The following is a 54274-nucleotide window of genomic DNA, read 5'->3' as shown; positions in this document are numbered from 1 at the left end:
GCGGCCCGCGACCGCCACCCGGACGCCGAGCCCGGACGGCGACTGCGTGACGTGTGCCGCGAGCTGCGCCGCTGGGCGCTGGACCACCCCCGCGAGTTCGGCCTGCTGTTCGCCAAGCCGGACGCGGACGCCGACACCACACCCGGCACCGCCGCCCACGACTCCAGCTGGCGCTTCGGCGGCGTCATCCTCGAACTCATGGTCCAGCTGTGGCGCAGCGGCGGCATCCAGCCGCCCACCGACCTCGACCCCGCCTGGACGACCCAGCTGGAGGAGGTCCGCGAACACCTCTCCGGCGAACCCGTGCCCCTGGACGTCATCTACGTCTTCGTCGCCTGCTGGGCCCGCCTGTACGGGGCGGTCGCCGTGGAGGTCTTCGGCCACCTCGACTTCGCCCTCACCGACCCCGAACCGCTCTTCGAGCACGCCCTCGACGACATCCTGGCCACGTTGGGCGCCCCTGCGGACCGCCGCTGAGAACCGCCGTCACGGCTGACTGTCACGGCTTCGAGGCGACGACGATCGCGTAACCGATGCCGGGCGTAGAGGCGAAGGCGTCGGCGACGGCACGAGCGTTCTTCAGGACCTCGCTCGCGGCCGCCGACTCCGGGACGTCGGGGATCGCCACCTGCCCGAGCCGCTCGGACACATTGCGGACCGTCCCGCGCACGGCGTGGTCGGAGACGTCGACGACTTCCTCGACCACGAGCCCGCTGTCCTCTATCAGCCGGGGATACTCCGCGAGGGGAGCGAACGAGACGATGCCCGTCATCCGGAAGTAGTCCTCCAGACCGGCCCGTCGTTCCTCGGGGACCGGGGCGTTCTGGACGATGTTGGCGATGGCGAGCCGGCCACCCGGCCGCAGCGTGGCGGCCACGCACTTGAGCACCCGCTGGGGGTCGGCCATATGGATCAGACTCTCGAACAACCAGGCCGCGTCGAAGGATTCGGGATCGAAGGGAAGGCTCACGGCATCGCCGTACCGGAACGTCACCCGGTCCCCCAGCCCTTCGGCCTCTGCCGCCAGCGTCGCCAGCCGCACCTGCTCATGGCTGATGGTGACGCCGACGACCTCCGCGCCCGTCGCCCGCGCGAGGCGCAGGGCCGGACGGCCCGTACCGCAGCCGACGTCGAGCACGCGCCGTCCAGCCCCGGCCCGTAACTTGGCGACCATCAAGTCGGTCATCCGCTCGGACGCCTCCTCCATCGAGGCGTCGTCGTCGGGCCCTTCCCAGTAGCCGTAGTGGAGACTGCCGCCCATGAGGGCACCCAGCATCTCGCTGCCCTGGTCGTACATCTCACCGATCGTCTCGGGATTCACCTTCGAGCCACCGACAGCCATGCGTGACCTCCCTTGATTCGTCAGATTCCTTGAGAAACACGCTGCCTGAACCAGCCAGTCGACGCCGGCCCCGCACCAGGCCGGTACCTCAGCCGTCGGCCCGTAGCGCGCCCGCCAGCAAGCCTGCCCACGCTCCCGCGATCAGGAACGGGCCCAGGGGTATGGACGCGCCCCGGGACACCCGCCGGGCGAGACGCAGCGCGTTGCCGTAGCAGGAGGCGAGGAACAGGCCCACGAAGGCGCCCAGAAGCACCGCCCACCAGCCGTACCAGCCAAGGGCGCACCCCAGGCCCGCGGCGAGTTTCACGTCGCCGAACCCCATGCCGCTCGGGTGGAGGAGGAACAGCACGAGATAGCCGCCGCCCAGCGCCAGCCCGCCCAGGAGGGCGTGGGGCCAGGAGCCCGCGGCGCCCGGTATCAGCGAGGCCGCTCCCAGGAGGAGCGCCGTCCCCACGGCCAGGGGCAGGGTCAGGGCGTCCGGCAGGCGGCGCACCTGCCAGTCGACGCCTGCCAGCACCACCCCCACGGGCGCCGCGAGGAGCCATACGGCCAGCTCGGGCCGTATCCCGACCACCGCCGCGAGCCCGCCGCACACCACGGCCGTCATGACCGCCGGCCACCACGGCGGCGCCGGCGCGCCCGGCCCGTACCTCCCCCCGCACTCGCCGCAGCGCGCCGGGCCCACCCAGCCGCCGACGGCATGCCCGCACGGGCCCGTGGACCGCCATCCCTCCCCCGGCTCCACGGCCAGCCGGAACCGCGCGCGCCGCGTCAGCACCCCGGCGAGGGCGCCGTACACAGCTGCAACGGCGATCAACACAACGTCCATGCCCCGAGGTTACGTACGTTCGCCGATTCTCGCCGGGGCCTGTGGATAACCTGGGCGCATGGCCCGCCACCAGGACGGTTTCGCTCAACTCCACGTCGTTTCCAGCGGGATGATCACACCGCTGGAGATCGCCGCCTCCTACCGGGCCCGGACGCGCGGCCTCCTCGGCCGCGACGCCTTCGAGCCCTCCGAGGGCGCCCTCCTCCTGACCCCCGCGTCCAGCGTTCACACCTGGCGCATGCGCTTCCCCATCGACGTCGCGTACCTCGACCGCCACCTCACCGTGCTCACCGTCCGCACCATGCGCCCCGGGCGCCTCGGGCTGCCCCGGGTCAGGGCCCGTCATGTCCTGGAGAGCGCGGCGGGCGCGATGGCGGGGTGGGGCGTGGCTCCGGGGGCGCGCGTCGAGATCCTCCCGCCCGAATGACCTGCCCCAATGGTTTTCCGCCTGCCACGGCCCGTCGCCGCTCCGCGACTGGACCGGAGGCAGGGCGGGTATGACGGAATTATCCGGCACGTCCTCCTCCGTCCCCACCCTGCGAGGAGCAATATGAGCGCCACGCCTCCCGACGCCCTCCTGCGGATCGCCTCCGGCTTTATGACCTCGAAGGTCCTGCTCACCGCCACCACCCTCGGCCTCTTCACCGAGCTCGCCGACCGCCCCCTCACCGCCGACGAACTACGCGCCCGCCTGGCCCTCCACCCGCGTTCCGCCCACGACTTCCTCGACACCCTCGCCGCCCTAGGCCTCCTGGAGCGCGTCGATGGCACGTACGCCAACACCCCTGCCACCGACCGCTATCTCGTCCGCGGAAAACCCACCTACCTGGGCGGTTTCCTTGAGATGAGCGATGCCAGGATGTACGAGCTCTGGGGCCGGCTGGAAGCTGCACTGCGCACGGGCGATCCCCAGAACGAGATCAAGTCCGGTGACGAGGACATCTACGCCACCCTCTACGCCGACCCCGAGCGCCTCGCCGTCTTCCAGCAGGCCATGACGGGACTGTCCATGGGCTCCGTCCTCGCCCTGGTCGACGCGATCGACTGGTCCCCCCACCGCACCGTCGCGGACATCGGCTGCGCCGAGGGTTTCCTGCTGACCCAGTTGCTCCGGCGCCACCCGCACCTCCGGGGCACCGGCTTCGACCTGGCCGACGCGGCGCCCGGCTTCCAGCGGCGGCTCGCGGACTCCGGTCTCACCGACCGGCTCGCCTTCCGCTCCGGAGATTTCTTCACCGAACCGCTGCCGCAAGCGGACGTGCTCATCTTTGGTCATATCCTGAGCAGCTGGGACCTGTCCACCGGCCGCATGCTGCTGCGCAAGGCCCACGAAGCGCTGCCGCACGGCGGCATCGTCGTCATCTACGAGACGCTCCTCGACGACGACCGCCGGGAGAACGTCGACGGTCTGCTCATGAGCCTCACCATGCTCCTGGAGACCCCCGGCGGCTTCGAGTACACCGGCGCCGACTGCCGGGGCTGGCTGGCCGACGCCGGATTCCGGGAGAGCCGCGTACAGCACCTGGCCGGGCCCGAATCGATGGTGATCGGCACGAAGTGACACCCAGCGCCCGGCCCGGCCCCGCACCCCACCGCACCCCACCCCCCACCCCACCGTGCGCTACTCACCGCGCCGGCGCGCCAGCAACGTCCACACCCCGAGCCCCAGCAGCAACGTCGTTCCCGTGCCGATCCCCACATAGCCGATCGTCCGCAGCCGCTCGTTGCGCGGGCCGGTTCCGGCCGAGGCGACCAGTTCCCCACCGACGCCGCCCCCGCCACCCTCGCCACCCGGACGGCCGCCACCGTTCCCCTGCGGCCGCCCGGTGCCCTGGTCGGCCTTGCGCGCGCCCGCAACATCGACCCGCAGCGTGACCGGCACACCCGCACCACCCGCCCCTTGCCGCACCTTCGGGCTCAGGCTCACCTGAAGGTAGTACCAGCCCGCGAACCGCATGCCCCTGGCGGCCTCGCCACCGCCACCACCGCCGTACGCCGCCGGGGGCGTGGCCAGCGAGACGGTGGCCGGTTTGCCCTGGTAGCCGGTGGTCTTGTTCATGACGAAGCCGCGTGCGGTGTTGTTGAGCCCGAGCCGTACGCCGCCGATCACCATCGCCCCGGCCCCAGTCCCGGCCCCCGATCCACCGGCGGAGCCGAACTCCGCATCCGCGAAGAGCTGTTCACCGGCGTCGACCGATACACGGTAGAACCGCGTATCCCCGGGCCGGAGCTCATCACGCCACGCCCCCGGGCGGAGTTCGGCGGCGTCGTTGAAGCCCGTCCCGCCCGCGATGCCCTCCGCCGCCGCACCCGCGCCTTGCGGCGGTTTCGACGGCGCCTGCGAGCTCCACGCGCCCGGAGGAGGCAACGTATCGGTGGATTCCGTCCGTTGCGGCGGCTCCGCCACGTACTTCAGCTCGATCGCCACGGCCGAGGCGTCTCCGCCCAGCGCGTCCCCCCGCTCCACGACGAACCGGTACGCACCTGCCGTTCCGCACGCCGCGCCCGGCTTCACCACGCGTTCCGCGTAGTCCGCGACGGGGTACGCGCCCCCGGCCGACAGGAACGACCGGTGCCGCACCGTCCCGCACTGCGTGCCGTCCGGCGCCTGTAACGAGACGTCGATCCCGTCCCGCAACCCCATCGCGCTCCCCTGCCTCGGCACGGCCACCGCCGATACGTACGCGCTCGACTGCGCGTCCAACTCGACTGTGTAGTACTTCACTTCCTTCGGCTTGATGCTGTCGGTGTACGTACTCGCGCCCGCCTTCAGCTCAGGACCACGATCAGCGCTGTTTCCCACCCCCTGCACGGCAATCGCACCCGTTGCCATCCGGTACGCGACCGGCCCCTCCGGCTCATCGACCGTCCCGGCCGCCCCCGCCTTCCCGGCAGCCCCGACGAGCACTCCGAACGCCGTCGCCACCACGACGAACCCGCCCCTCATGTCCCGCCTCCCTCACCGCCACCCGCTCGGGAGGCCCCATCCTGCCCTGCCATCCCTCGTACGCGCGACCGCTCCAACTCGTATACGGTGAACGACCAGTTCCGGCCATACATGTGGCCGGAATGATCCGTATCTCTCGGTAAGGAAACCCATGCGTCGTCGCATATCCGCACTTGTCCTGACCGCCGTGATGGCCGGCACCGGTGCCGCCCTCGTCACCGCCCCCACCGCCCAGGCGGCTCCCATCACCTGCGACATCGCGAAGCTGCGTCACGACGCCGACGCCCTGTACCAGAAGGCCGCGCGTCAGAAGCGCGCCGGCCAGCGCGAGGCCGCCCGCCGCACCATCGCCCAGGCCGACGCCCTCAAGCGCCGCGCCGCCCAGTGCGACGCGGCCGACCGCAACGCGTCGCACCACTTCTGACGGGTTCCGGCGGGCCGTTTCTGACGGTCCGCCGCCCGGGGCCGGCTCACCGCGTTCCGGTGAACCGACCCTGAACGTACGGCGCCTGCCGTCAGCAGAGCGCCGCCGCGTAGTCGGCTGCCCCTTGGCGCGGGAGGTTCACCCATACCCGGGTGCCCTCCCGTGCCGGGGCGGGGCGGATCACTCCCCAGCTCCCCTTGCACTCGTGCACCACGCACGCGAGGAGATAGAGCATCTTGTTGCGACGCGCGGCACACTTCGCGGAACTGTCCGTGTCGCCGTGCCGCGTGTGGGGATCCCACACGACGATCCGGACGCCGTCCTGCTGCCAGCCCACGGACAGGTACAACACCTTTCCGGGCTCGAACAGCGTCGCGCAGGCGACGAGTTCGCCGGTCGCCTGGAGCGCGGGTGGCAGGAGGTCCGTCAGGCCGTGTGCGGCCAGCGCGTTGTGCACGCTCGTGCGTGCGATCGCGACGGCGTGCGGTTCGCCCGGGATGGCGTAGCTGTACGCGAGGCTTTCCGGGGTGCGGGTGGTGGGAGCGGCGCTCAGATGGTCGGACGGGTCGGTTGGATTCGGAGTGACGGTTGGGCAGAGGCTGGCGAATGGCATGGCGACGACTCCCGTGTGGCTGGGTGGGTTGCTGCGCACTGCCGGTGGCTTGTCTCCCTGACACGGGCACACCCCTCCCAGGGACGGAGGTTCGGGCACGCTCGCGTGATGCGCTTCCGGCTGTGCCGGGCTTGTGCGCTACTTCACCGAAGCTAGCCACCTGCGGGGCCAATTGGCCACCCACCATGAGACTTTGACCCCGTTCGAGGGGACTCTCACGACGTGGGGGTGCAGACTGCCACGCATCGCGTATAGGAAGGGTTGCCATGGCACAGCGAACTTCCCCCACGGAGCGCCAGAAGCGTCTGGGATACGAGCTGAACAAAATGCGTCTGGCTGCTGGCGTAAGCGCTGAGGCCGTCGCATCACTGCTCGGAGTCGATCGCAGCAAGATCTCCAACATCGAGCGGGGCCTCAGGGCCATCAGCCCGGATCGACTCAGAAGCTGGGCTTGCCATTGCGCTTGCCCAGACGATTCCTTCATCGAAGCACTGGCCAAAATGGCGCAACCCGCTGGCAGAGGCTGGTGGGAACGCTACCGAGGTGCGTTGCCCGGCGGCCTTCTGGACATCGCGGAGATGGAGACCCACGCCGTCCGCTTGCACACCGCACACACCGTTCACATCCCTGGCCTGCTTCAGACAGTCGACCACGCACGCACCATCTTCGAAGCAGTCGTGCCCCACCTCCCCGAGCGGGAACTGGAGCTGCGACTGGTTCTTCGACTGGAACGCCAGCAGGTCCTCACCCGGGATGATCCGCCTGACTACTACGGCATCATTCACGAAGCAGCCCTGCGCATGCAGTTCGGTGGACCGTCAGTAGCGCGCGCCCAGCTTGAACACCTGGTGAACATGTCCGAGCTCAGCCATGTGACCCTGCGCGTGCTTCCCGTAGCGCGCGGCGTCTTCCCTGGGGCAGGGCAGACCTTGGTGTACGCAGCGGCCGTAGTCCCCCAACTGGACACCGTGCAGACTGACTGCACGCACGGGCCGGAATTTCTCCACGGGGAGGCGCAGTTGTCCAAGTACCGCGCTCAGCTGGAATGGATGGAACGGCTTGCGCTCGAACCGGATGCTTCGCGCAAGTTCATCCAGGACATCGCACGTCAGCTCTGAGGAGTCAGCAACATGTCCAAGATCCGCTGGGAAGCGCCGTTCTGCGGCGAAGGCAGCGCCTGCTTCCGAATAGGCACCGACGACACTGGCCGGGCCTACATCGCCGTAGCCGGTGCCGAAGACCGCTACCTCACCGACACGCGCGACGCCTTACGATCCCTGATCCGCGAGATCAAGGCCGGCAAGGCCGACCACCTCCTCCAGGACGGCTAGCCGGTGTCCGGCGGGGCGCGTGATGATGAGCCCCATGACACCGATCACCAGCATGGATCTCACCGGTTTCACGGAGCGGGAGCCCAGGGTCTGGACCGACGATCAAGGGCTCGTCCTCTCCGTCCACTTCTTCGACCTCGTTCCCGATCTGCCCGCGTCCTTCGACGATCCGGACCGGCTCCGGTACGGGCTGGCCCACTTCGCCGCCCAGGCCGGCGGTGGGCTGATCGAAGCCGTGCTCGGCGACGTGGACGCCCTCCCGGCCGTCCGGCAGTTCATCAAGATTCCACAGCCCAACGGCCATGGCCTGGTGTTCATCGGCTCGTGGACGGTGCCGCGAGCCGGGTGCAGCACCGTGGTGAAGGTCCAGGCGGCCGAAGGGCCGATAACCGGCGCGCGCGAGGCGGTCGTCCTCAGCGGGCTGGACCCGGCACAGTACTTCACCCCTCATCCGTACGCTCCGGACATCGCGGGCGGCCTGCCCTACCACGTCGCCGACCACGAGCAGCATGACGCGGAGTTCCCCGACCACCCTCTCACCCGCGTACGGACGACGCTGGAGCGGATAACCCCCACCCTGACCCTGCACAGCGGATTCAAGGCGTTGCCGCCCTTCGCCTCTCCAAGTCACCCGGAGACCCGCCGCCCTGGCTCCGGCGCCCGCCGCTGGTTCCGCCGTCGGAACTAGCCGGCGCGCAGGATCCGCAGCGACTCCCGCGCGAACTCCGCGAGGGCGACCGGGCACAGCAGCACGTCCAGTGGGGCATCCCTGCCCTCCCTGCGGTCCCGTTCGTAGAGGGCGCGGCCGCCGGGGGTGGTCAGGGTGATGCCGAGGCCCGCGACGTCGGGGGCGTTGGTGTACGGGAGGGTGTGCGCGGCGTGTGCGCAGGTCGCGTCCGCGAAGTGCGGCAGCGTTTCCTCCAGTGCCGTCGCGAGCGACTCGGCCGACTCGGCCATCTTCGCGTCCTGGTCCGCGTGGGCGATGTACCAGCTCAGCGCCACGGCGACGAGCAGGTGGCCGGGGCGGGTCGCGGGGTCGGCGCGGCGCAAAGCGTAAGCCCGGTAGGAGATCTCCTCGGGGACGTCCGTGTACGCCTTCGGGTAGCCGTGCAGCAGGGCCGACAGCGTGTCGATGATGTCCCCGGCTCCCACCGGCAGGCGGGGCGGGATGTCCGTGACGGAGCCGGGTTCGACGATGTCCATGGCGATCCGTGCCAGACCGGCCACGTTGCGCGGGCAGCGCCACGCCTCGCGTGGGAAGTCCTCTTCCCAGGCGAGGCTCTCGTCGGCGAGCCCGCGCAGTTGCTCGGCGAGGTACTCGTCGTACTCGTCCTCGTGCTCCTCGTACGGGTGACCCTCGTGCCCGCAGGGGCGGTGGCGCAGGGCGTGGTCCGTGGCCTTCAGGGCGGCCATGAGCGCCGGTGCGACGGCGTCGTCGGATCCCCACGCGACGTAGGGGGCCATGAGCAGCAGGCCGGTCGTCCAGATGTACGCGGGCTCGCCGCCGGGGTCGGCGGCGAGCCGGGCGGCGCAGTCGAGGGCCGCTTGGTCGTATTCGTCGTTGTAGGCGTCGTCGTAGTCCGCGCGTATCGCGTCCCAGGTGTCGGAGAGTTCGTCGACGGACACGTCATCCATGTGCATCAGGCGAGACTAGAGGCTTATCGCGAAGGTCTCGTTGCGAAAACGGCGTTACCGGATAACCGTTTGACGCTCGTCGGTGTCCGGCGATCGGATGACAGGCCATGAACACAGGGCAGATGACAGGACAGACGCATCCCGGCTCGCACCCCATCGACGGCGCTCTTGTACGGCGGCTGGTCGCCGGGCAGTTCCCGCGATGGGCTGGGCTGGCGGTCGAGCGGATTCCGTCCGGCGGCACGGTCAACGCCATGTACCGGCTGGGCGACGACATGGTCGTACGGCTGCCGCTGGTGCGGGGTGGGGCCGACGACGTGTTGACGGAGCGGACGTGGCTGCCGCGGCTCGCGCCCCAGTTGCCCACGCCCGTCCCCGAGGTGCTCGGGCATGGGGAGCCTGCCGAGGGGTACTCGTGGCCGTGGTCGGTGTACCGGTGGCTGGCGGGGGAGAATCCCGAGGCGGGGGCCCTGAGCGAGCCGATACTGCTGGCCGAGGATCTGGCCGGGTTCGTGGCGGCGATGCGAAGGATCACCCTGCCAGGTGCGCCGCAGGCCCATCGCGGCGGGCCGGTCGCCTCGCTCGACGCGGCGACCCGGGCGGCGATCGAGGAACTGCGGACGATCCCGCAGGAGGGCGTCGACTGCGATGCCGCCGCGGCCGTGTGGGAGGAGGCGCTGCGGGCTCCGGGATGGGACGGGCCGCCGGTGTGGCTGCACGCCGATCTCATGCCGGGCAACCTGCTGGTGGACCGTGGCAGGCTGGCCTCGGTAATCGACTTCGGGTGCCTTGGGGTGGGCGATCCGGCCTGCGATCTGTTCCCGGCGTGGAATCTGCTGCCGGCCGATGCTCGGGAAGTGTTCCGCGAGGCGCTGGACGTGGACGACGCGACCTGGATCCGCGGCCGGGGCCGGACGCTCTCGCAAGCGCTGATCGCGCTGCCGTACTACCGGAAGACGAACCCGGCGATGGCGCACAATGCCCGGCACGTGATCCGGACGGTGCTGGGGAAGGGCTGAGGCCGGTGCGTGTCGGGGCGGGATGTCATGCCGCTGCCCGGCGGCGACGAGCAGGGGCAGTGGCTTCTGTCCCCGCTCGACCGCCAGGTGCAGGTTGGTCGTCAGCCCGCCGCGCGAGCGTCCGAGCCCGTGATCACCACGGCCTTGATCCACTTTCGCAACGGACCCGAGGCGGGCGGGCGTCGGACCAACGCGAGCCCCCGTGACGCCCGCGCGGGCGACGACGCCGTCGGCGATGTCACCAACGGGTGATGCCCATGGTCGCGGCCGCGTCGTGGACCGCCACGTAGTGGTAGGTCGACATGCCCGACCGCTTCACCGGGACGTCCTTGTCCTTGGCACGGAACTCGTCCCGCGCGCAGGCCAGGAGGTTGGTCCCGTAGCCGACCGGCACGTCGCCCGTGCCGTGGACGGGGTGGGACTTGGCGGCGGTGTCGCTGCCGGCCTTGGCGAGGATGCTACGGGCCTGGTTGTACGCGGCGGCCTTGATGCGGGTCGGGTTCGCGATCGTTCGGGCGTCCATGGCCCGGACGTCCGCCGCGAAGGCGCCGGCGGTATCCGACGGCTCCGCCGCGACACCGCGTACCCGGCACGACGCGTTCACCGCGTTCACCGCTTGGTCGTTCTTGACGTTCGTGACACCGGCGGCGACGGCCGGCACGACGGGCCCGAGGAGCGCCGCGGCCGCTAACGCGGCGGCCAGTGCGGTGCGTATGGATGACTTCATGGATGCGCGTCCTTTCCTTCCGGAGATGCGCATGAGAGGACCGCAACTACTGATGCCAGTTGCTGACATCGACGCTACACCCGATGTCATGAACTGTCATCGAGCCCCAAGTAAGCTTTGCCCATGGGGAGATGGAAACCGGACGCCCGCGGCCGCCTGGCGAAGGCCGCGCTGGAGCTCTGCACCGAGCGCGGTTACGAGCGGACCACCGTCTCGGAGATCGCCGCACGGGCAGGGCTCACGGAACGGACCTTCTTCCGGCACTACGCCGACAAGCGCGAGGCGCTGTTCGGCGGCGAGGTCGCGCTGCGGGAGGCGTTCGTGGAGGCGGTCACCGACGCCCCGCCCTCCGCCGCGCCGATCGACGCGCTGGCGGCGGGACTCGACGTGATCGCCGGGCTGTTCGCCGGCCGTCGCGAGCACGTGCGCGAGCGGCATGCCCTCATCGCGGCGAACCCCGAGCTCCAGGAGCGCGAGCTGATCAAGCTCGCCTCGCTGGCGGCCGCGCTCGCCGACGCCCTGCGCGGACGCGGTGTCGCGGAACCGGCCGCGAGCCTGACCGCCGAGGCCGGCGTCGCCGTCTTCAAGGTCGGCTTCGAACGCTGGATCGCGCCCGACGAGGAGTGCGAGCTGTCGCGGGTGATGCGGGATTCCCTGGACGAGCTCAGGGCCCTGACGGCGGGCGACCAGCACCCGCCTTCAAGCAACGTTCGCCCCGCCGACCCGCCCGCTTCATCCCTTAGGGACCCCTAAGGGACCCTGAGGGCGGTCCACCCGTGGTCTGACGGCAGGACCGTGCCTCGGAGTGAGCCGGAAGGCCGTGAGGGGCCCGAATACTGGAATCAGACATTCCACCCGGCTCCGAAACGAAGGGCCCAGCCCCCCCATGAAGACCAAGATCGCTGCCGGTGCCGCCGCCGGCGTCGCCATCGTCGCCCTCGCCTCCGTGGGCGCGGCGGCCGCCATACCCGCCGCCAAGGACTGGTACGAGGGCCGCCACGACCAGTCGTCCCAGTACGCCACGGGGGCCGAGGCCAAGGCCGACCGCGCCTCGGTGCCGCGCTGGCTGCCCGACGACGCCCGCGAGATCCGGTACGCGATGAAGACCACCGGCGGCGACCGTCTCCTCAAGGCCACACTGCCCACCGGCAAGCTGCCCGCGGAGTGCACGGCCCTCCCGTCCGGCACCCGGGCGAAGGAGCCGGGCCTCTCCGCGTCCTGGTTCCCCGGCAGCGGCAAGGACGCCGGCCGTGCCGCGCAGTCCCGTTGCGGCCTCTACTACGCCTACACCGACGGCGGCACCCTCTACGCCTGGCAGGACAACGACGACTGGATCAACGACAACAAGTCCAGCTGATCGTCCGGCCGTTCGGCGCTTCGGCGGTCTTCGGCGGTCTTCGGCGGCCGCCGCCGGCACTGTCAGTGGTCCTTCACGGTGAGGCCGATGTGCTGCGCCAAGGCCGGGGCCAGATCGAACAGCTGGGCCGTGCTGATCGCCGCGCCGTCCAGGGACCCGATCCCCGAGGCGATGCCCAGCCCGGCGGCCTCGCGCAGGTCGACCCTGGTCAGCGTGGCCTTGTCGAAGCGTGCCCGGTCCAGGGTCGAGCCGGGGAAAGTGACGTCCGTCAGCGTCGCCCCGCCGAAATCCACGTCGCGCAGGAGGCAGTCGACGAAGGCGACGTCCTTCAACGTGGTCGCGCGCAGGTTGACGGAGTCGAATTTGCACTGGTGGAAGACGACGCGACGCATCTCGCCACCGTGGATCTCCGTGCCGGCGAGGACACCGGCGGTGCACTCGCTGTCCAGCCAGGTGGTCTCCGCGAGGTTGGTGCCGACCATGCGGACGGTGTGCAGCCACACCTCGTCGAACCGGGAACGCCGCAGCCGGCCCCGGTCGAAGGTGACGGAGGAGAACGCCGACTGGCTGAAGAGGGAATTGCCGCCTTCCACGTCCTGGAAGGCGGAGCCGTCGAAGTGGACCCATTCGTAGCTGCCCGCCTGTTCGAGCTCGCCGGTGAAGGACTCCAGGTGGCGCGCATACGGCAGTGCGGCCAGGTCACGGGGGGCGCGGACTCGCATGGGTTCCTTCCGGGATACGGGGGGGTGGGCAGCCCTCGCCGTGGTCCCGGGGGACCTGTGGACCCATGGACCCGTGGACCTGTGGCGAGGGGAGGGCCCCATGCTGACGCCGATCCCCGGATTTGCCCAATCGGCGCGAGCGTGAGGAACCGCGCCGTAAGGCGATCGACCGCCGCCCCAAAATCCACACAAAGCATACGAAACAATGGCACTCGATCAAGCTGCCGCCCGGGTAGCCCGGCGCTGCCCGGAGACACGGTTCCCTGAGATTGATTCTGCGGTCCGGCCCGTGAACGCCGTATCCGCGGATCCCGCACACGGGCCGTTCTGGGCACTCCTACCGTCCGTCTACCGTCGGGGGAAGCTCACCTCCACGCGGCGGTTCTTCCGTCGCCCGTCCTCCGTGGCGTTGTCGGCGATCGGGTACTGCTCGCCGTAGCCGCGGATCTCGTACTGGATCGCCGCCGAACCCAGATCCTTGGCCAGCTCCCGCTGGACCATGTTGGCGCGGTCCTTGCTGAGGGCGACGCCGTGGTCGGCGTCGCCGAGGTTGTCCGTGAAGCCGAAGACGCGCAGAGCCGTGGCCTTCTGCTTCTTCACCTCGTCCGCGATCGCGCGGATGCGGGCGCGGGCGGGGTCGCCCAGGTCGGCGCTGTCCTTGTCGAAGATGACCTCCGCCTGGAGGGCGAAGGTGACGTCCACGTTAGTGTCCTCACGGCGCTCGCCGCCGTCGTCCGTCTCGACGACCGACTTGATGTCGAGGACACGGCCCGGGGCGAGCTTCCTGCCCGGCCGGAGCTTGAGGCCCGGGGCCGTCGGGTCGAGCTTCACCGGCGGTGTCGTGTTGGCCTGGCGGCCCGGGCCGGCGTCCGCGTACGCGTTCACCGCCGCCGGGCCCGGCATCGCGACAGCGAAAGCCAGCGTCGCCGCCAGGAATGTCCCCAAGGGAATCGCTGCCGGAGCCACGGCCCTCACCCCGAGATCCTGATCCGCACGGACGGCATCGTCGGAAGCTGGAAGTCCACGTTCGTCACGGACGCGGGCGGTGCCGGGAACTGCGCGAAGACGGAACGGCTCTCGCCGGGACGGATGTTGACGAGGCCCGTGGTGCACAGGCACTCGCCGTCCGTGTCACGCAGGACCAGATAGCGCTTCTTCCCGGCCGAGTCGATGAGCGAGGCGCCCGAGACCGAGGACTGGGACTTCATCTCCGTCTCCTTCGAGCGCCACGTCAGCGGGGTGTACGGCTTGCTCCCCCGGTTGGCGACCGTTCCGTTGACGGTGACGAAGCCGCCCTTGTCACGGACGGCCGACGTGAGGGTGACGACCACGCCGTCCGGGCCCTTGATCTCGCCGAGCTTCCCACCGCCCGACGACACCGGCTCCTCCGACGAACCCGATGCGCCCGACGAACCCGACGACTTCTGCGCGGCGTCGGAGCCTCTCGCCGCGTTCAGGTCGATCGTCTTCTTTCCGTCATCGTTCCCCTCACCTCCGCAGCCCGCCAGGGCGAGGGATATGACGACCACAAGGGCCGCACCTGCGATCCGAAAGCTCATGGTGCCGTTCCTTCACTGGTCGGGATCACTCTGCGAGGCGCACGGCGAACAGGTCCGTCGCCTTCACCGCCGCCTCCGGGCGCCTGGGGTCGATCACCAACACCTTCCCGCCGTCGCAGATGAGGTCGATGACCGGGGACGAGGAGGGCGCCGGGGACGGGGACGGCGTCGAGGACGGGATCGGGGAGGGCGTAGGTGCCGGTGGTGCCGGGGGTACCGGGAGGGCGTCGCAGCGTGGGGTCACGGTCGCCTTCGCCGTCGCCTTCGCGCGCTTGTCGCCCGTACCGGGGACCACGGACTCCCCCACCGTCCGCTCCGAGGTGACCGTGACCGTGAACGAACCCGGATCGCCGCCCGGCTCGCAAGTGATCGCCGGCTGGGCGCCGTTCATGCGCGCGTACGACTCCGCCGCCTCGCACGCCCGGCCGTCCCGGCCGCCCCGGCCCGCCAGCCAGTCGGCCCAGGTGCCCGTACCGGTCGTACCGGCCACCCCGCCTGCACCTGCCGTACCTCCCGCACCGACCGCCAGCAGGAAGCCCGTACGGAGCTGGTCCCGGTAGTCCTGGGCGGCGGCGAGCGCGGCCGCGTCGGCGGCGGTCTGGGCGGCGTTCTTGACGGCGCCCGCCCGGCCGACGGCGAAGAAGGCGAGCGCGAGGAAGAGCAGGGCCGCCACGGCCGTGATGTAGAGGGGGAAGGCCTGACCCGCGTCGCTCAGCCCGTGATGCGGCTGATCTGGTTGGTGATCGCCGTCGCGATCATCGTGCCGAAGTCCGTCGTCGTCAGGACGAGGATGATGGCCACGACCACGGCGATGATGCCCAGGTACTCGACCGAGGTCTGTCCCCGGTCGTCGGTCGCGAGCCTCTGGATTCCCTTGAGCGTCTTGTTCCCCATGTTTCCCTCCTCGGGAGATCTCCGTACGGACCCGTTCCCTTCCCTCACCGGGAAGTTGGGACACCATCTGTCTCACCCCCGCTCGGCGGCGATGCCCTCGGACGTCGACGCCGACGACTGTCCCATATCCGATTGCAGCCGCGAAGGGCCTTCACGGTCTTCCCTCAACTCCACCAGTGGACAGGCCCCAGCGGGATAAGCCCCAGCGAGCTCGGAGCAGGGAGCGGCGTGGTGCGGGGATATGTGGATGTGCTGCGAGGCGTGCGTCATGGCGGTGGTTCTCCTCTCACAGGCGGTGATGCACCTCATTGGCCCTCACTCCCCCGTGATGGAGCCGAAATCCGTACCCGAGCCCAGGAAGAACCCCGCGATCAGCAGGACCACCGTGCCCGGGACCATGAACGTCGTGATGACCATCGTCGCCTTGGGCACCGTCCTGGCCGCTCGCCGCCGGGCCAGCTGAGCGTCCGTGCGGCGCATGTCCTTGGCGATGCCGATCAGGGTGTCGGCGATGGGAGTGCCCAGTTCCTCGCCCTGCTGAAGGGCGGTGACGAACTGGGCCACCTGTTCGGAGTCATTGCGCTTGCGCAGTTCGTCGAAGGCCTGACGACGGGCGACGCCCATGTCCAACTGTCGCAGTACGATCCGCAGTTCGTCCGCCCAAGGGCCCTCGTAGTGCTCGGCGACCCGGTCGAGCGCCTGCCGGAAGCTCAGCCCCGCGCTCACGACGACGGCGAGGACGTCGAGGAAGTCCGGCAGGGTCCGCTCGATGGCCGCCCGACGCTCGCGCACGGCGGCCCGGATGCCCACCTCGATCCAGAACAGGCCGAAGGCGACCATCAGCACGGCGAACAGGGCCTGGCCCTTGGCCAGCATCACCAGCGCGCCGGCGAAGCCGAGCGCGCCGTAGACGGCCCGGCGGGCCGCGTAACGGTCGACGGTCAGGCCGCCCGGGTTGCCGGCCCGGTCGATGCGGCGCCGTACGGCCGCGACGCGCTTCTCGCCCATCAGGCGGAGCACCAGCGGCGCGTAGCGCATGCCGATCCGGTCGAGGGCGGAGCCGACGGCCGTGGTGCGCGTGGAGCCGACCTCGAGGGCCAGGACGAGGTCGGGGGGCAGCCTGGCCTCGCTGCGGACGAGCGCGATGCCGTGGCAGGCGCCCACGACGGACACGCCGGCCAGCAGCGCCAGCAGGATTCCCATGCCGCTCATCTCCCCACGTCCCGGGCCCGGCTCACACGTCGATCCTCGACATCCGGCGGATGAGGAAGAATCCCACTCCGTAGAGGCAGAAGGCCGCCACGACCGCGGCCTGCCCCAGCCAGCTTCCCGTCATCCGGTCCAGCGATCCGGGTGCGATGCGGTCCATCAGCAGCAACGTCCCGATGCCCATCAGCGGTACGACGTAGGCCGTCACCGTCACTTGCGAGAGTTGTGTCCGCACCTCGCGCCGGGTCTCCTTGCGCTCTTCGAGGGTGGTCGTGAGATTGCGCAGGGAGCTGACGACCGTGCCGCCCGCACGGTGGGAGAGGACGAGCGTGGTGACGAGCACCACCAGTTCGCGGGAGGGCAGCCGCCGGACGAGCTCGCCGAGGGCGTCGTCGACGGAGTGGCCGACGGCGAGCCGGTCGGCGACCTTGGCGAGCTCCTCGCCCGCCGGGGCCTCCATCTCCTCGGCCGCCATGCCGAGGGCCGTGCGCAGGGCGAGTCCGGCCTGGGTGGCGTTGGCGAGGATCCGGGAGAGCTCGGGAAGCTGGCTGATGAACTTCTCGGTGCGTTTGCGGCGCTGCCACACCAGGAAGGCGTGGGAGGACCAGACGGCGACGGCGGCTGCCAGGGGCCCGAAGAACGGTGCGAGGAGCAGCGCGGCGACGATCCACAGCCCGGCCGCCGCGCCGATGGTCGCGGCCGCGAACTCGCCCACGGTGATGTCCAGTCCGGTGGCCGCGATCTCCCACTCCAGCCGCCGGCCGGGGCGGGTGGCGCGCAGCCGGCGGTCCAGGCGGCGGAAGGGGCGGGCCGGGCCGGCGGGGGGTGGGGCGGGGGCGTCGGAGAGCCTGTCGACGAGGGCCTGGTGGCGGTCCCTGCCGGTGGCGTACGCGCGTACGCCCGCGACGGCCAGCGTCCCGCACAGCGCGGTGGCGCCGACGGCCAGCAGCGCGAGCTCGTCCAGGTGGTCCATGTCCGCTACCTCAACTACCTCTGTCCGGCTCTTCGGGTGGTGAGCTGCTGGTCGAACGCGGCGACGCCGAAGGCCGGTGGCACGGGCTCGTTGGCCAGCCGCATCCGCTCGGCGGCGCGTTCGGGGAGCGGGAAGTGGGTGAACGTGCCGCGTACGACGCGGTCGGCGCCGATCGGGTCGGCGTCGAAGCGGGCGACGGTGGCGAGGCGGTGGCCGCCGGTTCCGTACCCCTCGGGGGAGGTTCCGTATCCCTCGGGGGAGGTTCCGTATCCCTCGGGGGAGGTTCCGTATCCCTCGGGGGAGGTCAGCAGGGCGATCTCCGCGATGCGGCGGGTGCCGTCCGCGTGGCGGACGAGCTGGACCAGACAGTCCACGGCGCTGTCGATCTGGTCGCGCAGCGCCTCGTAGGGGATCTTGACCTCGGACATCGAGGCCAGCGTGCGCAGTCGCATCAGCGCGTCCTCGGCGCTGTTGGCGTGGACAGTGGCGAGGGAGCCGTCGTGGCCGGTGGACATGGCCTGGAGCATGTCCAGGGTCTCCCCGCCGCGCACCTCGCCGACAATGATGCGATCGGGGCGCATGCGCAGGGAGTTGCGGACGAGGTCGCGAATGGTGATCCGGCCCTTGCCCTCGACGTTCGGGGGGCGGGACTCCAGGCGGATGACGTGCCGCTGTTGCAGTTGCAGCTCGGCGGCGTCCTCGACGGTGATGATGCGTTCGCCGTCCGGGATGAGGCCGGAGAGGGCGTTGAGGAGCGTCGTCTTGCCGGCGCCGGTGGGCCCGGAGACGACCACGTTGAACTTCGCCCGGACGAGCGCGGCGAGCAGCATCAGCATGGACTCGTCCAGCGTGCCCATGCCGATCAGCTCGTGGAGGGTGTACGGGCGGGGGAAGCGGCGGATGGTGAGGGTGGCGCCGTTCAGCGCGAGCGGCGGGATGATCACGTTGACGCGCTCGCCGGTGGGGAGCCGGGCGTCGACCATCGGGTTCGACTCGTCCACGCGGCGGTTGACGGTGGACACGATCCGCTCGATCGTCTGCATCAGCTGGTCGTGGGAGGCGAAGCGTACGGGTACGGGCTCGACGCGGCCGGCGCGCTCGACGAAGACCTGGTCGGGGCCGTTGACCATGATCTCGGTGATGGAGGGGTCCTCCAGGAGGGGCTCCAGCACGCCCAGGCCGAGGGCCTCGTCGACGACCCTCCTGATGAGCCGGTCGCGTTCGGCGGTCGACAGGACGGGGCCCTCGCGGCTGATGATGTGGCCGAGTACGCGCTCCAGGCGCGAGCGGCGCTCGTCGGCGGCGAGCGCGGACATCTCGGCGAGGTCGATCTCCTCCAACAGCTTCGCCCGGTAGACGGGGACGAGGTGGCTGGGCTCGCGGCCGTCGGGGCGGGGTTCGGGGGCGGTGATCCGGGCGCGGAGGCTCATGGGGCGACCCCGGGGGTGTCCCGGGCGCAGGCCATGGTGGCGCTGCGGGTGACGGTGAAGCCGGTGCCGGGGAGGAGGGGCGGGACGTCGACGGTCACGGTGGCGGTGGCCCGGTCCGCGCCGGGGGCACAGGCGGTGGCGTCGACGGCGGCGCGGTTCGCGACCCAGGAGCTGACCGCGGCACGGGCGGCCGCCGCGGGGGCGGTCCTGGGGTCGTCGACGGTGGCGGTGCGGGCGGCCGCGCGGGCGGCGGTGCCGGCCTGCATGGTGGCGTAGGCGGCCAGCCCCAGATAGGCCGCAGCCATGGCCAAGGCTAGTAGGAGGGGGAGGAAGCCCAGGAATTCGATGGAGGCCGAGCCCTGGTCACGGCGGGGGGTTTGTCCCCTGTCCCGCCCCTTCCCGTAACTGGGGGCTTCGCCTCCAGCCCCCCGGACCGCGCTCCGCGCGGTGTCCTCAATCGCCGGACGGGCTGATTTCAGCCCGTCCGGCGATTGAGGACCGGGGGCCGGGGCGGAGCCCCGGGAAACGGGAAGGGGCGGGATCGGGGAATGAACCACCACTCAGTCCTCCCTCGCCACGCCCGCCGTGCTCTCCACCGTCCACGGCCAGTCGGCCGCGCCGGGGAAGAGGACGGGGACCTTCACGCGGACGCTCGCGCTGTAGACCCCGGCCGCCGGGCCGGGCCCGCAGGAGGGTTCCGTGTGCCAGGACTTCGGCATGTCCGCGCGGGCCGCGGCCGCGCAGTCGCGGCCGACCGCGCCCGCGCGGGCGCCCTTGTCGGCGGCGTGCCCGGCCAGGGAGTACGAGTAACCGACCAGGACGCACTGCCAGACGACGGCCAGCGCGACGAGGATCAGCGGCAGGATGCCGACGAATTCCACGGCCACCTGGCCCCGGTCGCCGAAACGGTCGCCGGAGCGCTCGCGCCGGCGGAAGCGGCCGCCGCTCGGGGGCACCGGGGACAGCTGCTCCGGGCCCGTACCCGCGCCGGTGGCGGCCATGGGAGCGCCGCCCTCTATGGCGCGGCGCCTCCGCAGGCCGCCCAGGGCCGGGCGGTGGTCGGAGGCCGCCGGGCGCGGGGACGTGGCCAGGCCCAGTTCGCCGGCCAGGGTCCACAGGGCCTGGCGGACGCCGGAGCGCGCGTCGAGGTCCTGCATCCGGCCGGAGTCCACGGCGCCCTGGAGCTCCTTGTAACCGGCCGGAATGGTGGTGCGGGCGGCGCGGGTGCCGGTGGTGCGGGCGATGAGGGGCGGCTGGATCTCCGCGTTGCGGGTGTGGCGGTTGACCACGGTGGTCGTCTCCTCGGCCGTACGGATCTGAAGCCGTTCCCAGAGCCGGACCATGCGCTTGGCCGCCCTGACGGACACCACGTCCGGCGTGGTGACCAGTAACGCCAGGTCGGCCGCCTCGATGACGGCCGCGCCCGCGGCGGTGATCTGGGTGCCGCAGTCGGCGACGACGAGTTCGTAGCGGCCGCGGAGGGCGGCGGTGATCTGCCGGGCGGCGGGTTCGCCGACGTCCTCGCCGCGTTCGCCCTCCGCCGGGGCGAGGAGCAGGCCGAGGCCGGTCGGGTGGGGGAAGACGGCGTCCGCCAGGACACGCGGGGTGATGTCGCTGATGCCGGCGAGGTCGGCGATCGACCGGCGGAACTGTACGTCGAGGTAGGAGGCGACGTCGCCGGACTGGAGGTCCAGGTCGGCGAGGGCGACGGCCCGACCGGCGGCGGAGGCGGCCAGGGCGAGCTGGACGGCGGTGACGGTCGTGCCGACGCCGCCCTTGGCGCCGACGACGGCGACGAGCGTGCCGCGTGCCGCGTCGGGGGCGGCGCTCGCGTCGGCGGTTCCCTCGGCGGCCGCGCCGAGGTGGTGGCGGACCCCGCCGGCCCAGTGGGCGGCGGCCTGGACGCGGGCGCCCAGTTCCTCGTAGGTCGGGGGCAGTGCGGCGAGGCCGCGCGCGCCGCAGTCCATGGCGGCGGCGTAGAGGGCGGGCCCGGCGTCGGCGGACATCAGGATCACGCCGGTGGCGGGGAAGCGCAGGGCGATGTCGCGCACGATCTCCAGGGCGGGTACGGGCCCGAGGCGTTCGTGCACGAGGACGACCTCGGGCAGGTGGGCGACGCCGCCCGCGCCCAGCGCGGCGAGCGCCTCCAGCAGGCGGGCGGAGTCGCCGACGACGGGCAGGGTCGCGACGCCGGGGAGCCCGGCGAGCACACCGGCGACGGCGCGGGCGGTGCCGGGGTCCCCGACGGCCGGGAGGATTCTGATCGTCACCGGGAGCCTGCCTCCTCCATCCACACTCGGTCCATCCACACTCGGTCCACATCGACCGCCTGGTTACTTGTCCCCGTCGAGGGTGTACGTGCGATCGCCGCTGCCGACGGGTTCCTGGCTGCCGGGGGCGACGAGGGCGAGCCGGACGTGCGAGGCGAACGACTCGGCGTAGGCGACACGCTGGGCGTCCTTGGTGTCGAGGGCGAAGGTGATCGGCACGGCCTCCCCCGCCTGCCGGGTGCTGGCGGCGGCCCGGCTGCCGTCGCCGTCCCGTTTGAGGGGGGTGAGCTTGCCTACGTCGATGACCTGGGCGCCGCTGACGATCATCTTGGAGACGGGCTTGGCGCCCTGTTCCTTGGCGTCGAAGGTGGCGTACATATTGACCCGCGCGCCCGGCTGGATCTTGCCGGCGACGCCCGTGGCCGCGTCGATCATGATGGCGATCTCCTGCTTGCCGGGGGCGAGCGCGGGCCGGGCGACGATCATGTCGCTCTGGAGCAGCGAGCCCTTCCGCAGCGGGGTGACGGCGATCTTGCCGCGCAGGGCGGAGAGGTCGGTGACGGCGGTGGCGGGGAGCCAGCGCTTGGGCATGGAGATCTTCTCGAACTCGTCCGTGTCCAGGTCGCGGTAGGCGGGGATGTCGGTCTTCAGCCGGTACGCGGTGGTCTCGGGGCCGACCTTCGTCTCGGCGTCGTGGATGACCGAGAACACCCCGGCGAACGCGCCGACGGCGCACAGGGCCGACAGGAGCAGCAGGACGATGCCGCGTCGCTGGCGTGAATTCATCGGGTGGCGAACCTCGTTCGGACCGGGGTCGGGGTCGGGGACATGGTCGTGGCGGGCGCGCCGACGGCGTCGTGGGCGGGGCGGGCCGCGACCGCGGGGTCCGTGCGCGGCACGGGCGCGGAGCAGAATCCGCAGCGGTCACCGATGAGTTCGAGGCCGCACCAGTGGCACTCCTCGCGGCGTACGGACGTGACGAGCTGGTAGAGCACGGAAGGGTCGGGGATGGCGGCCGCGAACTCGACGGCGCGGTGGGTGCCCCACCAGCGCCGGGAGTCGGCGGGCAGCGGGAGGATCTCCTGGACGCCCTGGACCCGCCAGCCCGGCGCGAGGGTGTCGGTGACCCAGTCCTCGCCGGAGCGGGGGCGGGGGCGGGAACGGGCGACGGTCATCCGGGTGGCGAAGCCGGGGCCGTCGGGGGTCTCGCCGGGGCCGGTGCGCAGCAGCCTCCGGGCGGGGTTGACGAGGACGCCGAAGCGGGTGCCGGGGACGAGGGAGCCGACGTGCGCGCCGAGGCCCACGTCCACGCGGTCGCAGCGGGCGACGGAGGCCAGCTGGGCGCCCGCGTAGATGTAGTGGGTGAGCAGCCGGGCGGCGGAGGCGAGCACGCCGGGGCTGAGGTCGGAGACCGACAACTGCCGTAACTGCCGGGCCAGCACGCCGACGGCCAGGGGCGGCAGGGCGACGGGCAGCAGGGCGACGCGGTCGCTCTCCAGGACCGAGCGCACGGTGTGCAGCCGGCGGACGTAGGCGGCGGGGAGGGAGTCGGGGTAGGGGACGACGAGGTGGCCGCACTGGTCGAGCAGGAGGGTGGCCTGGGTGACGGCGGTCTCCAGCGGCTGCTCCTCGGGCGGCCGCAGCACGGCGGCCTCCGGGACGGGCCCGCCGGGCGGGGGGAGCACCAGATCGGAGCTGGTGACCGCTATCGCAATCGGCACGTCGGCTTCCCCGTTCACTCCGGCCGCGGGGGCTCCGGCGGTCGCAGATCGATACTGCCCAGTGCTGGCGCCTCCGCACTTTATCCACGAATGGAGCGGCTGAGAACAGTTCCTCGATGTTTGCCCCACGGGGCGGTGGCACACGCGTCCGCACCTTGACAGGAACCTTGACCTGGACCATCCCTGGCGCTTCAGGCTCGTTGACAAGCATGCGTCAAATACCCATTGAATCCGACTTGTTGGTGAAAAATCGGAGCGCAACGCCAGTGGTCCCGGTTACAGTGCCCGCGTGAAGGCGGACACGGGTCGCAAGTACCGGTTGTATCCCGCTCCTGACGCCAAAAGGCGCCTCACGGAGTGGGGTCACACCACGCGCGCCGTGTGGAACATCGCCCTGGAGCAACGCGTCTACGTCTACCGACAACGCGGCCACACGCTTCGATCAACCGAGCAGTGCAAACACCTCACCAGCGCCCGCGCCGATCTTGACTGGCTCGCCGACCTTCCCGCCCAGTGCGCACAGCAGGTCCTCCGCAACCTCGACCGTGCATACGAAAACTTCTGGAACCCCGACCTCGCAGCCGCGTTTCCTGCCCGGAAGAAGCGCGGACACCGTCTATCGATCCCCTTCCCTGGCCAAGCCGTCGAAGTCCGCAAACTCAACCGGCACTGGGCCGAGGTACGCCTGCCGAAACTAGGATGGGTACGGTTCCGGCTCTCCCGGGCGCTCGGAGGCACGATCCGCAATGCCACCGTGACGCGGGATGGAACCGGTTGGTATATCAGCTTCGGAGTCCACACCGGAGCTCGCCCAGCCCCACCAAACGGCCGCCCTGACTGTGGCGTTGACTTCGGCGTGGCCTCCTCGGCATACGTCTCCACGGAGCCAGCACCGAGGATCATGCCACCAACCCTCACAGGAGCCGAGACGGCCCGCCTGAAGTACATGCAACGCAAGCAGGCCCGCCAGCTCACCTATGCCAAAAAGCACAACGGCGGGAGATACAGCAACCGTCTACGCCGTACCATTGCGGCCATCGGAAAGATCCGCGCCCGGCAGGCCAACCGCCGCGCCGACTTCACACACAAGCTCACCACCGATCTCACCAAAAACCACGGAATGATCGGTATCGAGGACTTGCGGGTGAAGAACATGACCAGGAGCGCCAAGGGCACAGCTGCCGCACCAGGGAGGAACGTACGCCAAAAGTCGGGCCTGAACAGGGCGATCCTCGACAACGTACCTGGCGAACGTCGTCGGCAGCTGGAGTACAAAGCCCGCAAGCATGGGTCCGAACTGGTCGCGGTCCCGGCGTTCCACACCTCACAGACCTGCGCCGCCTGCGGCACGGTCGACCCAGACTCTCGCAAGGGATGCGGCCGCCTCTTCGCCTGCACCAGGTGTGGACACGAAGACGACGCTGACCACAACGCCTCGGTCGAGATCGAGGCCCGAGCCCGCCGGACGGGTGGCTCGGTCACCAACAGCACGCGCAGCACTGCACCAGTGCGAGTCCCGGCCCCACGCCGGAGGCGGACGCGTGAAGCCCCGAAGCACGCTGATGCGAGCTGAAGGGAATCTCTCTGCCTCCAGCCGGGAGAGGAAACGTCAAAACAGCGGAAGCATGAACGGCTGTGACGGGAAGGTGTACGCACAGGGCTCGGTGGACTTCCTGACCGCGCTGGCCTGCGTCCAGCTGGAGGGCGGCCTGGACCCGTCCCAGGTGGGCCTGGGAGTGCCCGCCTCGCCGCACGGCGCGGGCAGCGGCTATGTGGCGCCGTCCGTGGTCAACGCCGCCCTGGACTGCCTCACGCAGGGCACGAACTGCGGTTCGTTCAAGCCGTCCCGTACGTATCCGGGGCTGCGCGGGGCGATGACCTGGTCGACGAACTGGGACGCGGCCGCTGGCAACGCCTGGTCGGGTGCGGTCGGGCCGCACGTCCACGGGCTGCCGTAGGCGGACGCCGGACGGGCCGACGCGGCCCGTCCGGCACTCGGGGCCGGCGGGTCAGCGGCGGGCGGCCGCCGTGGCCCCCTCCTCGTCGAGCGGCCGGGGCAGGGCGCAGCCCGGCAGGTCGAGGTCGATCTTGTTGCCGATACCGACGCACTTGGTGATGCCGTACGTCTGCTCGGCGTAGTTGATGCCCCGGCGGACGGTGACGTTGCCGTTCTCGTCGACCTCGCACGGGTTGTTCATCGTGCAGCGCTCGCCGTTCTCGTTGCCCGTGTTGTTGATGGCGACGACCTTGCCGGAGTTCGCGTCGATGACGGGCGAGCCGGAGGTGCCACCTATGGTGTTGCAGGACGGGGTGTAGCGGAGCGAGTCCTTCCAGGTCCAGTCGGCCTCGCGGAGCTGGTTGACGAACCCGTCGACGTTGCAGGAGTAAATGCGCTTCCAGTAGCCGGAGACGACCTTGATGGGCGTGCCGGTGACGGGGTGGTCGCCGGAGAGGCGCAGCGCGTCGATGCCGTACTGCTGCTTGATCCGCGCGTAGGTGGTGTTGAGCTCGTAGAGCGTGACGTCGGTGTCGGTCATCGTCGCGTACGAGACCTTGGTGGCCTGGAGCGTGGCGACCTTGCCGGCGGTGGAGTTGAGCAGGCTGAAGGTGCGGCTGGAGGGCTGGTCGACGAGGACCTCGCCGGGGGCGGGCATGCCGGTCTCCAGGCAGTGGCCGTTGGTCATCACGAGAGCGGGGTCGTTGTCGGCCGAGCTGGGCATGCGGATCAGGGAGCCGGAACAGTTGCTCAGTGCCACGGTGCCGGCGAAGTCGACCGCCTTGGCCTTGGTCTGGGACTGGGGCTGGGACTGGGGCTGAGCGACAGCGGGGGCGACGGTCGCCCCGGTGAGCAGCAGCGTCGTGAGCGCACCGACGAGAGGTCGTCTCATGGGGGGTGGTCCTCTCCGTTCAGAAGTGCATCCGGTTTTGACGTGTGCATTGTTGGGGCCGCTGTGGGCGCCGGGCAATCAAGCGGTCTGAAGTGAGGGGGAAGTTGGCTTGTTTCCCTCGCACGCTTCTCCTTGACCTGCACATGTCACACCTCGAACACTGGGGAGGATCGGCAGCGAACACCCCCCTCATTCGTCGCACGAACGCCCCTCAGGAGGCCGCATGCGACCCCACACCCCCCATTCCCGCAGGAACCGGCTCCGGTGGGCCGCCGCCACGGGCGCCGCCCTGCTCACCCTGGCCATGGCCGCCCCGGCGTCCTCGCACGGCGCGGAGCACGGCGCGGCCGGCTCGAACGGCACCCGGACGGGCGGCACTCACGCGGATGAGAGCCGCACGAACGACGTCCGTGCGAACGACGTCCGTGCGAACGACGTCCGCTCGTACGAGGTCAGCGGGCCGAGAACCGCCGCCCAGCGCACAGCCGTCGCCGCGACCGGCGCCTCCGTCGACGCCGTGCGGAAGGACTCCGTCGTCGTCACCGCCGACGCCGCGCAGGCCAAGGGCATCCGCGGCATGGGCTACCGGGTGACGGCCCTGCCCGGCGCCCCGGACCGGGGCCGCGCCGCCGGGCCGTACGACTTCCCGCCGGCGGACTCGAAGTACCACAACTACGCCCGGGCCATGGCGGAGATCGACGCGGACATCGCCGCGCACCCGTCCCTCATGAGCAAGCAGGTCATCGGCAAGTCCTACGAGGGCCGGGACATCATCGCCGTGAAGGTCACGAACGGCTCGGCGACGACGGACGCCGCCAAGCCCGAGGTGCTCTTCACCCACCACCAGCACGCCCGTGAGCACCTGACCGTCGAGATGGCGCTGTACCTGCTCAAGGAGTTCGGCTCCCAGTACGGCAAAGATGCGCGCGTCACCAAGATGCTCGACAGCCGGGTGATCTGGATCGTGCCCGACGTCAATCCCGACGGCGGCGAGTACGACATCGCCACCGGCACCTATCGCGGCTGGCGCAAGAACCGCCAGCCCAACACCGGTTCGAGCTCCCGGGGCACGGACCTCAACCGCAACTGGGACTTCAAGTGGGGCTGCTGCGGCGGCTCGTCCGGCAGCACCGGCTCGGAGACGTACCGCGGCTCCGGCCCGGAGTCGGCCCCCGAGGTGAAGGTCGTCGCGGACTTCGTCCGCAGCCGCGTCGTCGGCGGCAAGCAGCAGATCAAGGCCGCGATCGACTTCCACACCTACAGCGAACTGGTGCTCTGGCCGTTCGGCTGGACCTACGACAACACGGCGCCCGGCATGACGCAGGACGACCACGACGCGTTCGCGGCCGTCGGGAAGTCCATGGCCGCGAGCAACGGCTACACGCCGGAGCAGTCGAGCGACCTGTACATAACGGACGGGTCGATCGACGACTGGCTCTGGGGGAACCAGAAGGTCTTCGCCTACACCTTCGAGATGTACCCGGACGCGAGCGGGGCGGGCGGCGGCTTCTACCCGCCGGCGTCGGTCATCGACCGCGAGACCGCGCGCAACCGGGAGGCGGTGCTCCAGCTCCTGGAGAACGCGGACTGCATGTACCGGTCGATCGGGAAGGAGCAGCAGTACTGCTCATGAGCGACTGACCGGCTAACCGGTCAGCCCAGCACCGCGAGCGCGTCGATCTCGATGAGGAGGCCCTTCGGCAGGCCGACGTAGACCGTCGTCCGGGCCGCAGGGGCCTCCTTCAGGTCGGCGAAGTAGTCGTTCCAGATCTCGTTCATCTCCGTGAAGTGCTCCGTGTCCGTGAGATAGACGCGCAGCATCATCACGTCCTCCCAGCTCGCGCCGCCCGCCTCCAGCACGGAGCGGACGTTGGCCAGGGTCTGGAGCGTCTGCTCGCGCAGGGTCGGGCCGGCGACGACGGGGCCGGACTGCCCGGGCGCGGCGGGCAGGAAGCCGACCTGGCCGGCGACCTGGAGGATGTTGCCCTTGCGCACGCCGTGCGAGAACTTCGCGGGCGGGGTGGTGTGGCCGGCAGGGGTGACGGCGGTCTTCACAGTCTTGTCGGTGTCGCTCATGGCATCACTTTCGTCGGGGAAGTCGGGGAAACGGTCGCCGGGAGTGAGATTCCCGAGTACTCGGCGCTGATCGCGTCCGCCGTGCGGCGCAGCAGCGGCAGCAGGGCGAGGAGTTCGTCGGAGGGGACGACGACGTTGGGCGCCGACACCGAGCAGGCGGCGACGACCCGTCCGCCGGGGCCCCGGACGGGGGCTCCGACGCAGTTGATGGACTCCTCGTGGCCGCCGAAGTCGGTGGCCCAGCCCCGTTCCCGTACGGCAGCGAGTTCCTTGAGGAACGCAGGGGCGTTCGGGGTGGAACGCGCTGTGTAGGCGGGGTAGTCAAGGCGCTCGGCGACGGCGCGGCGCTCGGGCTCGGGGAGGTCGGCGAGGAGCAGCTTGGCCACGGCCGCCACGGTGATCGCGACGGGTTTGCCGATGCGGGAGTACATCCGTACGGGGTAGCGGCTCTCGACCTTGTCGATGTAGAGGACCTCGTCCTCCTCGTACACCGCGAGGTGGACGGTGTGGCCGCACTTCTCGTTGAGCGCCACGAGGTGGGGGTGGGCGATCTCCCGGATGTCGAGGCTCTCGACGGCCTGCTGGGCGAGGGCGAAGAGGCGGGCGCCGAGGCGGTAGCGCTGGTCCTGCTGCCGGTAGACGATGCCGTGCTCGTGGAGGGTGCGCAGCAGGCGCAGCGCGGTGGACTTGTGCACGCCGAGGCGGCCCGCCACCTGTTCGAGGTTGGCGGGTCCCTCGGCGAGCAGCGGCAGGATGCTCAGGGCGCGGTCGACGGTCTGGCTCATGTGCGGGGGTCCTCTGTGCGGGAGTCCTCTGTACGGGAGTCCTCTGTGCCGGTCATGCCGGTTGTGCCGGTTGTGCCGGTTGTGCCGGGGTCCGCCACCCGTGCGGGCCGCCCGGTCCAGCCCGGGCCGAGTCGCAGTCTTCCCCAGGCGGCGGGGTCCAGTCCCGCCAGCGTGTCCGCGAGGGCGGGGGGCGGCGGTTCGCCGAGGTCGCCGGGGACGGTGAGGGCGGCAGCGGCCATGAGGTGGCCGTGGCGCAGGCGCGCGGGCAGCGGGAGTCCGCGCAGGGTGGCGGAGAGGAAGCCGGCGGCGAAGGCGTCGCCCGCGCCGACGGGCGCGACGACGTCGACGGCGGGTGCGGGGATGGAAATGACGGCCTCGCGGGTGTAGGCCGTGGCACCGGCGGCGCCCTGTTTGACGACGAGGACGGCGGGTTCGGGCAGGGCGGCGCGGATCGCGTCGGGGCCGCCGGTGACGCCCCAGGCGGCCTCGGCCTCGTCCTCGCCGACGAAGACGATGTCGCAGGCGCGGGCGAGCTCGGCGAGGACGCGCGGGCCTGTCGCGGCGTTCCGCCACAGCGCGGCGCGGTAGTTGACGTCGAAGGAGAGGAGCGGGCCGCTGCCGGTGGCGGCCCGGACGACGAGAGCGCGGAGCAGGGCGAGGCAGTCGGCGGAGAGGGCGGCCGTGATGCCGGTGAGGTGGAGGATCCGCCCCGCGTGGGCGGCCGCGCGGGGGATCAGGGCGGGCGACATGGCGGAGGCGGCGGACCCGGCGCGGTAGTAGGCGGCTTCGCCATGGAACGGGTCCGTGGTCCCACTGGTCGTGGTCCCACTGGTCGTGGTCCCGCCGGTGGGCCGCTCCCCCGCCGTCCGGAAGTACACGCCGGTGGGGCGTACGGGATCGTGCTGGACGTACGTGGTGTCCACGCCGTGGGCGGCGACGGCGGCCACCAGGTGCGTACCGAAGGCGTCGGCGCCGACGCGGCTGATCCAGCGGGTGGGATGGCCTCGACGGGCGAGGGCGCAGGCTACGTTCGACTCGGCGCCGCCGATGCCGCGGTCGAAGGACGGCACGTCGGCGAGGCGGCGTCCGGCCCCGGCCGGGCCCGGGCGGAGGACGACCATCGACTCGCCGAGACAGACGACATCGGGGCTGCCCACCGTGTTCCCCCTACCGTTGACCCGGCGCTTGCCCGGATGTTAGACAGCGTGCAGCGATCCACGCAATGAACGTTGCAGTAACCGCAACGCATCCCGATCTCCTGGGAGGCCCCATGGCCAGCACGCCCGACGCCATAGCCGCCGACGCGGTCGCCGAGCTCGCCCGGGAGCGGGTGGACCACCGGTTCAAGGGGCTGCCGCCGGACGCGGACGGCCGGAGCGTCGGCGAGCTGGCGGCCGAGCGGCGCTCGCTGTTCACCGGCGGCTTCACCACGCCCGTCCTCGCCCTGTCCGCCGAGGCGCTGGACCACAACCTCGCGCTCATGGAGCAGTGGTCCGCGCGGCACGGCCTGGCCTTCGCCCCGCACGGCAAGACCTCGATGGCCCCGCGGCTCTTCGAGCGCCAGCTGGAGCGCGGCGCCTGGGGCATCACCGCCGCCACCCCCGCGCAGGTCCGTGTCTACCGCGCCTTCGGCGTACGGCGGATCTTCCTCGCCAACGAGGTCGTCGACGCCGCCGCGCTGCGCTGGCTCGCGGCCGAGCTGGCCGCCTACCCCGAGCTGCGGATCGTCACCTACGTCGACTCCGTGCGCGGCGTCGAGCTGATGGACGCGGCCCTGCGCGACGCGGGCGCGGGCCGCCCGCTGGACGTCGTCGTAGAGCTGGGCGCGGAGGGCGCCCGTACGGGCATCCGTACGGAGGCGGAGGGCGAGGCCGTCGCGGACGCGGTGGCCGCCACCGGCACCCTGCGCCTGGTCGGCGTCGCCGGCTACGAGGCCGAGATCCCGGACGCGGACGCCGAGCTCGTCGACGCGTGGCTGCGCCGGCTGACGGGGCTGGCGGTCGCCTTCGACAAGGCGGGCCGCTTCGCCGGGGTCGAGGAGATCGTGGTCAGCGCGGGCGGCAGCGCGTGGTTCGACGCCGTCGCGAGCGTCTTCGCGGAGCTTCCGCCGCTGTCCGCGCCGGTGCTCAAGCTGCTGCGCTCCGGCGCGTACGTCACGCACGACGACGGCCAGTACCGCCGCAAGACCCCCTTCAACCGGCTCCCCGACGAGGGCGCCCTGCACCCCGCGTTCCGTCTCTGGGCCCAGGTCGTCTCCCGCCCCGAGCCGGGCATGGCCTACCTCAACGCGGGCAAGCGCGACGTCTCCTACGACCTGGACCTCCCCGAACCGCAGGTCGTCCGCTCCGCCCGCGACGGCTCCCTCCGCCCGGCCACGGGCCTGACCGTCACCCGCCTCGCCGACCAGCACGCCTTCGTCTCCCTCACGGGCGAGGAAGCGGAACGGCTGGAGGTCGGCGACTGGGTGGGCCTGGGCCTGTCGCACCCGTGCACGGTCTTCGAGAAGTGGCCGCTCATCCCGCTCGCGACGGCGGACGGGACGGTCACGGAGTACGTGCGGACGTTTTTCTGACCGGCGCCGCCGGTTGTGGGCAGTCGTTCCGCAGGGCTGGGGGCACCTCCCAGCGGTAGCTGGGGGAGGGTGGGCACAACCGGCCCACCGGCCCGCACCGTCTGGGGTCCGGGGAGGAAGGAACTCGCATGGACCTCGTCATCCGCGACGCCCGCGTCATAGACGGCACCGGCCGCCCGTCCTACCGAGCCGACATCGGTCTGAAGGACGGCCGGATCGCCGGGATCCACCGCGAGGGCGAGGGCCGCAGACCCACAGCCCGCCGCACCCTCGACGCCCAAGGCCTAGCGCTAGCGCCCGGCTTCATCGACATGCACGCCCACAGCGACCTCGCCCTCCTCCGCGACCCCGCCCACACCGCGAAGGCCGCGCAGGGGGTGACCCTGGAGGTCATCGGCCAGGACGGCCTGTCGTACGCGCCCGTGGACGACCGCACCCTCGCCGAGGTGCGCGCCCAGATCACCGGCTGGAACGGCGACGGCAGCGACATCGACTTCACCTGGCGCACCGTCGGCGGCTATCTCGACCGGCTCGACCACGGCTTCGCCGGCGAGGGCATCGCCGTCAACGCCGCCTACCTCGTCCCCCAGGGCACCGTCCGCATGCTGGCCGTCGGCTGGGAGGACCGCCCGGCGACGGCCACCGAACTCGACCGCATGAAGCGCCTGGTGGCCGAGGGCCTGGAGCAGGGCGCGGTGGGGCTCTCCTCCGGCCTCACCTACACCCCCGGGATGTACGCCGACGACGCGGAGCTGACCGAGCTGTGCCGGGTCGTCGCGGCGTACGGCGGCTACTACTGCCCGCACCACCGCTCGTACGGGGCGGGCGCGCTCCGGGCGTACGCGGAGATGATCGAGCTCTCCCGGACGGCGGGCTGCGCCCTCCACCTGGCGCACGCCGTCATGAACTTCGGGGTGAACGAAGGCCGCGCCCCCGAGCTGCTGGCCCTGCTGGACGCCGCGCTGGCCGGCGGCGCGGACGTCTCCCTCGACACCTATCCCTACACCCCCGGCTCCACCACGCTCGCCGCTCTCCTCCCCGGCTGGGCGGGCGAGGGCGGCCCGGAGGCGGTCCTGGCGCGGCTGCGGGACGACGCCACGGCCGCCCGGATCCGGTACGCGCTGGAGGTGACGGGTTCGGACGGCTGCCACGGGGTGACCGTCGACTGGGAGAGCGTGGAGATCTCCGGCGTCGCGGACCCGGCCCTGGCTCCCTACGTCGGCCGCACCATCGCCCAAACGGCCCGCGAGCACGACGAGGAGCCGTGGACGACGGCACGACGACTACTACTCGAAGATCAACTGGGGTCGACGGTCCTCCAGCACGTCGGCCACGAGGAGAACGTCCGCACGATCATGCGCCACCCGGCCCACACCGGCGGGAGCGACGGCATCCTGCACGGCGCGAAGCCGCATCCGCGCGCCTACGGAACGTTCCCGCACTACCTGGGTCGCTACGTCCGGGGGCTGGGAGTGCTCTCGTTGGAGGAGTGCGTGGCGCATCTCACGTCGCGTCCGGCGGCCCGGCTGAGACTGCCGGACCGGGGCCTGATCCGGGTCGGCCACCACGCCGACGTCGTGCTGTTCGATCCGGAGACGATCGCCGCCGGTGCCACTTTCGAAGCCCCACGGACGCTTCCGACCGGCATTCCTTATGTCCTGATTGCCGGACGCTTTGTGATGGAAGACGGACGCCGGACGGACGTACTGGCCGGACGGACAGTACGCCGCACTCCGACGGGCTGACCTGGGCATTACAGCTGGGCTTGCTGGGACCGAAGTGACGGAAGAAAGGGCGCGCACGGCGTGTGGCGTCCCCGTATGGTGGCCGTCATGCAGGTGATCCAGTCAACGAAGCTCGCCAACGTCTGCTACGAAATCCGTGGCCCGGTGCTCGAGGAGGCCATGCGGCTGGAGGCAGCAGGTGAGCGCATCCTCAAGCTGAACACCGGCAACCCGGCGATCTTCGGTTTCGAGTGCCCGCCCGAGATCCTCGAGGACATGCTGCGCAACGTGGGCGACGCCCACGGCTACGGCGACGCCAAGGGCCTGCTCTCCGCCCGCCGCGCGGTGGTGCAGCACTACGAGACCAAGGGCATCGAGCTGTCCGTCGAGGACGTCTACCTCGGCAACGGCGTCTCCGAGCTGATCCAGATGTCGATGCAGGCGCTGCTCGACGACGGCGACGAGGTCCTCGTCCCGGCGCCGGACTACCCCCTGTGGACCGCGTCCGTCTCCCTCGCGGGCGGCACGGCGGTGCACTACCGCTGCGACGAGCAGTCGGACTGGATGCCGGACCTGGCCGACATCGAGAGCAAGGTGACGGACCGCACCAAGGCGATCGTCATCATCAACCCCAACAACCCCACGGGTGCGGTCTACGACGACGAGATGCTGCGGTCCCTCACGGAGATCGCCCGCCGTCACAATCTGATCGTCTGCTCCGACGAGATCTACGACAAGATCCTCTACGACGGCGTCACCCACACCCCCACCGCCGCCATCGCCCCGGACCTGCTGACCCTCACCTTCAACGGCCTGTCCAAGGCCTACCGCGTGGCGGGCTACCGCAGCGGCTGGATGGCGGTCTGCGGCCCCAAGGCCCACGCCGACAGCTACATCGAGGGCCTGACGATCCTCGCCAATATGCGGCTGTGCGCCAACATGCCCGCGCAGTACGCGGTGGCCACCGCGCTCGGCGGCCGGCAGTCGATCAACGACCTGGTGCTGCCGGGCGGCCGGCTGCTGGAGCAGCGCGACGTGGCGCACGAGCTGCTCACCCAGATCCCGGGCGTCACCTGCGTCAAGCCGAAGGGCGCGCTCTACGCCTTCCCGCGCCTCGACCCCAAGGTCTACAAGATCAAGGACGACCGGCAGATGGTCCTGGACCTGCTCCGGGCCGAGAAGATCATGGTGGTCCACGGCACGGGCTTCAACTGGCCGGAGCCGGACCACTTCCGCCTGGTCACGCTGCCGAGCGCCAAGGACCTGGCGGACGCGGTGACCCGGATCGGAAACTTCCTGGACGGCTACGGGCAGCCATAACCTTCACCCTTCCTGCAATCAAAACAACTTTAGACCACGTCTAAGTTAGGATGGCCTTCAGAGGTAACTCAGGAGGCCATCCATGTACGAGCCGACCCGCACCAAGCACGCGGCGTGCACGCACGGGCCGCACCGCTCCCGCGAGGAAGAGCTCACCATCCGGCTCGCAGGCCATCTCACGGCGCTGCTCACCGTGACGGACGAGCTCCGCGCGCTGACCCCGTCACCCGAGCTGGACGACGCCGCGCACCGCCTGGCCCTGCGCGTGAAGCACCTGCGCGGCAGCTCCCCGCTCCGAGCGCAACCGACGGCGACCCCGACCGACCCGCCCGCCCGTACCGCCGCCCTCCACCAGCGCGCCCACACCCTGTCCGGCCAGGCCCTGGTCGTCGCCACCCAGCGCGGCGACACGACGGGGGCGACACTGGCGGCGGAACGTCTGCACGCCCACGCCCGGGCGCTGGGCATCACGGACCGGATGTAGCGCCTGCACAGGCCTCCGGGCAGAGAAGGCCGGGTGCGGCGCGGTTGGGCGAGCAGGTCACGAGGGCGACGGAGTGGAAGACGGTGCCGCTGAGGTAGTAGCCGAGGGACACGTCGCCTCCCCACGTGAGCCGCTCGACTGCGGCCCTCACGAGGACAACCAGCCTGACCACCTCCCGATCCCCCTCAGAGGCGAACCGGGGTGCGAACTCGGCGAGTTGGAGGCCGAGCCAAGCGCCGGCGTCCTTGGGTTCCTCCCATGTTCCCCGGATCATCGAGGGCGGCTTCAGCAACCAGTGCGTCGTCTGGATCGGCGGCACATCAGAGGTGGGGAACGCGGCCACAGCTTCCCGGTACCTGTCGACCACGTCCTTCTCGCTGGTGGCCGTCGGGGCGTGGCCGGGTGGTCTGCGGATGCTCTCCTTGTCGAACGTCTTCTTCTCCCCGAGCCATGCGTAACCGTGGTGGTGCACCGCTGCTCCATTCCATGGAATGGCGACGGCCCCGCCCGTCGGCGCGAGGGCAGGGCCGTCAGTTCATGTGGGGCTGGTGGTTCAGGCGGACAGTTCGAAGCGGGCGGGGTCGATGCCCGCCGCGTTCAGCTCCGCCGTGGTGAAGCGCAGCGGTACGGCGTCGGGGCGCTTGCTGTCGCCCATGGCCCACGCGTCCGGCCCGACTGACGGCCGCTGGAGGCCGTCCTCCGCCCCCGGTGGGCGGAAGCGTTGAAGGTGAATGCTCCGCTTCCCTGGGTCCGGAACCGATGCCCTCACCGCCCAGGGCGGCACCCCAGCCAAGGGGCGGACCGGGGGAGAGAACCTGAGCACGTCAGCCCAGACGGGACACGTCCTGTCCCTGTTCACGCCTTGACCGGTCGGGGGCCAAACCTGTCACTCCGCCGGGGAGATCGGACCGGTGACAGGAACCTGTGAACGTTCAGGGCGCCGAGGGCGCCCGCAGCGCCTCCCGTGATCCACACATGTCCATCAAGCCGCAGCCGTTCCCCGACGAGGGCACTGCCCCACGTGCCGGTACACCACCACAGGCGGACCCGGAGCACGCTCAATGGTTCCCCTGCGGACCGGGTCGAGAGGCTTCACGTCACAGCGGCAGACCGAGCACTTCTCTCCCTTGGGCGCGTAGGTCACGTACTCCCACTCATCGGTCCCGGCCGCCATCGCGTATCCCTTCACCGCCGTCTGTGTCCGTCAGCAGCCGATGGTGTCCGGGCCGGGGCATCAGGATCTAGCTGGTTTCCTGTTCGTGCAACAACTCATCTCGGATACGCACCAGCATGGCGCGCATGTCGTCACCAGACAGAGCCGCTTGCGCGAAGCGCTCGAACTTCTCGACATACAAGGAAACATCCCGGGGATCGGTGACAACGATCTCGGCATGGATCGTCTCGACTGTCACTGTCCTGTCATCCCGGATGACGAATGCGTGGTTGGCGATGTCCTGTTGTGGCGCCGACAGGGGAACGGTCCGGATGTCAATGTTGGGGAGGCGCGAGAGGGAAACGAGTCGGTCCAGTTGTTCCGCCATCCTGGCGGCTGACACGATCCGCCACCGCAGCACGGACTCGGTAATGACGAAGTGAAGTTCCTTGGTCGAGTCGTAGAGCACCTGCTGGCGGTCGATCCTCGCGCTGATAGTGCGGGTGAGAACCTCCTCGCCGAGGTTGTGACGAGCAAGAATCGCCCGGATGTACTCGGGCGTTTGCAGCAATCCGGGAACCAACGCTGGTTGGAAGAGGCGCAGAACGGCCATCTGGGCCTCTAGGGATCTGGTCTGCTCCTGCGCCTTGTGCACGCCCATCCGGCGGACCAGGCGCCAAGCCGTGGCTTCAGTCGACGCCGCCCGGGCGACCTCCAGGTACTCGGCCTTGACCTCGTCCGAGACCCCGATGGCCGTGAGGATGCGCTCGACGTCCGCCGGGGACGGTGCGGCCTTCCCTGTTTCAATCTTGCTGAGCTTACTCGTGGACATCACAGCGCTGCGGGCGACGGTCTTGGCTTCCTTTCCGGATGCCCGCCGAAGCGCCCGCAGCGCTGCTCCCAGTTGCCCTCTGTTCACGTGCCGGCGTGCTTCTCCCACCAAGCAGAGAATGGCTCGGCGTGCGCCAGCGCGGTATCCCGGATGGTGACGAAGTCTTGTGCCCGGCTGTCGGGCATCGTCTCCCGCCCAGTGACGGTTCCCTGGTCGTCGTAATGCATGACGACTGCCGTCCTCTCGTCAAAGAGCCAGAAATCATCTGTTCCTTGAAGCGGGTTGGGCTTGTCCGTCGTGTCGAGGATGAAGAACTCTTCGCCCCCGGTCGCGTTCTTCCGGTACCCCCAGCCCAGTTCGAACCGAAGATACGGTGTGAGGGGGCGCGACAGAATGTGCACGCGGTAGACGCGCTTACCGAGGTCCGTGAGGGTCCGAAGTTCCGACACCCATGCTTCGTTGTAGTCGTCGGGCTGTGGCTGTCCGGAGAGGAAGGCTCGGTAGGCGTCCACGTTGCCCGAGCCGCCGTAGTCGGCGAGAGTCTCCAGCCTGAAGGCTTCTCGCTCGAAGGTGTCGAACAGCTCCCCGAGAGTTTTAAGCGTCACGAAGGCCCTTCCGGATCAGGTCGAACACAAGCTGCGTCGGGATCTCCACGAGGGTCTCGTGCGCCGGGATCTCCAACCCGTGGTCGGTAGGCGTCTCCCCTTGCACCAAGAGGGTGTCCCTGTCCGTGGCGTAGATGGTCGGGCAGTCCTTGATGTCGCACGTACTCACGAGCTTGGTGACCTTCACGCGGTTCCCTCCCCAGTCTGCTCCGCTGTGTCCGGTTCGATGCTTCCGATATCGCAGGGTGGGGCGCAAGAGGTTCCGGTTTCCGGAACGGGAAAGCGGGGCGGAAGGGAGGTGAGCGGGAGCGCGCAGGGCGTGCCAGGGTGCGGCCCGACGCACGCTCACGCCGACCCGTATGGGCGCGGCGGGCCGCTGGCAAAGACGGGTTCACCGGTGCGCAGCGCCGCCCGCACTGCCGCCGCGCCCCGTGCGGCAACAGGAGGAGGCGCCTCCGTCAGGCTCTCGGCGACGGTTTCCTCCGCGCGTTCCCGACGGCAGGACGGGCACAGGGCCTCCCCCGCGACCGGGCGGAAGAGCCGCGGCTGAACGTGTTCGCCCCGGCATTCGCGCATCCCCGCCACACGCGGCTCAACGGCAGGGACGGTTTCCTGGATCCGCTGCTCGGCGAACGACGGTACGGGCAGCATCTTGCGCGTCAGGCGGTCGCGGGCGAGGGCCGCTGCCGCGTGGACGCGTTGGGGAAGCCCCGAGGTCAGCGCCTCACGGAGGTCGGTCAGGGAGGCGCCGCGCAGGAACCACTCGGCGGCCAGTGGGGCCAGCTCGGTCACCTCCCGTCCTGTCAGGCGGAGTTGACGCTCACGGTGCGAGACGGAGGAGAGCGCCAGGGCGCCGCGCTCGATCAGCCGGGAGGGCTGGGAGGGCGGGTTGTTCGTGTTCTCCTCAGTGTTTTCTTGGGAGCGACCGACGGACCGGCGCTCCGGCTCCCCCGACGGCCGGTTTCACGGCCGCCGGGGGAGCCGCGGGGCGGCTCCCGCCCCGTACCGCCAGCGCATCCTCCTCGCTCAACGGCACGTTCGACACGAGCTGCGTCGTCGCCCAACGACCGTCCGACCCCTGGCCGCGCCACTCGTGGACGTACCCCTCCGCGATCAGCTCTTGCTTCGCGCGCTGGAATGCCGTCTTCTTGATGCCCGCTCGCTTCGCCGTCTCCGACAGCGGCTGGTCCACGTCGTCCGGCAGTGACAGCTGCCACATCAACAGACGTACGGCTTCAGACGATAGGCGCGGATGACGGATGATGTCGTTCGAGACCTGCGTGAAGAAACGCGCAGGAGGGATAGCATGCTTTTGCATTCGCGGGAGTCCTCTGAGTCCTACTCCTGGCGGGTGTAGACCCCCTTCGCCGGCTGCAACCGGCGTCGGGGGTCGCTTCGTTTACGGTACGAAGTGACCCGATTACGGCGACCGTAGCGCGTCCCCGCAGGCGGGCGCGGCTCGTCCGGTGGAACAGGTCCTACTGACAGCGCATACCTTCAGCGACACGCTCCTGCGATTCAGGTCAGCGCTGAGATCGTGGGTCACGCGCCACGCGGCGGCGGCCCCGGCCCGGCGGGAAGCCGAAGCGGGGGCCGCCGCACGCGCAGCGGGGGATCAGCCCAGGCGCTGCACCAGCGCCCGGTACTCGTCCCACAGTTCCTTCGGCGTGTGGTCGCCGAAGGTCTCCAGGTGCTGGGGCACCAGGGCCGCCTCCTCGCGCCAGACGTCCTTGTCGACCGTGAGGAGCAGGTCGAGGTCGGCGGCCGGGATGTCGAGGCCGTCGGTGTCGAGGGCGTCGCGCGTCGGGAGGATGCCGATGGGGGTCTCGACGCCGTCGGCCGTGCCGTCGAGGCGCTCGACGATCCACTTCAGGACGCGGCTGTTCTCGCCGAAGCCCGGCCAGACGAAGCGGCCGTCGGCGTCCTTGCGGAACCAGTTGACGTAGTAGATCTTGGGGAGCTTCGACTGGTCCTTGTCGGCGCCGACCTTGATCCAGTGGCCCATGTAGTCGCCCATGTTGTAGCCGCAGAACGGCAGCATGGCGAAGGGGTCGCGGCGCAGTTCGCCGACCTTGCCCTCGGCGGCGGCGGTCTTCTCGGAGGCGACGTTGGCGCCGAGGAAGACGCCGTGCCGCCAGTCGAAGGACTCGGTCACCAGCGGGACGGCCGTGGCGCGGCGGCCGCCGAAGAGGATGGCCGAGATCGGGACGCCCTTGGGGTCCTCCCACTCCGGGGCGATGATCGGGCACTGCGACGCCGGGACGGTGAAGCGGGCGTTGGGGTGGGCGGCCGGGGTGTCCGAGGCCGGGGTCCAGTCGTTGCCCTTCCAGTCGATGAGGTGGTCGGGGGCCTTCTCCGTCATGCCCTCCCACCACACGTCGTCGTCATCGGTGCGGGCGACGTTGGTGAAGACGGCGTTGCCCCAGAGGGTCTTCATCGCGTTGGCGTTGGTGTGCTCACCCGTGCCGGGGGCGACGCCGAAGAAGCCGGCCTCGGGGTTGATGGCGTAGAGGCGGCCGTCCTCGCCGAAGCGCATCCAGGCGATGTCGTCGCCGATGGTCTCCACCGTCCAGCCGGAGACGGTGGGCTCCAGCATGGCGAGGTTGGTCTTGCCGCAGGCGGAGGGGAAGGCGGCGGCGACGTACTTGGACTCGCCGTGCGGCGGGGTGAGCTTGAGGATGAGCATGTGCTCGGCGAGCCAGCCCTCGTCGCGAGCCATCACGGAGGCGATGCGCAGGGCGTAGCACTTCTTGCCCAGCAGGGCGTTGCCGCCGTAGCCGGAGCCGTAGGACCAGATCTCGCGTTCCTCGGGGAAGTGCGAGATGTATTTGGTCGTGTTGCAGGGCCAGGGCACGTCCTGCTCGCCCTTGGCCAGCGGGGCGCCGAGGGTGTGGACGGCCTTGACGAAGAAGCCGTCCGTGCCGAGCTCGTCGAGGACGGCCTGGCCCATGCGGGTCATGGTGCGCATCGAGACGGCGACGTACGCGGAGTCGGTGATCTCGACGCCGATCGCGGACAGCGGCGAGCCGACGGGGCCCATGCAGAAGGGCACGACGTACATGGTGCGGCCGCGCATGGAGCCGCGGAAGATCCCCCGCTCACCTGCGAAGATCTCGCGCATCTCCGCCGGGGCCTTCCAGTGGTTCGTCGGGCCGGCGTCCTCCTCCTTCTCGGAGCAGATGAACGTACGGTCCTCGACGCGCGCCACGTCGCTGGGGTCCGAGGCCGCGTAGTAGGAGTTGGGGCGCTTGACCGGGTCGAGTTTCCGGAAGGTCCCCTTGGCGACGAGCTCCCCGCACAGGCGCTCGTACTCGGCCTCGGAACCGTCGCACCAGACCACCTGGTCCGGCTGGGTGAGGGCGGCGATCTCATCGACCCAGGAGATGAGCTCCTGGTGGTTGGTGGGGGTGGTGGGAGCCGCACTGGTGCGCGCCACGATCGCTCCGTCCCGCCGGAACCCGCTGTCCGGCGTCAGATGTTGAGGGTGGAACGGCCACCGGGCACCGGACATCGCCGGTGCCGGACCGTCTCTGCACTTTGGTTGCCCCTTGGGGGCCGCGACCCAGACGCTTCGTGACCGCTCATCCGGTGCCGCCCGCACTCATTTGATCATCCGACTCATCATCCGATCTGTCCAGGGGGCGCCCCCGTGACCATCACCACCCGATACCGGTCCGTAACCTACGGTCCCGTAGGTAGCATGGCGCCCATGACTCCCGCGCCCGACACAGCGCCCCCGATGCCCTCCGGTTCCTCCGGGGCACCGCCCGCCGCGACCCCGGACGTCAGTTCGCCCGATTCCAGTTCGCCATCCGCCGGGTCCGGCCCGTCCGCCGCCCAGGCGAGCGCGGCGGGCTCGGCCAAGCCGCGGCTGCGCGGCTGGCTGCACGCCGGGATGTTTCCCGCGGTGCTCGTCTCCGGCGTCTTCCTCACCGCCCTGGCCGACAGCACCCGGGGCCGGATCGCCTGCGCGGTCTACGTCCTGAGCGCCTGCCTGCTGTTCGGCATCAGCGCGCTCTACCACCGGGGCAACTGGAGCCCGCGCGCCGAGGGCGTGCTGCGACGGCTCGATCACGCCAATATCTTCCTGATCATCGCGGGCACCTACACACCCCTGACCATGCTGCTGGTCCCCGGCGGCCGGGGGCGGCTGCTGCTGTGGGCGGTATGGATCGCGGCGGCCGCCGGAATCGCCTTCCGGGTCTTCTGGGTCGGCGCGCCGCGCTGGCTCTACACCCCCTGCTATATCGCGATGGGCTGGGCCGCCGTCTTCTTCCTGCCGGACTTCCTGCGCAAGGGCGGCATCGCCGTCCTCGTGCTGGTGATCGTCGGCGGCCTGCTCTACTCGGCGGGCGGCGTGATCTACGGGATCAAGCGCCCCAATCCCTCACCCCGGTGGTTCGGATTCCACGAGGTGTTCCACTCACTCACGCTCGCCGCGTTCATCACGCACTACGTGGGCATCTCGCTGGTGGCCTATTCGCACGCCTGAGCGTGTGCGACGCGTCCCGCGTAGCCCACGTAGCCCGCGCAGCCCATGCATCCCACGCTCCCCGCGCGGTGGTCGCGGCCTCGACGCCGCGGCCACCCGCCAGGTGAGCCCGCCCACGCCGGCCACGACCACGGCCAGCACGGCGATCTCCCCCACGAGCACATACCCGGCGACGCTCAGCACGCCGACGAGCAAAGCGGCAACGGTCATGACATACCCCCTCCATCACCTTTTGGTTGACTGACCGGTCCCATGCCCCGCACACAGCGTCACACACCCCACTGACAATCAGCGTCCCGTCAAAGCCGGCCACTCCCGCGCTCGGTGTGGTCCGTGAAAAGGCCGATGGCGGAGAATGCGGCCATGGCCACAGCACAGCCGTCCCCCGCGGTGCCGACCGCGCCCGCGCCCGTCCTCGGGCTGCGCGAGCGGAAGAAGATCCAGACCCGCCGGGCGATCCGGGGCGCCGCCTACCGGCTGTTCGCACGGCAGGGGTACGACGCCACGCCCGTCGACCAGATCGCCGAGGCCGCCGACGTCTCCACCAGCACGGTCTTCCGCTACTTCCCCTCCAAAGAGGACATCGTCCTCACCGACGAGTACGACGCGGTGATGGAGGCCGCGATCCGCTCGCGGCCGGCGGACGAGCACCCCGTCGAGTCCATCCGGCACGGCGTCACCGGCGCCGTGCGGCAACTCGTCGAACGCGACATCGCCGAACTGCGGCAGCGCACACGGCTCGTGCACGAGGTGCCCGCGCTGCGCGGCCGGTCGGCGGAGGGCATGGCGCGGTCGGCCCGCGTGCTCTGCGGCGTCCTCGCCGAGCGCACGGGCCGCCCGCCCGGCGACCTGGAGCTGCGGGTCGTGGTCGCCGCCGTCCTCGGGGCGATGCAGGAGGCGACGATGCACTGGGTCGAGCAGGGGCAGACGGACGACTTGCCGGCGCTGATCGATCGGGCGCTGGGGGTGCTTGTTCGGGGGCTGACGCTTTAGCGCTCCGCTCAGCGCTCCGCGGGGAGTCCGGGTACGCCGGGTACGCCGTCTGCGGGTGCGGCCGTGGCTGGTCGCGCCCACGCGGCGGTAGCCGCATATCGACACTGTCCCGCGCCCCTTCGGGGCGCTACCGAACGGTCAGCCGCCCAGCCGTCCCGCCAGTACCTCCGCATCCGCCGTCGGGGCGTCGCAGGTGAAGTTGCGGCAGACGTACGCCGCCGGGCGTGCGTCCAGGAGCGTGCGGCCCGCCAGCAGTGGGACCTCCTCCGAGCCCGGCTCGCCCACCGCGACGACCAGGCCGGGCGCGGGCGACAGCAGCGCGGCGCGGTGCAGCCGCGCCGTCGCCGGGTGGTCCGCCGGGCCCACGACGGCGACCTCGCGGGGCCCGTCCAGCAGGGCCTCGGCGACCGCCAGGCCCCAGCTGATGAAGCGCGGCGCCTTGGGCCCCAGCGCCGTCACGACGCCGAGCGCCTTCTCCGCCGCCTCCCGGTGCCGGGCGCTGCCCGTGTACGCGGCGTACGACAGGAGCGCCCCGGCGGCCGCCGTCCAGCCCGACGGCGTGGCGTTGTCGGTGGGGTCCTGCGGGCGGCGGATCAGCGTCTCGGCGTCGTCGGCGGTGTCGAACAGCGCGCCGTCGGGCCCGGTGAAGTGGTCCAGGACGGTGCCCAGGAGCAGCCCGGCGAAGTCGACCCACACGCCCTCGCCCGTGACGGCGGAGAGCGCGAGGAAGCCCTCGGCGACGTCCGCGTAGTCCTCCAGGACGCCGGCGTGGGTGCCCGCGGCGCCGTCCAGCGAGGTGCGGGCGAGCCGCCCGTGCCAGTCCATGTGGACGCGGACGATCAGGTCGGCGGCGTCCGTGGCGGCCTGGATCAGGTCGGGGCGGTCGAAGTAGGCGCCGGTCTCGGCGAGCGCGGCGATCGCCAGCCCGTTCCAGGCGGCGACGATCTTGTCGTCGCGGCCGGGCCGGGGCCGCCGGTCACGGGCGGCCAGCAGCCGCTCCCGGATGGACGCGACCTTCGACGCGTCCCACAGCCGCTCGGTGTCCGGGAGCTGGAGGACGGACGCGCCCTCCTCGAACGTGCCCTCCTCGGTGACGCCGAAGCGCTCCGCCGCGAGTGCCGCGTCCTCCTCGCCCAGCGCCTCCCGCAACTGCCCGGGCGTCCAGACGTAGTACGCGCCCTCGACGTGCCGGCCGCTGCCGCTGCCGTCGTCGCTGTCGGCGTCCAGCGCCGAGGCGAAGCCGCCCTGGTCCGTGCGGAGTTCACGGATCATGAAGTCCGCCGTCTCCAGGGCCACGCGCCGGGCCAGCTCCGAGCCGGTGGCCCGCCAGAGGTGGGCGTAGGCCCGGCAGAGCAGGGCGTTGTCGTAGAGCATCTTCTCGAAGTGGGGGACGGTCCAGGTCGCGTCCACCGCGTAGCGGGCGAAGCCGCCGCCGAGCTGGTCGTAGATCCCGCCGCGGGCCATGGCCTCGCAGGTGGCCGAGGCCATCTCCAGGGCGGCCTCCGAGCCCGTGCGGACGTGGTGGCGCAGCAGGAATTCCAGCGTCATCGACGGCGGGAACTTGGGGGCGCCGCCGAAGCCGCCCCGCGCGCCGTCGAAGTCGCGGGTGAGCCCGAGCAGGGCCGCGTGGAGCTCCTCCGGGCCGGGGGGCCGGGCGGTGTCCACGGCGAGGGAGCGTTCGGAGAGGTCGCGGACGATGCGCCGGGCGACCTGGCCGACCTCGTCGCGGCGGTCGCTCCAGGCGGCCCGGACGCCCTCCAGGACCTGCCGGAAGCCGGGCATGCCGTGGCGGGGGGCGGGCGGGAAGTAGGTGCCGAAGTAGAAGGGCTCCCCGTCCGGCGTCATGAACACGGACATGGGCCAGCCGCCCTGCCCAGTGGCGGCTTGCACGGCCTCCATATAGACAGCGTCCACGTCGGGCCGCTCCTCACGGTCCACCTTCACGGACACGAAGTGCTCATTCATGTACGCAGCGGTGTCGTCGTCCTCGAAGGACTCGTGCGCCATGACGTGACACCAGTGACAGGCGCTGTAGCCGACGCTCAAGAACACGGGGACGTCGCGCCGCCGGGCTTCCTCGAACGCGTCCGTCTCCCATGGCCGCCAGTCAACGGGGTTGTCCGCGTGCTGGAGGAGGTACGGGGACGTGGCCTGCGCGAGTCGGTTGGACATACCCCCATCCTTGCGCACCCGCCTCTGCCCCGCCCATGCGCCACGGGGGGCAGCGCACGAACGGGGCGGAGGGGCAGCCGACTGATCCATGCAGTGGACAACTTTCAGCCAACCTGCACCAGAGGCGGGAAAAGCCCGCTCAGCTTCACCCCGTATGGCCTAACTTGGCGGGCTGGGCCGCATGCACCATCGGCCCATGGGTGAAATCGGGGGGAATGAGATGGATCCGGTGACGGCTGTCGCTGCCGCGAGTGTCGCGCTCGTGGCCAAGGGGGCGCTGGAGAGCGCGGGTCAGGAGGCCGGACGTTCGGGGTGGAACGGCGGCGCTCGACTGATCGAGCGGATCCGTGCGCGGTTCCGCAGCGACTCCGCCGCCGAAGCCGCGCTCGCCGAGGTCACCCGGGCGCCTGACGACGAGAACGCCCGGCACGCCCTGGAGCGGGTGCTTGCCGCCCATATGCTGCTCGACCGCGGCTTCGAGGACGAAATTCGCCGCATGGTCGATGACGCGGTGGCGACCCAGGGCAGGGGCGCGCAGGTCAGCGCGGCGCTGATCAAGAACTCCCAGGTGTTCAACGAGAAGGTCGAGATCAAGGGCGACTGGAACATCTCGTAGCCGTCCGAACGCCGCCTGCGCAGTTCGCTCCGCGTCACCGCCAAGCCCGAAAGACCAAGATCCATTGAGTGAGGAAGCAGCACCCGAGCCCCGGCCGCCGGTCGGCACCTCCACCTCCGACAGCGCGCCGACGGACCCGGCACCGTCCACCGAAGAGCACCCGAAAGGCGAATCGCGTCCCTTCAGCGAGGAGCAGGACGGGCCCGTCAGCGAGTCGGACGCGCTGCGTTCGCTCACCTCGGACGCCGGGCACGACGCCGCCGAGCGGTCCGAGGCACGGCGGGCGTCCGCCATCGCCGACCTCATCGCCGCGCGCCTGAACGCCGACGCGTCAGGGACCCGCATCGGCACGCTCGCGCTCTTCAACGAGACCGTCAGCTTCGGTGGCGGGTTCCACACCGGGGATCCACGCGGCACGAGGGCAGATCGGCGCGCAGGCCCGGTGGTCGCACTCGGCAGTGCCGAACTCGTCGAGTACACCGAACTGTTCGTTCAGCCTGAGGGGTACGACACAGCCCTCGACGACCTGCGCGAGCAGGGTCTGCTCGTGCTGACCGGGGCGCCCGGCAGCGGACGCGCGGCCACCGCCGTCAACTTGCTGTCCGAGGCCGCAGCCCTCAGCGGCTCCCCGGACGGCGGCTGTCACCGCCTGCTCGACCCATCGGCCCTGACCGAGTCCGGCTGGGAGCCGCCCGCGAAGAACTGCGGATACCTCGCCGAGGTCACCGAAGGTTCCGCAGGCGCACGGGAGTTCGATGTACGTCAGCTGACGTCCGTCGCCGCCGCGCTGCGAGCGGCCGGCTGCCGACTCGTCCTCACCGGCGGCCACGACCTCGCACTCGCCGCCACCAGCGTGAGCGGCAGCGAGATGTTCGCCCGCCACGAACTCGCTCCGATCGACCCGCTGACGATCCTGGAGCGCCGGGTGCTCGGCCACGCGCCGGACGCCGATGCACGGGACCGGCTGCACGCACTCCTCAAGGCCGGCAACGCCATCAGCGCGCTGCGGGAGCAGCCCGCCGCCCGGCATGCGGTACGCCTCGCATCGGTGATCACAGCAGAAGGTGATCTAGCCGCCGCGGTCGCGGCTCTGCGCGATCCGAGTGACCAGGTCCGTTCCTGGTTCCAGCAGCACCGGGCGCCCGAGGCAACCGCCTTCGCGCTCGCCGCAGCCGTACTCGAGGAGAGCAGCTACCTCACTGTCGCCGAGGCCGCCGTGAAGCTGCACACCGCCCTGACCCCGCCCGAACCGGCTCCACCGGACCTGCGGTTCGCCGACCGCATCGGCCATGAGCAACAGTGGATCCGGCTGGACTCCACCGGCGAGGGGCCGCTCGGTGCGGGCGGCCCACCACGGGTCCGGTTCCGGGGCGCGCTGCTCGGCCAGGCCGTCCTGGTCCACGCGTGGAGCACACTGGACGGACGCCGCGAGGCGTTCCTCGAGTGGCTGCGCCGGCTGCTCGGCCATCGTGACCTGGAGGTGCGGGCCCGCGCCTCCGTCGCCGCCGGGGTCCTCGCTTGGGCAGACCACCACTACGCGGTGCACCGGTTCCTCACCGGCTGGGCGGGCAGCACGTCCTGGCCGCAGCGGCAGGCCGCGGCGACCGCGCTCGGGGTGGCCGGGAGCCGCCCCGAAGCAGCCGAGGCCGTCTGGAAGTTACTGGACGAATGGGCCCGGGGTGGCAGCACCGCGTACGAGCGGCGCCTCGCGGGCACCGCAGCGAACGCGGTGGGCGGGATCCTCGGACGCACTGCCCCCGACCGCGCCGTCGGCGTGCTGCGCAGCGCGCTTGACCGCGGCGACGACTGGGGCACGCTGCCGTCGGTCGCCTGGGGTGGTGTCCATCTTGCCCATCAAGGACAGGCAGCCGCGCTCCTGGACGCCTACCTGGACTGGTCCGCGCCCAAGGACCTGTCCCCCATGGTCGTCAAGACTCTGTCCGCCTTCGTCTTCGCGGTCTCCCAGCCGTACGAGCGTCCACCGGCGGAGACGGAGGCCGCGGGCGTCGCGGGTGTGCCCCTGCTGCTCAGCTCTCTGCCCGAGCACGGTGAGCAGGTCGCGGAGCTATGGGCGCGCGCGCTGGCCAGACGCCCGGTGCAGGACTCCGCGCTGCCTGCCCTGCGGGAGTGGATCGACACCTACGCGCCCCGGTGTCCCGGGAGCCTCGACCATATCGCGGCGCTTCTCGCCGATGTGGCCCGCAGGCCCGGCAAGCACCGTGAACGGCTGCTGTGGTGGCTCGACAAGTGGGCGGCCGAACGCGACCGCCCGTCGGCGAACGCGGCGCTGCTGCGCCGCCGCATCTGACCTGTAGACGCAAGAGAGCGAGGTGGCAGATAGACCATGCAGGAACAGACATACGATCCGGTCCTCGAGGTCGCGGAGCTGCCCAAGTGGCGGCTGACGAGTCCGCTGCGTCCGCCGGATCCCGGCCGCGCCCTGGTCCTGGTCAGGGACAGCGGACCTTCGCTGACGATCCGCAGCGGCGAGGATATCCCCTCGGCGCGGTACGGCAGTTACCGTTCGGTTTTCACTGTGGATCTCGGGGAGCACCGCCTCGTCCTGGACATCCCGCTGCTCAGTCGCGACCCCACGTTTTCCTTCCGCAGCCGCGTCGACCTGATCTGCAAGGTCGCGGACCCTTCAGAGGTCGTCGCCCGCGGCATCCGCGACATGAGCGGCGCCCTGTACGGATATCTGCGCAGGAAGCTGCGCGAGGTGGCTCGCGACTACGACATCGCCGAGTTCCACGAGGCAGAGCAGGCACTCAACACCGCACTCGCCCCCTTCACCGGTGACGACGCCGTCCGGCTGCGCAACGTCCACATCGAGCTGCTCGTCGACGAGGACGAGATCGCGGCCAGCGGACGGGAGTTCAGGGATGTGGTGCGCGAGAGCCGGCTCTCGCGCATGCGCCGGACCCGGCACGTCGAGATGCTCCGTGAGGAGGGCATCGACGGCCTGATCGCCGAGATCATGGAGAAGGAGGGGCCACGTGCCGCACTCACCTGGATAGAGAAGAGCGAGGCGGAGAGGCGCGAGGTCAAGCGCGAGGTCATGCGGATGGTCCTTGAGCGCGGCGACAGCGACCGGGAACCGTTCGAACAGACCGAGCTGGAGCGCGCGGTCCTGGAGGAGGTCCTGCGGGACGGGGGCGGCCGGTTCGAAACGGCGGCACGTCGTGGACGGCTGCGCGGTTCGCTGTCCCGGACCCTCGGACCAGCCGCTGCCGAACCCGCCGAGGAGGCACCCGAGGCCCCGCCCATCAAGGGCGAAGTGCTGCGCGAGGGCCCCGAGACGTACGGTGCCGGCCGGGTCTCCGGAGGCCGTACGGCCGACGGCCGACGCGGGTTCGGTACGGATGACGCTCCGGGCCGCGGGCGGGGCACCGGCCATGACGCACCCCGTCGGCGTCCTGCCACCTCCGACGCACCACCCGAGGACGAGCCCTTGCCGCCCACGGGCAGCGCCTTGCCCCCGCGCCCTGCCACTCCCGATGCGCCGAAGCCGAGGGTGAGCCGGGTACGCGGCACCGCCAAACGCCGGCCCACCGACTCCGGGAGGGAGCCGCGATGAACCATCCGCCCCAGGACAGCACCGACCCGAACCCTCAGCCCCGGCCCTCGCGAGCCGGGGCTGGAACACTCACGCCCAGCCCCGCCGTACCCGTCGGATCGCCGGCGCCTCGGCCCACGCCACCCCGTCTCGCCTGGGGCGAGAACCAAGGGGGGCTCCAGGCGCTGACCGTGTGGACCGAGCGGGTCCCGGGCCGTGGGGAGGACGCCGAGCCGTTCGTCACCCACCACTGGGAGACCGGGCAGGGCCTGCTCGCCGTCTTCGACGGCTCGGGCGGCGCGGGCGCGGCCCCGGCGTGGCAGGCACCTGACGGGACATCCCGCACCAGTGCCTGGGTGGGCGCGCGCACGGCCCGGCTCGCCACCGAGTGCTGGCTCCACGATGTGACGAGGGACCGCCAGGACGTCGAACCGCAGTCGCTCCACGCGTACCTCACGTACTTCCTCGGCATGGCGCCGAGGCGGCACAGCAAGATCGGCGGCACCATGCGCCGCCAGCTGCCCACCACCCTCGCGGGCGTGCACTACCAGCTGGCTGCCGGGGAGGAGGAGATCGAGCTGCGCCCGCTGTGGGCGGGTGACTCAAGGGCGTACGCACTGCTGCCGGAGAGCGGACTGCATGTACTCACCCGCGACCACACCCGGGAGAGCGACGCGCTGGAACTCCTGCGCAGCGACCCGCCGATGACCAATCTCGTCTGTGCCGACCGGGACTTCGACATCGACACCCAACACCTGACCTTGCGGCTGCCATGCGTGCTCGTCGCGGCCACGGACGGGTTCTTCGGCTACGTCCACACACCCGCCGACTTCGAGCACCTCCTGCTGCGCACACTGCAGCAGGCGGGCGGCGCGGCCGAATGGGCCCAGCTGATCCGGCGCGAGGTGGAGTCCTTCACGGCCGACGACGCCTCGCTCGCACTGCTGACGCTCGGCTATCCGGACTTCGACGACCTCCGGTCCCGATTCGCTCCCCGGCTGCGACAGCTGGCCTACCAGCAGTCGCGGGGCAGGCCGAGCGAGCTCACGGCCGCGCCGGACCCCGCCACGGATCCGCACGAGACCGCAGCCCGGATCAAGGCGTGGCAGGACCAGTCGTGGCAGGCGTACCGCCGCGACTACGAGTCGTACCTGCCGCCCGCGCCCGAGGAGCTCGAATGAAACAAGGAGAAGTGATCGCGGGCTACCGCATCACCACCGCGCCCACCAACGCCAACGGCGGGAAATGCATGTGGGCCTTCGCCGAGAAGTCCGGCTCCGCGTACTTCATCAAGCAGTTCCTCGAGCCCAAGCGGCCCAAGGACGATGCCCGCGACTCACCGAGTCTGCGGATCAGGCGACAGCTGGCCCAGGAGTTCGAGGACCGACACCGCGCGATCATGAAGCGGCTGCGGCCCGACGCACACGGCGGCGGCAATCTCGTGCTCGCCACGGACTTCTTCCACGAGGGCAGCACGTACTACAAGGTCACCGAGCGCATCGACACCTCCAGCCTGGAGAAACCTCAGGCGCTGGAGCCGCGCCAGAAGATGGTCCTGCTCAAGACGCTCGGCACCAGCCTGAAGCAGTTGCACGACATCGATGTGGTGCACGGCGACCTCAAGCCGCTCAACGTGCTCGTGCAGAAGCGGGACGACGCGGCTTTCCACACCGCGAAATTGATCGACTTCGACGATTCGTACGTCGCGGGGAATCCGCCCGCGCCTGAGGACATTTCCGGCGACTCTTTGTACGGGGCACCTGAGTGGCGCCGCTATCTCCAGCGGGACGACTCCGTCGGGCCCGACCGGCTGACGTGCGCCGTGGACGTATTCGCGCTCGGTCTCATGACCCACCTCTATCTGACGGGCGACCTCCCTCGTCATGACGAACGGTTCGGCTCGCCGGCGGACGCGGTCAACGCGGGCGAGCTGCTGCGTCTCGATCCGCGCCTGTCGGACGAGATCCAGGGGCTGCTGAGAGCCATGACCCAAGTGGTTCCCAAGCAGCGTCCACGCATGACGACGTATCTCAAGGCCTTGTCGGATCCGAAGGTGTGCGCCCTCCAGCACCGCCGGCCCGGCTCTGCCGCGCCGAGGAAGTCGCCCACGGAGCCGGGTGCGGCGCCGCCCCCGCGCACGAGCCGGGTCCGCGCCAACCTCAAGCCCCGCACCGATGGCCCCGCACCGCGCACCGCAGCACCGGTCGAGCCCGCACCCGCGGAACGGGACATCGCGTCGCCCCCGGCCTCCCCGACCGCCCCTCGGCCCTCCCGCGTCCGCATCAACCTGGGCGACCGCGGTCGGGACCGCAACGCACCGTGAACCAGGAGTCGTACATGAACCCCGTCAACGACCAGTACCAGGGCAATCTGCAGTACGCCGTCGACATCGTGCTCTGCATCGACGCGACCGGCAGCATGTTCCCCGTCCTCGACAACGTGAAGGCGAGCGCGCTGCAGTTCCACGACCGGCTCAATGACGTGATGGCGAAGAAGGGCAAGGCGATCAGCCAGCTGCGCCTGAAGACCATCGCCTTCCGTGACTTCGGCGACGACCCGGCGACGGCGATCGAGCAGACCGGCTTTCTGCGCCTGCCCGAGCAGGCCAAGGAATTCGAGCGGTTCGTGCGCGGCATCGACGCCGGCGGCGGCGGTGACGTCCCGGAGTCGGGCCTCGAAGCGCTCGCCCTCGCCATCAACTCCCCCTGGGAGACCGGTCTCGACCGCAGGCGCCATGTCATCGTGATGTTCACGGACGCCCCCGCGCACCCGCTGGGCACCGTGGGTACCTCCGCGCAGACGTATCCGACGAACATCCCGCGCAGCATCGACGACCTCTTCGAGCAGTGGGGCTACGCCCGCAGCCAGACCGCCGTCATGGAGCAGTCGGCCAAGCGGCTCGTCCTGTTCGCGCCGGATCAGGAACCGTGGAAGGACCCGATCTCCGAGGAGTGGGACCTCACCCTGCACTTCGAATCCAAGGCGGGCGACGGCCTCGAGGAGTTCGAGATGGACGAGATCATCGAGACGATCGCGAACAGTCTGTGATCCATCGACTGGAGTGGCGCGGATTCCAGCTCGTCTACGACGAGGGGATTCTGGAGCTGGTCTGGTCCGGCGTCGCGACCCTGGCGATCAAGGCCGAACGCTGCATCGAGGCCTCCCTGCACTCCAAGCCGGGCGACGGATCCGGCCTGTTGGCGTTCCGGTTCAAGAGCACATCGTCCGATGCGACCGACCTCATCGTGGTGCAGGTCGGCGTCCCGGCCGCCCACGTCCAGAGCGCCGAGCAACTGACCCAGCGGCTGCGGCGCGAGCATGGCATACCGGACCGGCAGGCCGACGAGGACGAGACCGCCGAGCTCGCCCGGATCCCGGCGGGGACGGACGGCTGGGTCCTGGCGCCCACGGGCCCCGCGTCCGAGGAACTCTTCGACGAGATCATGAACCGGATCGAGAACGACCCCGACTGAGTCGGGGCCCGACCCACGTAACCACGGAACAAGGAAAGGCAGTACAGGGGTGGCGGCAACGACCAACTGGCGCTGCGCGGACTGCGACACGTTCAACAAGCCCGCGGAGGAGGCCTGCAGTATCTGCGGTAGTACCCGCCGCGCGCCGGTCCCTGCCGCCGCTCCGCCCCGCAAGAGCGCACCGCGACCGGCGACCAAACGACCGTCACCAGCCAGGCCGACCGCGGACTGGCGCTGCACCAAATGCGACACGAACAACCACAAGGCAGACACATCCTGCTTTGTCTGCGGCACCGGCTGGAAGACGGCGACAAAGCCCGCGACCAAGTCGGCGGCGAAAAAACCGCTGGCCAAGCCTGCCAAGCCCGCTGGGGACGGCTCGGCGAAACCGGGGCCCAAGAAGCCGCCCCCGAAGAAGACCACGCCCCCGTCGGGCTCATCCGGCTCGTCGGGCCCGACGGTCAAAAAGACCGCCCCGAAGCGACCGTCGTCCACCGGCTCCACACGCACGACATCGAGCCCGCACCTCGAGAGCCTCTTCCACCCGCCGCCCACCGCCACAACGGGCTACACCCCGACCGCCCCGCGCCCAACCCCACCGCCTCCCCCGACTCCCGGGCCGCGCTGGTCACCACCACCGGCCTCCGCGAAGAAGAACAACGGCTGTGTGAGCTGCCTGGGCGCCGTCGTCATCGGCATCGTGCTCCTCCTGGCCGGCCGGAGCTGCATCAGTGCGCTCGACTCGGACTCCGGCACGCCGGACAGCCCCGACACGCGCACGGGCACTGCTGCCCCCTGTCCGACGCGCATCGCCGACAAGCTGCCGTCGAGTGACGGTGCGGAGTTGGTCAAGGCCTTCCGCACAACGAACAAACAGATCACCCTATGCCGCACCAGCGGGGGCAAACTGTACTATTTTGGCGAATTCAGCGATCAGCGCGAGCCCGGCATCGCCATGCCCGCCGAGCGGACCAGCGACGGTTACGAGGCGAGCAACCCTCCGTACCGCTACGACATCCACGACGGGGTCGTGACGATCTACAAGTCGGGAACGGAGATAGGCCAGGAAGAGCTGACACCGGAGCCCTCCCCCAGGTGATCAGCCCACCGGCCACTACAGGCGGGAGTCCGCGTCGATCGGCGTAAAGACGCCTTGATCGCGCCTCGCCGAGCTTCACGCCTCAGCGTGGCGCGTTGAGGACTCCCATGAGTGACAGCTCGAATACCCCACGCTCAGGAGCACGGGCACGCCTCGGCGCCGCGCCTCGGCGAAGGCCTCGGGCGACCAGGGCCACCAGTCGACGGCGGGGCGGGGTCCGGCGGCGCCGGGCGGGCCCGGGTGGGCCCGTCCGGTCACGCCGCCGGTGTCACGCCGGTGCGAACACCGGCGTGGGCGCCGTCGTCACGCCGTCGTCTTGCCGGCCTCGCCCGACGGGTCGGGCGCCTCCTCGAAGTCCACCCGCTTCATGTGCTTGTTCATGGACTTCATCAGAAACCACACGGCCCCGCCGATGACGGCGAAGACGATGAA

Annotated in this window: 58 protein-coding genes and 3 pseudogenes (2 of these 61 running past the window's edge); 28 read left to right on the top strand and 33 right to left on the bottom strand. The window is 70.7% G+C overall.

The annotated features are described in order from the left end of the window. On the top strand, window positions 1–477 hold the 3' portion of the coding sequence (locus ACFYZR_RS06165; RefSeq protein WP_391905683.1) for a TetR/AcrR family transcriptional regulator. The gene continues 246 nt to the left of window position 1, outside the view; 477 of the gene's 723 nt are visible here — the last part of the coding sequence; its start codon lies beyond the left edge, outside the window; the stop codon is at window positions 475–477. A 22-nt stretch (window positions 478–499) separates the two neighbouring features. On the opposite strand, the gene ACFYZR_RS06160 is transcribed toward ACFYZR_RS06165, so the two are convergent. Together ACFYZR_RS06160 and ACFYZR_RS06155 are read right to left on the bottom strand one after the other, a co-directional pair. Continuing rightward, window positions 500–1342 (bottom strand): SAM-dependent methyltransferase, encoded by an 843-nt coding sequence (locus tag ACFYZR_RS06160; protein WP_391905680.1) that lies wholly within the window; start codon window positions 1340–1342, stop codon window positions 500–502. An 88-nt stretch (window positions 1343–1430) separates the two neighbouring features. After that, window positions 1431–2171: a prepilin peptidase gene (locus tag ACFYZR_RS06155; RefSeq protein WP_391905678.1), complete on the bottom strand. Its 741-nt coding sequence runs from the start codon at window positions 2169–2171 to the stop codon at window positions 1431–1433. A 58-nt stretch (window positions 2172–2229) separates the two neighbouring features. On the opposite strand from ACFYZR_RS06155, the gene ACFYZR_RS06150 reads away from it, so the two are divergent. Together ACFYZR_RS06150 and ACFYZR_RS06145 are read left to right on the top strand one after the other, a co-directional pair. Continuing rightward, entirely contained in the window at window positions 2230–2598 is a 369-nt protein-coding gene (locus ACFYZR_RS06150) for a DUF192 domain-containing protein (protein WP_391905675.1), read from the top strand. A gap of 123 nt (window positions 2599–2721) precedes the next feature. After that, complete coding sequence (locus tag ACFYZR_RS06145) at window positions 2722–3732, top strand: methyltransferase (protein ID WP_391905673.1); 1011 nt, start codon at window positions 2722–2724, stop codon at window positions 3730–3732. Window positions 3733–3792: 60 nt separating this feature from the next. Here the strand turns inward: ACFYZR_RS06145 and ACFYZR_RS06140 are convergent, their stop codons facing one another. Then, on the bottom strand, window positions 3793–5118 hold the full coding sequence (locus ACFYZR_RS06140; RefSeq protein WP_391905671.1) for a hypothetical protein: 1326 nt from the start codon (window positions 5116–5118) through the stop codon (window positions 3793–3795). A gap of 151 nt (window positions 5119–5269) precedes the next feature. On the opposite strand from ACFYZR_RS06140, the gene ACFYZR_RS06135 reads away from it, so the two are divergent. After that, window positions 5270–5542, top strand: a complete 273-nt coding sequence (locus tag ACFYZR_RS06135; protein ID WP_391905668.1) for a hypothetical protein — start codon at window positions 5270–5272, stop codon at window positions 5540–5542. Between the two features lie 91 nt (window positions 5543–5633). Here the strand turns inward: ACFYZR_RS06135 and ACFYZR_RS06130 are convergent, their stop codons facing one another. After that, the gene (locus ACFYZR_RS06130; RefSeq protein ID WP_391905665.1) at window positions 5634–6155 is read right to left on the bottom strand and encodes an ATP-binding protein; all 522 of its coding nucleotides are present in this window, start codon (window positions 6153–6155) and stop codon (window positions 5634–5636) included. Between the two features lie 266 nt (window positions 6156–6421). Here ACFYZR_RS06130 and ACFYZR_RS06125 point away from each other — a divergent pair, with 266 nt between their 5' ends. The 3 genes from ACFYZR_RS06125 to ACFYZR_RS06115 are packed head-to-tail and all read left to right on the top strand — an operon-like array spanning window position 6422 to window position 8174. Further along, window positions 6422–7273, top strand: coding sequence for a helix-turn-helix domain-containing protein (locus ACFYZR_RS06125; RefSeq protein WP_391905662.1), 852 nt, complete (start codon window positions 6422–6424; stop codon window positions 7271–7273). Window positions 7274–7285: 12 nt separating this feature from the next. Then, the gene (locus ACFYZR_RS06120) at window positions 7286–7486 is read left to right on the top strand and encodes a hypothetical protein (protein ID WP_391905660.1); all 201 of its coding nucleotides are present in this window, start codon (window positions 7286–7288) and stop codon (window positions 7484–7486) included. A 34-nt stretch (window positions 7487–7520) separates the two neighbouring features. Continuing rightward, a complete protein-coding gene (locus ACFYZR_RS06115; RefSeq protein ID WP_391905658.1) occupies window positions 7521–8174 on the top strand; it encodes a hypothetical protein in 654 nt (217 codons plus the stop codon). On the opposite strand, the gene ACFYZR_RS06110 is transcribed toward ACFYZR_RS06115, so the two are convergent. Beyond that, on the bottom strand, window positions 8171–9127 hold the full coding sequence (locus ACFYZR_RS06110) for a hypothetical protein (protein ID WP_391905655.1): 957 nt from the start codon (window positions 9125–9127) through the stop codon (window positions 8171–8173). The two genes, ACFYZR_RS06115 and ACFYZR_RS06110, sit on opposite strands and share 4 nt — an antisense overlap. A gap of 101 nt (window positions 9128–9228) precedes the next feature. Between ACFYZR_RS06110 and ACFYZR_RS06105 the strand changes: the two genes are divergently transcribed. Together ACFYZR_RS06105 and ACFYZR_RS06100 are read left to right on the top strand one after the other, a co-directional pair. Then, entirely contained in the window at window positions 9229–10140 is a 912-nt protein-coding gene (locus ACFYZR_RS06105) for an aminoglycoside phosphotransferase family protein (RefSeq protein WP_391905653.1), read from the top strand. A 27-nt stretch (window positions 10141–10167) separates the two neighbouring features. Then, window positions 10168–10392 carry a hypothetical protein gene (locus ACFYZR_RS06100; protein WP_391905650.1) on the top strand — a complete coding sequence of 75 codons (225 nt, stop codon included), beginning with the start codon at window positions 10168–10170 and terminating at the stop codon, window positions 10390–10392. Here the strand turns inward: ACFYZR_RS06100 and ACFYZR_RS06095 are convergent. Then, window positions 10379–10867: a hypothetical protein gene (locus ACFYZR_RS06095; RefSeq protein WP_391905647.1), complete on the bottom strand. Its 489-nt coding sequence runs from the start codon at window positions 10865–10867 to the stop codon at window positions 10379–10381. The genes ACFYZR_RS06100 and ACFYZR_RS06095 overlap by 14 nt on opposite strands. Window positions 10868–10990: 123 nt before the next feature. Here ACFYZR_RS06095 and ACFYZR_RS06090 point away from each other — a divergent pair, with 123 nt between their 5' ends. Then, complete coding sequence (locus tag ACFYZR_RS06090; RefSeq protein ID WP_391905645.1) at window positions 10991–11620, top strand: TetR/AcrR family transcriptional regulator; 630 nt, start codon at window positions 10991–10993, stop codon at window positions 11618–11620. A gap of 133 nt (window positions 11621–11753) precedes the next feature. After that, window positions 11754–12224 (top strand): hypothetical protein, encoded by a 471-nt coding sequence (locus ACFYZR_RS06085; protein WP_391905643.1) that lies wholly within the window; start codon window positions 11754–11756, stop codon window positions 12222–12224. 62 nt (window positions 12225–12286) lie between these two features. On the opposite strand, the gene ACFYZR_RS06080 is transcribed toward ACFYZR_RS06085, so the two are convergent. The 12 genes from ACFYZR_RS06080 to ACFYZR_RS06025 form a co-directional block, all read right to left on the bottom strand. Continuing rightward, window positions 12287–12946: a pentapeptide repeat-containing protein gene (locus ACFYZR_RS06080; protein ID WP_391905640.1), complete on the bottom strand. Its 660-nt coding sequence runs from the start codon at window positions 12944–12946 to the stop codon at window positions 12287–12289. 348 nt (window positions 12947–13294) lie between these two features. Next, on the bottom strand, window positions 13295–13849 hold the full coding sequence (locus tag ACFYZR_RS06075; protein ID WP_391905637.1) for an OmpA family protein: 555 nt from the start codon (window positions 13847–13849) through the stop codon (window positions 13295–13297). Between the two features lie 68 nt (window positions 13850–13917). Then, window positions 13918–14505 (bottom strand): hypothetical protein, encoded by a 588-nt coding sequence (locus tag ACFYZR_RS06070; protein WP_391905635.1) that lies wholly within the window; start codon window positions 14503–14505, stop codon window positions 13918–13920. 25 nt (window positions 14506–14530) lie between these two features. After that, window positions 14531–15220 (bottom strand): pilus assembly protein TadG-related protein, encoded by a 690-nt coding sequence (locus ACFYZR_RS06065; protein ID WP_391906047.1) that lies wholly within the window; start codon window positions 15218–15220, stop codon window positions 14531–14533. Beyond that, window positions 15217–15399 carry a Flp family type IVb pilin gene (locus ACFYZR_RS06060; protein WP_391905632.1) on the bottom strand — a complete coding sequence of 61 codons (183 nt, stop codon included), beginning with the start codon at window positions 15397–15399 and terminating at the stop codon, window positions 15217–15219. The genes ACFYZR_RS06065 and ACFYZR_RS06060 overlap by 4 nt, the downstream gene beginning before the upstream one ends. A gap of 315 nt (window positions 15400–15714) precedes the next feature. Next, a complete protein-coding gene (locus ACFYZR_RS06055; RefSeq protein ID WP_391905630.1) occupies window positions 15715–16602 on the bottom strand; it encodes a DUF5936 domain-containing protein in 888 nt (295 codons plus the stop codon). 31 nt (window positions 16603–16633) lie between these two features. Then, window positions 16634–17581 (bottom strand): type II secretion system F family protein, encoded by a 948-nt coding sequence (locus ACFYZR_RS06050; protein ID WP_391905627.1) that lies wholly within the window; start codon window positions 17579–17581, stop codon window positions 16634–16636. A 14-nt stretch (window positions 17582–17595) separates the two neighbouring features. Further along, the gene (locus tag ACFYZR_RS06045; protein WP_391905625.1) at window positions 17596–19011 is read right to left on the bottom strand and encodes a CpaF family protein; all 1416 of its coding nucleotides are present in this window, start codon (window positions 19009–19011) and stop codon (window positions 17596–17598) included. Next, complete coding sequence (locus ACFYZR_RS06040) at window positions 19008–19316, bottom strand: pilus assembly protein (RefSeq protein WP_391905623.1); 309 nt, start codon at window positions 19314–19316, stop codon at window positions 19008–19010. Before ACFYZR_RS06040 ends, ACFYZR_RS06045 begins: the two co-directional genes overlap by 4 nt. Before the next feature lie 255 nt (window positions 19317–19571). Beyond that, entirely contained in the window at window positions 19572–21281 is a 1710-nt protein-coding gene (locus ACFYZR_RS06035; protein ID WP_391905620.1) for a P-loop NTPase, read from the bottom strand. Between the two features lie 63 nt (window positions 21282–21344). Beyond that, a complete protein-coding gene (gene cpaB / locus ACFYZR_RS06030; RefSeq protein ID WP_391905618.1) occupies window positions 21345–22067 on the bottom strand; it encodes a Flp pilus assembly protein CpaB in 723 nt (240 codons plus the stop codon). Then, window positions 22064–23002, bottom strand: coding sequence for a hypothetical protein (locus tag ACFYZR_RS06025; protein WP_391905615.1), 939 nt, complete (start codon window positions 23000–23002; stop codon window positions 22064–22066). Before ACFYZR_RS06025 ends, cpaB begins: the two co-directional genes overlap by 4 nt. Window positions 23003–23291: 289 nt before the next feature. Here ACFYZR_RS06025 and ACFYZR_RS06020 point away from each other — a divergent pair, with 289 nt between their 5' ends. Both ACFYZR_RS06020 and ACFYZR_RS06015 read left to right on the top strand, forming a co-directional pair. After that, window positions 23292–24575 carry an RNA-guided endonuclease InsQ/TnpB family protein gene (locus ACFYZR_RS06020; RefSeq protein ID WP_391905613.1) on the top strand — a complete coding sequence of 428 codons (1284 nt, stop codon included), beginning with the start codon at window positions 23292–23294 and terminating at the stop codon, window positions 24573–24575. Window positions 24576–24615: 40 nt separating this feature from the next. Beyond that, window positions 24616–24960 (top strand): annotated as a pseudogene (locus ACFYZR_RS06015) (chitinase); the annotation flags it as partial. 51 nt (window positions 24961–25011) lie between these two features. Here the strand turns inward: ACFYZR_RS06015 and ACFYZR_RS06010 are convergent. Then, complete coding sequence (locus ACFYZR_RS06010; RefSeq protein ID WP_391905611.1) at window positions 25012–25890, bottom strand: trypsin-like serine peptidase; 879 nt, start codon at window positions 25888–25890, stop codon at window positions 25012–25014. 223 nt (window positions 25891–26113) lie between these two features. Between ACFYZR_RS06010 and ACFYZR_RS06005 the strand changes: the two genes are divergently transcribed. Continuing rightward, window positions 26114–27523 carry a M14 family metallopeptidase gene (locus ACFYZR_RS06005; RefSeq protein ID WP_391905608.1) on the top strand — a complete coding sequence of 470 codons (1410 nt, stop codon included), beginning with the start codon at window positions 26114–26116 and terminating at the stop codon, window positions 27521–27523. A 20-nt stretch (window positions 27524–27543) separates the two neighbouring features. Here the strand turns inward: ACFYZR_RS06005 and ACFYZR_RS06000 are convergent, their stop codons facing one another. The 3 genes from ACFYZR_RS06000 to ACFYZR_RS05990 are packed head-to-tail and all read right to left on the bottom strand — an operon-like array spanning window position 27544 to window position 29908. After that, window positions 27544–27966: a RidA family protein gene (locus ACFYZR_RS06000; protein WP_391905606.1), complete on the bottom strand. Its 423-nt coding sequence runs from the start codon at window positions 27964–27966 to the stop codon at window positions 27544–27546. After that, complete coding sequence (locus ACFYZR_RS05995) at window positions 27963–28751, bottom strand: IclR family transcriptional regulator (protein WP_391905603.1); 789 nt, start codon at window positions 28749–28751, stop codon at window positions 27963–27965. Before ACFYZR_RS05995 ends, ACFYZR_RS06000 begins: the two co-directional genes overlap by 4 nt. Beyond that, window positions 28748–29908, bottom strand: coding sequence for a sugar kinase (locus ACFYZR_RS05990; RefSeq protein WP_391905600.1), 1161 nt, complete (start codon window positions 29906–29908; stop codon window positions 28748–28750). The genes ACFYZR_RS05995 and ACFYZR_RS05990 overlap by 4 nt, the downstream gene beginning before the upstream one ends. 113 nt (window positions 29909–30021) lie before the next feature. Here ACFYZR_RS05990 and ACFYZR_RS05985 point away from each other — a divergent pair, with 113 nt between their 5' ends. The 4 genes from ACFYZR_RS05985 (at window position 30022) to ACFYZR_RS05970 (ending at window position 34851) form a co-directional block, all read left to right on the top strand. After that, a complete protein-coding gene (locus ACFYZR_RS05985; RefSeq protein ID WP_391905597.1) occupies window positions 30022–31323 on the top strand; it encodes an amino acid deaminase in 1302 nt (433 codons plus the stop codon). Window positions 31324–31451: 128 nt separating this feature from the next. Beyond that, on the top strand, window positions 31452–33068 hold the full coding sequence (locus tag ACFYZR_RS05980; protein ID WP_391905594.1) for an amidohydrolase family protein: 1617 nt from the start codon (window positions 31452–31454) through the stop codon (window positions 33066–33068). 87 nt (window positions 33069–33155) lie between these two features. Then, window positions 33156–34367, top strand: coding sequence for a pyridoxal phosphate-dependent aminotransferase (locus tag ACFYZR_RS05975; RefSeq protein WP_189451700.1), 1212 nt, complete (start codon window positions 33156–33158; stop codon window positions 34365–34367). Between the two features lie 82 nt (window positions 34368–34449). After that, window positions 34450–34851 carry a hypothetical protein gene (locus ACFYZR_RS05970; protein WP_391905590.1) on the top strand — a complete coding sequence of 134 codons (402 nt, stop codon included), beginning with the start codon at window positions 34450–34452 and terminating at the stop codon, window positions 34849–34851. Here the strand turns inward: ACFYZR_RS05970 and ACFYZR_RS05965 are convergent. The 8 genes and pseudogenes from ACFYZR_RS05965 to ACFYZR_RS05930 form a co-directional block, all read right to left on the bottom strand. After that, the gene (locus ACFYZR_RS05965; RefSeq protein ID WP_391905587.1) at window positions 34835–35323 is read right to left on the bottom strand and encodes a hypothetical protein; all 489 of its coding nucleotides are present in this window, start codon (window positions 35321–35323) and stop codon (window positions 34835–34837) included. The genes ACFYZR_RS05970 and ACFYZR_RS05965 overlap by 17 nt on opposite strands. 81 nt (window positions 35324–35404) lie before the next feature. Then, window positions 35405–35524, bottom strand: a pseudogene (locus ACFYZR_RS05960) (DUF397 domain-containing protein); the annotation flags it as partial. 568 nt (window positions 35525–36092) lie between these two features. Next, the gene (locus ACFYZR_RS05955; RefSeq protein ID WP_391905584.1) at window positions 36093–36923 is read right to left on the bottom strand and encodes a helix-turn-helix domain-containing protein; all 831 of its coding nucleotides are present in this window, start codon (window positions 36921–36923) and stop codon (window positions 36093–36095) included. Then, on the bottom strand, window positions 36920–37441 hold the full coding sequence (locus ACFYZR_RS05950) for a DUF6879 family protein (protein WP_391905581.1): 522 nt from the start codon (window positions 37439–37441) through the stop codon (window positions 36920–36922). Before ACFYZR_RS05950 ends, ACFYZR_RS05955 begins: the two co-directional genes overlap by 4 nt. Beyond that, entirely contained in the window at window positions 37431–37628 is a 198-nt protein-coding gene (locus ACFYZR_RS05945; protein ID WP_391905578.1) for a hypothetical protein, read from the bottom strand. The genes ACFYZR_RS05950 and ACFYZR_RS05945 overlap by 11 nt, the downstream gene beginning before the upstream one ends. A 158-nt stretch (window positions 37629–37786) precedes the next feature. Then, window positions 37787–38233, bottom strand: coding sequence for a hypothetical protein (locus ACFYZR_RS05940; RefSeq protein WP_391905575.1), 447 nt, complete (start codon window positions 38231–38233; stop codon window positions 37787–37789). A gap of 112 nt (window positions 38234–38345) precedes the next feature. After that, window positions 38346–38759: a hypothetical protein gene (locus ACFYZR_RS05935; protein ID WP_391905573.1), complete on the bottom strand. Its 414-nt coding sequence runs from the start codon at window positions 38757–38759 to the stop codon at window positions 38346–38348. Window positions 38760–39056: 297 nt separating this feature from the next. Beyond that, complete coding sequence (locus ACFYZR_RS05930) at window positions 39057–40877, bottom strand: phosphoenolpyruvate carboxykinase (GTP) (RefSeq protein WP_391905570.1); 1821 nt, start codon at window positions 40875–40877, stop codon at window positions 39057–39059. Between the two features lie 273 nt (window positions 40878–41150). Between ACFYZR_RS05930 and ACFYZR_RS05925 the strand changes: the two genes are divergently transcribed. Both ACFYZR_RS05925 and ACFYZR_RS05920 read left to right on the top strand, forming a co-directional pair. Beyond that, window positions 41151–41933, top strand: coding sequence for a hemolysin III family protein (locus ACFYZR_RS05925; protein ID WP_391905567.1), 783 nt, complete (start codon window positions 41151–41153; stop codon window positions 41931–41933). 363 nt (window positions 41934–42296) lie between these two features. Continuing rightward, the gene (locus ACFYZR_RS05920; protein ID WP_391905565.1) at window positions 42297–42926 is read left to right on the top strand and encodes a TetR/AcrR family transcriptional regulator; all 630 of its coding nucleotides are present in this window, start codon (window positions 42297–42299) and stop codon (window positions 42924–42926) included. Between the two features lie 138 nt (window positions 42927–43064). On the opposite strand, the gene ACFYZR_RS05915 is transcribed toward ACFYZR_RS05920, so the two are convergent. Continuing rightward, window positions 43065–45098, bottom strand: coding sequence for a thioredoxin domain-containing protein (locus ACFYZR_RS05915; RefSeq protein ID WP_391905562.1), 2034 nt, complete (start codon window positions 45096–45098; stop codon window positions 43065–43067). Window positions 45099–45294: 196 nt separating this feature from the next. Between ACFYZR_RS05915 and ACFYZR_RS05910 the strand changes: the two genes are divergently transcribed. The 8 genes from ACFYZR_RS05910 to ACFYZR_RS05875 all read left to right on the top strand — a co-directional run bounded on the left by ACFYZR_RS05910 (window position 45295) and on the right by ACFYZR_RS05875 (window position 53842). Then, window positions 45295–45714 (top strand): hypothetical protein, encoded by a 420-nt coding sequence (locus ACFYZR_RS05910; RefSeq protein ID WP_391905560.1) that lies wholly within the window; start codon window positions 45295–45297, stop codon window positions 45712–45714. 64 nt (window positions 45715–45778) lie between these two features. Continuing rightward, window positions 45779–48022, top strand: coding sequence for a hypothetical protein (locus ACFYZR_RS05905; protein ID WP_391905557.1), 2244 nt, complete (start codon window positions 45779–45781; stop codon window positions 48020–48022). 36 nt (window positions 48023–48058) lie between these two features. Continuing rightward, on the top strand, window positions 48059–49291 hold the full coding sequence (locus ACFYZR_RS05900) for a hypothetical protein (RefSeq protein ID WP_391905554.1): 1233 nt from the start codon (window positions 48059–48061) through the stop codon (window positions 49289–49291). Between the two features lie 170 nt (window positions 49292–49461). Further along, window positions 49462–50451 carry a serine/threonine protein phosphatase gene (locus ACFYZR_RS05895; protein ID WP_391905552.1) on the top strand — a complete coding sequence of 330 codons (990 nt, stop codon included), beginning with the start codon at window positions 49462–49464 and terminating at the stop codon, window positions 50449–50451. Beyond that, window positions 50448–51593: a lipopolysaccharide kinase InaA family protein gene (locus tag ACFYZR_RS05890; RefSeq protein ID WP_391905549.1), complete on the top strand. Its 1146-nt coding sequence runs from the start codon at window positions 50448–50450 to the stop codon at window positions 51591–51593. Before ACFYZR_RS05895 ends, ACFYZR_RS05890 begins: the two co-directional genes overlap by 4 nt. 14 nt (window positions 51594–51607) lie before the next feature. Beyond that, window positions 51608–52318, top strand: coding sequence for a vWA domain-containing protein (locus ACFYZR_RS05885; protein WP_391905547.1), 711 nt, complete (start codon window positions 51608–51610; stop codon window positions 52316–52318). Beyond that, window positions 52315–52743 (top strand): hypothetical protein, encoded by a 429-nt coding sequence (locus ACFYZR_RS05880; protein WP_391905545.1) that lies wholly within the window; start codon window positions 52315–52317, stop codon window positions 52741–52743. The genes ACFYZR_RS05885 and ACFYZR_RS05880 overlap by 4 nt, the downstream gene beginning before the upstream one ends. A gap of 667 nt (window positions 52744–53410) precedes the next feature. After that, a complete protein-coding gene (locus tag ACFYZR_RS05875; protein WP_391905543.1) occupies window positions 53411–53842 on the top strand; it encodes a hypothetical protein in 432 nt (143 codons plus the stop codon). A 111-nt stretch (window positions 53843–53953) separates the two neighbouring features. Here ACFYZR_RS05875 and ACFYZR_RS05870 read toward each other — a convergent pair. Together ACFYZR_RS05870 and ACFYZR_RS05865 are read right to left on the bottom strand one after the other, a co-directional pair. Beyond that, window positions 53954–54100 (bottom strand): annotated as a pseudogene (locus ACFYZR_RS05870) (DUF255 domain-containing protein); the annotation flags it as partial. 45 nt (window positions 54101–54145) lie between these two features. Then, window positions 54146–54274: the 3' portion of a hypothetical protein gene (locus ACFYZR_RS05865; protein WP_189451711.1), read on the bottom strand. It continues 72 nt past the right edge of the window; 129 of the gene's 201 nt are visible here — the last part of the coding sequence; its start codon lies off the right edge, out of view — the gene reads right to left on this strand; its stop codon occupies window positions 54146–54148.

The organism is Streptomyces sp. NPDC001678 (assembly GCF_042892945.1).
Lineage (GTDB): Bacteria > Actinomycetota > Actinomycetes > Streptomycetales > Streptomycetaceae > Streptomyces.
Note: the sequence above shows the minus strand (reverse complement) of the source record. Positions and strands in the feature narration are given on the sequence as shown.

Coding starts and splice junctions, on each gene's coding strand:
- ACFYZR_RS06055 (WP_391905630.1), bottom strand. CDS start 16,602: ATGGGAATCCTGCTGGCGCTGCTGGCCGGCGTGTCCGTCGTGGGCGCC.
- ACFYZR_RS05915 (WP_391905562.1), bottom strand. CDS start 45,098: ATGTCCAACCGACTCGCGCAGGCCACGTCCCCGTACCTCCTCCAGCAC.
- ACFYZR_RS06085 (WP_391905643.1), top strand. CDS start 11,754: ATGAAGACCAAGATCGCTGCCGGTGCCGCCGCCGGCGTCGCCATCGTC.
- ACFYZR_RS05970 (WP_391905590.1), top strand. CDS start 34,450: ATGTACGAGCCGACCCGCACCAAGCACGCGGCGTGCACGCACGGGCCG.
- ACFYZR_RS06050 (WP_391905627.1), bottom strand. CDS start 17,581: ATGGACCACCTGGACGAGCTCGCGCTGCTGGCCGTCGGCGCCACCGCG.
- ACFYZR_RS05890 (WP_391905549.1), top strand. CDS start 50,448: ATGAAACAAGGAGAAGTGATCGCGGGCTACCGCATCACCACCGCGCCC.
- ACFYZR_RS06150 (WP_391905675.1), top strand. CDS start 2,230: ATGGCCCGCCACCAGGACGGTTTCGCTCAACTCCACGTCGTTTCCAGC.
- ACFYZR_RS06010 (WP_391905611.1), bottom strand. CDS start 25,890: ATGAGACGACCTCTCGTCGGTGCGCTCACGACGCTGCTGCTCACCGGG.
- ACFYZR_RS06100 (WP_391905650.1), top strand. CDS start 10,168: ATGCCGCTGCCCGGCGGCGACGAGCAGGGGCAGTGGCTTCTGTCCCCG.
- ACFYZR_RS06155 (WP_391905678.1), bottom strand. CDS start 2,171: ATGGACGTTGTGTTGATCGCCGTTGCAGCTGTGTACGGCGCCCTCGCC.
- ACFYZR_RS06070 (WP_391905635.1), bottom strand. CDS start 14,505: ATGAGCTTTCGGATCGCAGGTGCGGCCCTTGTGGTCGTCATATCCCTC.
- ACFYZR_RS05900 (WP_391905554.1), top strand. CDS start 48,059: ATGCAGGAACAGACATACGATCCGGTCCTCGAGGTCGCGGAGCTGCCC.
- ACFYZR_RS06145 (WP_391905673.1), top strand. CDS start 2,722: ATGAGCGCCACGCCTCCCGACGCCCTCCTGCGGATCGCCTCCGGCTTT.
- ACFYZR_RS06130 (WP_391905665.1), bottom strand. CDS start 6,155: ATGCCATTCGCCAGCCTCTGCCCAACCGTCACTCCGAATCCAACCGAC.
- ACFYZR_RS06125 (WP_391905662.1), top strand. CDS start 6,422: ATGGCACAGCGAACTTCCCCCACGGAGCGCCAGAAGCGTCTGGGATAC.
- ACFYZR_RS06115 (WP_391905658.1), top strand. CDS start 7,521: ATGACACCGATCACCAGCATGGATCTCACCGGTTTCACGGAGCGGGAG.
- ACFYZR_RS06140 (WP_391905671.1), bottom strand. CDS start 5,118: ATGAGGGGCGGGTTCGTCGTGGTGGCGACGGCGTTCGGAGTGCTCGTC.
- ACFYZR_RS06095 (WP_391905647.1), bottom strand. CDS start 10,867: ATGAAGTCATCCATACGCACCGCACTGGCCGCCGCGTTAGCGGCCGCG.
- ACFYZR_RS06120 (WP_391905660.1), top strand. CDS start 7,286: ATGTCCAAGATCCGCTGGGAAGCGCCGTTCTGCGGCGAAGGCAGCGCC.
- ACFYZR_RS06105 (WP_391905653.1), top strand. CDS start 9,229: ATGAACACAGGGCAGATGACAGGACAGACGCATCCCGGCTCGCACCCC.
- ACFYZR_RS05980 (WP_391905594.1), top strand. CDS start 31,452: ATGGACCTCGTCATCCGCGACGCCCGCGTCATAGACGGCACCGGCCGC.
- ACFYZR_RS05985 (WP_391905597.1), top strand. CDS start 30,022: ATGGCCAGCACGCCCGACGCCATAGCCGCCGACGCGGTCGCCGAGCTC.
- ACFYZR_RS05975 (WP_189451700.1), top strand. CDS start 33,156: ATGCAGGTGATCCAGTCAACGAAGCTCGCCAACGTCTGCTACGAAATC.
- ACFYZR_RS06135 (WP_391905668.1), top strand. CDS start 5,270: ATGCGTCGTCGCATATCCGCACTTGTCCTGACCGCCGTGATGGCCGGC.
- ACFYZR_RS05925 (WP_391905567.1), top strand. CDS start 41,151: ATGACTCCCGCGCCCGACACAGCGCCCCCGATGCCCTCCGGTTCCTCC.
- cpaB (WP_391905618.1), bottom strand. CDS start 22,067: ATGAATTCACGCCAGCGACGCGGCATCGTCCTGCTGCTCCTGTCGGCC.
- ACFYZR_RS06160 (WP_391905680.1), bottom strand. CDS start 1,342: ATGGCTGTCGGTGGCTCGAAGGTGAATCCCGAGACGATCGGTGAGATG.
- ACFYZR_RS05920 (WP_391905565.1), top strand. CDS start 42,297: ATGGCCACAGCACAGCCGTCCCCCGCGGTGCCGACCGCGCCCGCGCCC.
- ACFYZR_RS06080 (WP_391905640.1), bottom strand. CDS start 12,946: ATGCGAGTCCGCGCCCCCCGTGACCTGGCCGCACTGCCGTATGCGCGC.
- ACFYZR_RS06005 (WP_391905608.1), top strand. CDS start 26,114: ATGCGACCCCACACCCCCCATTCCCGCAGGAACCGGCTCCGGTGGGCC.
- ACFYZR_RS06075 (WP_391905637.1), bottom strand. CDS start 13,849: ATGCCGGGCCCGGCGGCGGTGAACGCGTACGCGGACGCCGGCCCGGGC.
- ACFYZR_RS06000 (WP_391905606.1), bottom strand. CDS start 27,966: ATGAGCGACACCGACAAGACTGTGAAGACCGCCGTCACCCCTGCCGGC.
- ACFYZR_RS06040 (WP_391905623.1), bottom strand. CDS start 19,316: ATGGCTGCGGCCTATCTGGGGCTGGCCGCCTACGCCACCATGCAGGCC.
- ACFYZR_RS06110 (WP_391905655.1), bottom strand. CDS start 9,127: ATGCACATGGATGACGTGTCCGTCGACGAACTCTCCGACACCTGGGAC.
- ACFYZR_RS06090 (WP_391905645.1), top strand. CDS start 10,991: ATGGGGAGATGGAAACCGGACGCCCGCGGCCGCCTGGCGAAGGCCGCG.
- ACFYZR_RS05935 (WP_391905573.1), bottom strand. CDS start 38,759: ATGCAAAAGCATGCTATCCCTCCTGCGCGTTTCTTCACGCAGGTCTCG.
- ACFYZR_RS05995 (WP_391905603.1), bottom strand. CDS start 28,751: ATGAGCCAGACCGTCGACCGCGCCCTGAGCATCCTGCCGCTGCTCGCC.
- ACFYZR_RS06060 (WP_391905632.1), bottom strand. CDS start 15,399: ATGGGGAACAAGACGCTCAAGGGAATCCAGAGGCTCGCGACCGACGAC.
- ACFYZR_RS06045 (WP_391905625.1), bottom strand. CDS start 19,011: ATGAGCCTCCGCGCCCGGATCACCGCCCCCGAACCCCGCCCCGACGGC.
- ACFYZR_RS05885 (WP_391905547.1), top strand. CDS start 51,608: ATGAACCCCGTCAACGACCAGTACCAGGGCAATCTGCAGTACGCCGTC.
- ACFYZR_RS05910 (WP_391905560.1), top strand. CDS start 45,295: ATGGGTGAAATCGGGGGGAATGAGATGGATCCGGTGACGGCTGTCGCT.